General features: G+C 63.0%; 59 protein-coding genes and 2 tRNA genes (2 of these 61 only partly in view). 32 read left to right on the top strand and 29 right to left on the bottom strand.

Annotated features, from left to right (window positions below):
• A protein-coding gene (locus tag H2052_RS09140) for a PadR family transcriptional regulator (protein WP_293780521.1) crosses the window boundary here: on the top strand, window positions 1-450 show its 3' portion. It extends 132 nt beyond the left edge of the window; 450 of the gene's 582 nt are visible here — the last part of the coding sequence; its start codon lies off the left edge, out of view; the stop codon is at window positions 448-450.
• Here H2052_RS09140 and H2052_RS09135 read toward each other — a convergent pair.
• Window positions 416-1,756 carry an ATP-binding protein gene (locus H2052_RS09135; RefSeq protein WP_293780518.1) on the bottom strand — a complete coding sequence of 447 codons (1,341 nt, stop codon included), beginning with the start codon at window positions 1,754-1,756 and terminating at the stop codon, window positions 416-418. The genes H2052_RS09140 and H2052_RS09135 overlap by 35 nt on opposite strands.
• Window positions 1,757-1,761: 5 nt before the next feature.
• Window positions 1,762-2,478 (bottom strand): response regulator, encoded by a 717-nt coding sequence (locus tag H2052_RS09130; protein WP_293780515.1) that lies wholly within the window; start codon window positions 2,476-2,478, stop codon window positions 1,762-1,764.
• 173 nt (window positions 2,479-2,651) lie between these two features.
• Here H2052_RS09130 and H2052_RS09125 point away from each other — a divergent pair, with 173 nt between their 5' ends.
• The 3 genes from H2052_RS09125 (at window position 2,652) to H2052_RS09115 (ending at window position 4,385) form a co-directional block, all read left to right on the top strand.
• Window positions 2,652-3,050, top strand: a complete 399-nt coding sequence (locus H2052_RS09125; protein WP_293780513.1) for a hypothetical protein — start codon at window positions 2,652-2,654, stop codon at window positions 3,048-3,050.
• A gap of 89 nt (window positions 3,051-3,139) precedes the next feature.
• Entirely contained in the window at window positions 3,140-3,580 is a 441-nt protein-coding gene (locus H2052_RS09120; protein WP_293780511.1) for an EF-hand domain-containing protein, read from the top strand.
• Between the two features lies 1 nt (window position 3,581).
• Entirely contained in the window at window positions 3,582-4,385 is an 804-nt protein-coding gene (locus H2052_RS09115; protein WP_293780508.1) for a sterol desaturase family protein, read from the top strand.
• A 7-nt stretch (window positions 4,386-4,392) separates the two neighbouring features.
• Here H2052_RS09115 and H2052_RS09110 read toward each other — a convergent pair whose 3' ends face one another.
• From H2052_RS09110 to H2052_RS09100, 3 genes are read right to left on the bottom strand one after another with little or no spacing between them, the layout of a single operon-like run.
• A complete protein-coding gene (locus H2052_RS09110) occupies window positions 4,393-5,961 on the bottom strand; it encodes a cisplatin damage response ATP-dependent DNA ligase (protein WP_293780505.1) in 1,569 nt (522 codons plus the stop codon).
• Window positions 5,961-6,959: a ligase-associated DNA damage response exonuclease gene (locus tag H2052_RS09105; RefSeq protein WP_293780542.1), complete on the bottom strand. Its 999-nt coding sequence runs from the start codon at window positions 6,957-6,959 to the stop codon at window positions 5,961-5,963. The genes H2052_RS09110 and H2052_RS09105 overlap by 1 nt, the downstream gene beginning before the upstream one ends.
• Before the next feature lie 44 nt (window positions 6,960-7,003).
• Window positions 7,004-7,672, bottom strand: coding sequence for an XRE family transcriptional regulator (locus tag H2052_RS09100; RefSeq protein ID WP_293780502.1), 669 nt, complete (start codon window positions 7,670-7,672; stop codon window positions 7,004-7,006).
• A 157-nt stretch (window positions 7,673-7,829) separates the two neighbouring features.
• On the opposite strand from H2052_RS09100, the gene H2052_RS09095 reads away from it, so the two are divergent.
• The 7 genes from H2052_RS09095 to H2052_RS09065 all read left to right on the top strand — a co-directional run bounded on the left by H2052_RS09095 (window position 7,830) and on the right by H2052_RS09065 (window position 16,970).
• Entirely contained in the window at window positions 7,830-9,815 is a 1,986-nt protein-coding gene (locus H2052_RS09095) for a serine hydrolase domain-containing protein (RefSeq protein ID WP_293780499.1), read from the top strand.
• Entirely contained in the window at window positions 9,815-10,825 is a 1,011-nt protein-coding gene (locus H2052_RS09090) for a dipeptide epimerase (protein ID WP_293780496.1), read from the top strand. Before H2052_RS09095 ends, H2052_RS09090 begins: the two co-directional genes overlap by 1 nt.
• A 26-nt stretch (window positions 10,826-10,851) precedes the next feature.
• Window positions 10,852-12,135, top strand: coding sequence for an amidohydrolase family protein (locus tag H2052_RS09085; protein ID WP_293780493.1), 1,284 nt, complete (start codon window positions 10,852-10,854; stop codon window positions 12,133-12,135).
• Window positions 12,136-12,219: 84 nt separating this feature from the next.
• Window positions 12,220-13,368, top strand: coding sequence for a membrane dipeptidase (locus tag H2052_RS09080; protein WP_293780491.1), 1,149 nt, complete (start codon window positions 12,220-12,222; stop codon window positions 13,366-13,368).
• A 114-nt stretch (window positions 13,369-13,482) separates the two neighbouring features.
• Entirely contained in the window at window positions 13,483-14,523 is a 1,041-nt protein-coding gene (locus H2052_RS09075) for a DUF1611 domain-containing protein (protein WP_293780488.1), read from the top strand.
• A 5-nt stretch (window positions 14,524-14,528) separates the two neighbouring features.
• Window positions 14,529-15,644, top strand: a complete 1,116-nt coding sequence (locus H2052_RS09070; protein WP_293780485.1) for a hypothetical protein — start codon at window positions 14,529-14,531, stop codon at window positions 15,642-15,644.
• Window positions 15,645-15,806: 162 nt separating this feature from the next.
• Window positions 15,807-16,970: a dipeptidase gene (locus H2052_RS09065; RefSeq protein ID WP_293780482.1), complete on the top strand. Its 1,164-nt coding sequence runs from the start codon at window positions 15,807-15,809 to the stop codon at window positions 16,968-16,970.
• On the opposite strand, the gene H2052_RS09060 is transcribed toward H2052_RS09065, so the two are convergent.
• The gene (locus tag H2052_RS09060; RefSeq protein WP_293780479.1) at window positions 16,967-17,440 is read right to left on the bottom strand and encodes a VOC family protein; all 474 of its coding nucleotides are present in this window, start codon (window positions 17,438-17,440) and stop codon (window positions 16,967-16,969) included. The two genes, H2052_RS09065 and H2052_RS09060, sit on opposite strands and share 4 nt — an antisense overlap.
• 138 nt (window positions 17,441-17,578) lie before the next feature.
• Here H2052_RS09060 and H2052_RS09055 point away from each other — a divergent pair, with 138 nt between their 5' ends.
• Window positions 17,579-18,193 (top strand): DUF938 domain-containing protein, encoded by a 615-nt coding sequence (locus tag H2052_RS09055; RefSeq protein WP_293780476.1) that lies wholly within the window; start codon window positions 17,579-17,581, stop codon window positions 18,191-18,193.
• A gap of 63 nt (window positions 18,194-18,256) precedes the next feature.
• Here the strand turns inward: H2052_RS09055 and rplI are convergent, their stop codons facing one another.
• The 4 genes from rplI to H2052_RS09035 form a co-directional block, all read right to left on the bottom strand.
• On the bottom strand, window positions 18,257-18,859 hold the full coding sequence (rplI, locus tag H2052_RS09050; RefSeq protein WP_293780539.1) for a 50S ribosomal protein L9: 603 nt from the start codon (window positions 18,857-18,859) through the stop codon (window positions 18,257-18,259).
• Between the two features lie 21 nt (window positions 18,860-18,880).
• Window positions 18,881-19,105: a 30S ribosomal protein S18 gene (gene rpsR / locus H2052_RS09045; RefSeq protein ID WP_121050826.1), complete on the bottom strand. Its 225-nt coding sequence runs from the start codon at window positions 19,103-19,105 to the stop codon at window positions 18,881-18,883.
• 2 nt (window positions 19,106-19,107) lie between these two features.
• Window positions 19,108-19,545, bottom strand: a complete 438-nt coding sequence (gene rpsF / locus H2052_RS09040; protein WP_293780472.1) for a 30S ribosomal protein S6 — start codon at window positions 19,543-19,545, stop codon at window positions 19,108-19,110.
• 154 nt (window positions 19,546-19,699) lie between these two features.
• Entirely contained in the window at window positions 19,700-20,833 is a 1,134-nt protein-coding gene (locus H2052_RS09035; protein ID WP_293780469.1) for a tetratricopeptide repeat protein, read from the bottom strand.
• 275 nt (window positions 20,834-21,108) lie between these two features.
• On the opposite strand from H2052_RS09035, the gene fabD reads away from it, so the two are divergent.
• The 5 genes from fabD (at window position 21,109) to mltG (ending at window position 25,443) form a co-directional block, all read left to right on the top strand.
• Window positions 21,109-22,047 (top strand): ACP S-malonyltransferase, encoded by a 939-nt coding sequence (fabD, locus tag H2052_RS09030; RefSeq protein WP_293780466.1) that lies wholly within the window; start codon window positions 21,109-21,111, stop codon window positions 22,045-22,047.
• An 11-nt stretch (window positions 22,048-22,058) separates the two neighbouring features.
• Complete coding sequence (gene fabG, locus H2052_RS09025) at window positions 22,059-22,796, top strand: 3-oxoacyl-[acyl-carrier-protein] reductase (protein WP_293780464.1); 738 nt, start codon at window positions 22,059-22,061, stop codon at window positions 22,794-22,796.
• Between the two features lie 83 nt (window positions 22,797-22,879).
• On the top strand, window positions 22,880-23,119 hold the full coding sequence (locus tag H2052_RS09020) for an acyl carrier protein (protein ID WP_121050812.1): 240 nt from the start codon (window positions 22,880-22,882) through the stop codon (window positions 23,117-23,119).
• A 100-nt stretch (window positions 23,120-23,219) separates the two neighbouring features.
• A complete protein-coding gene (gene fabF, locus H2052_RS09015; RefSeq protein WP_293780459.1) occupies window positions 23,220-24,479 on the top strand; it encodes a beta-ketoacyl-ACP synthase II in 1,260 nt (419 codons plus the stop codon).
• Window positions 24,480-24,483: 4 nt separating this feature from the next.
• Window positions 24,484-25,443 (top strand): endolytic transglycosylase MltG, encoded by a 960-nt coding sequence (mltG, locus tag H2052_RS09010; RefSeq protein ID WP_293780456.1) that lies wholly within the window; start codon window positions 24,484-24,486, stop codon window positions 25,441-25,443.
• 87 nt (window positions 25,444-25,530) lie between these two features.
• On the opposite strand, the gene H2052_RS09005 is transcribed toward mltG, so the two are convergent.
• From H2052_RS09005 to H2052_RS08995, 3 genes are all read right to left on the bottom strand, one after another.
• Complete coding sequence (locus tag H2052_RS09005) at window positions 25,531-26,415, bottom strand: NlpC/P60 family protein (RefSeq protein ID WP_293780453.1); 885 nt, start codon at window positions 26,413-26,415, stop codon at window positions 25,531-25,533.
• The gene (locus tag H2052_RS09000) at window positions 26,372-26,761 is read right to left on the bottom strand and encodes a MarR family transcriptional regulator (RefSeq protein ID WP_293780450.1); all 390 of its coding nucleotides are present in this window, start codon (window positions 26,759-26,761) and stop codon (window positions 26,372-26,374) included. The genes H2052_RS09005 and H2052_RS09000 overlap by 44 nt, the downstream gene beginning before the upstream one ends.
• A gap of 90 nt (window positions 26,762-26,851) precedes the next feature.
• Entirely contained in the window at window positions 26,852-28,249 is a 1,398-nt protein-coding gene (locus H2052_RS08995) for a leucyl aminopeptidase family protein (protein WP_293780447.1), read from the bottom strand.
• Window positions 28,250-28,353: 104 nt separating this feature from the next.
• Between H2052_RS08995 and H2052_RS08990 the strand changes: the two genes are divergently transcribed.
• Both H2052_RS08990 and H2052_RS08985 read left to right on the top strand, forming a co-directional pair.
• A complete protein-coding gene (locus tag H2052_RS08990) occupies window positions 28,354-29,118 on the top strand; it encodes a SapC family protein (protein ID WP_293780444.1) in 765 nt (254 codons plus the stop codon).
• 81 nt (window positions 29,119-29,199) lie between these two features.
• Window positions 29,200-29,754: a cytochrome b gene (locus H2052_RS08985; RefSeq protein ID WP_293780441.1), complete on the top strand. Its 555-nt coding sequence runs from the start codon at window positions 29,200-29,202 to the stop codon at window positions 29,752-29,754.
• A gap of 165 nt (window positions 29,755-29,919) precedes the next feature.
• Here the strand turns inward: H2052_RS08985 and H2052_RS08980 are convergent, their stop codons facing one another.
• Window positions 29,920-30,810 carry an N-formylglutamate amidohydrolase gene (locus tag H2052_RS08980; protein WP_293780438.1) on the bottom strand — a complete coding sequence of 297 codons (891 nt, stop codon included), beginning with the start codon at window positions 30,808-30,810 and terminating at the stop codon, window positions 29,920-29,922.
• Between the two features lie 144 nt (window positions 30,811-30,954).
• On the opposite strand from H2052_RS08980, the gene cpdR reads away from it, so the two are divergent.
• The 7 genes from cpdR to H2052_RS08945 all read left to right on the top strand — a co-directional run bounded on the left by cpdR (window position 30,955) and on the right by H2052_RS08945 (window position 36,217).
• On the top strand, window positions 30,955-31,344 hold the full coding sequence (gene cpdR / locus H2052_RS08975) for a cell cycle two-component system response regulator CpdR (RefSeq protein ID WP_293780435.1): 390 nt from the start codon (window positions 30,955-30,957) through the stop codon (window positions 31,342-31,344).
• Between the two features lie 45 nt (window positions 31,345-31,389).
• A tRNA-Val gene (locus tag H2052_RS08970) sits at window positions 31,390-31,464 on the top strand.
• Between the two features lie 98 nt (window positions 31,465-31,562).
• Window positions 31,563-32,576, top strand: a complete 1,014-nt coding sequence (locus H2052_RS08965) for a site-specific integrase (protein WP_293780432.1) — start codon at window positions 31,563-31,565, stop codon at window positions 32,574-32,576.
• Between the two features lie 288 nt (window positions 32,577-32,864).
• Window positions 32,865-33,548 carry a hypothetical protein gene (locus tag H2052_RS08960; RefSeq protein ID WP_293780429.1) on the top strand — a complete coding sequence of 228 codons (684 nt, stop codon included), beginning with the start codon at window positions 32,865-32,867 and terminating at the stop codon, window positions 33,546-33,548.
• Between the two features lie 42 nt (window positions 33,549-33,590).
• Window positions 33,591-34,742 carry a hypothetical protein gene (locus H2052_RS08955; protein ID WP_293780426.1) on the top strand — a complete coding sequence of 384 codons (1,152 nt, stop codon included), beginning with the start codon at window positions 33,591-33,593 and terminating at the stop codon, window positions 34,740-34,742.
• A gap of 68 nt (window positions 34,743-34,810) precedes the next feature.
• Window positions 34,811-35,506, top strand: a complete 696-nt coding sequence (locus tag H2052_RS08950; protein WP_293780423.1) for a hypothetical protein — start codon at window positions 34,811-34,813, stop codon at window positions 35,504-35,506.
• 135 nt (window positions 35,507-35,641) lie between these two features.
• Complete coding sequence (locus H2052_RS08945) at window positions 35,642-36,217, top strand: recombinase family protein (RefSeq protein WP_293780420.1); 576 nt, start codon at window positions 35,642-35,644, stop codon at window positions 36,215-36,217.
• Between the two features lie 6 nt (window positions 36,218-36,223).
• On the opposite strand, the gene H2052_RS08940 is transcribed toward H2052_RS08945, so the two are convergent.
• Both H2052_RS08940 and H2052_RS08935 read right to left on the bottom strand, forming a co-directional pair.
• Window positions 36,224-36,550, bottom strand: coding sequence for a hypothetical protein (locus tag H2052_RS08940; RefSeq protein WP_293780417.1), 327 nt, complete (start codon window positions 36,548-36,550; stop codon window positions 36,224-36,226).
• Entirely contained in the window at window positions 36,547-36,966 is a 420-nt protein-coding gene (locus H2052_RS08935) for a hypothetical protein (protein ID WP_293780414.1), read from the bottom strand. Before H2052_RS08935 ends, H2052_RS08940 begins: the two co-directional genes overlap by 4 nt.
• Window positions 36,967-37,048: 82 nt before the next feature.
• Between H2052_RS08935 and H2052_RS08930 the strand changes: the two genes are divergently transcribed.
• A complete protein-coding gene (locus tag H2052_RS08930; protein ID WP_293780411.1) occupies window positions 37,049-37,297 on the top strand; it encodes a helix-turn-helix transcriptional regulator in 249 nt (82 codons plus the stop codon).
• A 456-nt stretch (window positions 37,298-37,753) separates the two neighbouring features.
• Here H2052_RS08930 and H2052_RS08925 read toward each other — a convergent pair whose 3' ends face one another.
• The 7 genes from H2052_RS08925 to H2052_RS08895 all read right to left on the bottom strand — a co-directional run bounded on the left by H2052_RS08925 (window position 37,754) and on the right by H2052_RS08895 (window position 46,245).
• A complete protein-coding gene (locus H2052_RS08925) occupies window positions 37,754-39,514 on the bottom strand; it encodes a hypothetical protein (RefSeq protein WP_293780408.1) in 1,761 nt (586 codons plus the stop codon).
• 497 nt (window positions 39,515-40,011) lie between these two features.
• Window positions 40,012-41,451 (bottom strand): alkaline phosphatase, encoded by a 1,440-nt coding sequence (locus H2052_RS08920; protein WP_293780405.1) that lies wholly within the window; start codon window positions 41,449-41,451, stop codon window positions 40,012-40,014.
• 73 nt (window positions 41,452-41,524) lie between these two features.
• On the bottom strand, window positions 41,525-43,903 hold the full coding sequence (locus tag H2052_RS08915) for a TonB-dependent receptor (RefSeq protein WP_293780402.1): 2,379 nt from the start codon (window positions 43,901-43,903) through the stop codon (window positions 41,525-41,527).
• Between the two features lie 82 nt (window positions 43,904-43,985).
• The gene (locus tag H2052_RS08910; RefSeq protein ID WP_293780400.1) at window positions 43,986-44,351 is read right to left on the bottom strand and encodes a hypothetical protein; all 366 of its coding nucleotides are present in this window, start codon (window positions 44,349-44,351) and stop codon (window positions 43,986-43,988) included.
• Window positions 44,351-44,671, bottom strand: coding sequence for a polyhydroxyalkanoic acid system family protein (locus tag H2052_RS08905; protein WP_293780398.1), 321 nt, complete (start codon window positions 44,669-44,671; stop codon window positions 44,351-44,353). The genes H2052_RS08910 and H2052_RS08905 overlap by 1 nt, the downstream gene beginning before the upstream one ends.
• Window positions 44,672-44,710: 39 nt before the next feature.
• Window positions 44,711-45,337 carry a methyltransferase domain-containing protein gene (locus H2052_RS08900; protein WP_293780396.1) on the bottom strand — a complete coding sequence of 209 codons (627 nt, stop codon included), beginning with the start codon at window positions 45,335-45,337 and terminating at the stop codon, window positions 44,711-44,713.
• Window positions 45,337-46,245 carry a hypothetical protein gene (locus H2052_RS08895; protein WP_293780393.1) on the bottom strand — a complete coding sequence of 303 codons (909 nt, stop codon included), beginning with the start codon at window positions 46,243-46,245 and terminating at the stop codon, window positions 45,337-45,339. Before H2052_RS08895 ends, H2052_RS08900 begins: the two co-directional genes overlap by 1 nt.
• 109 nt (window positions 46,246-46,354) lie before the next feature.
• On the opposite strand from H2052_RS08895, the gene H2052_RS08890 reads away from it, so the two are divergent.
• A complete protein-coding gene (locus H2052_RS08890) occupies window positions 46,355-46,972 on the top strand; it encodes a DUF2238 domain-containing protein (RefSeq protein WP_293780390.1) in 618 nt (205 codons plus the stop codon).
• Window positions 46,969-47,598, top strand: a complete 630-nt coding sequence (locus H2052_RS08885; protein ID WP_293780387.1) for a hypothetical protein — start codon at window positions 46,969-46,971, stop codon at window positions 47,596-47,598. Before H2052_RS08890 ends, H2052_RS08885 begins: the two co-directional genes overlap by 4 nt.
• Before the next feature lie 4 nt (window positions 47,599-47,602).
• On the opposite strand, the gene H2052_RS08880 is transcribed toward H2052_RS08885, so the two are convergent.
• From H2052_RS08880 to H2052_RS08860, 5 genes are all read right to left on the bottom strand, one after another.
• Window positions 47,603-48,307, bottom strand: a complete 705-nt coding sequence (locus H2052_RS08880) for a Crp/Fnr family transcriptional regulator (RefSeq protein ID WP_293780384.1) — start codon at window positions 48,305-48,307, stop codon at window positions 47,603-47,605.
• A gap of 142 nt (window positions 48,308-48,449) precedes the next feature.
• Window positions 48,450-49,322: a peptidylprolyl isomerase gene (locus H2052_RS08875; protein WP_293780381.1), complete on the bottom strand. Its 873-nt coding sequence runs from the start codon at window positions 49,320-49,322 to the stop codon at window positions 48,450-48,452.
• A complete protein-coding gene (locus tag H2052_RS08870) occupies window positions 49,319-50,287 on the bottom strand; it encodes a DUF2891 domain-containing protein (RefSeq protein ID WP_293780378.1) in 969 nt (322 codons plus the stop codon). Before H2052_RS08870 ends, H2052_RS08875 begins: the two co-directional genes overlap by 4 nt.
• A complete protein-coding gene (locus H2052_RS08865; protein WP_293780375.1) occupies window positions 50,284-51,237 on the bottom strand; it encodes a DUF979 domain-containing protein in 954 nt (317 codons plus the stop codon). Before H2052_RS08865 ends, H2052_RS08870 begins: the two co-directional genes overlap by 4 nt.
• Entirely contained in the window at window positions 51,234-51,890 is a 657-nt protein-coding gene (locus H2052_RS08860) for a DUF969 domain-containing protein (RefSeq protein WP_293780373.1), read from the bottom strand. The genes H2052_RS08865 and H2052_RS08860 overlap by 4 nt, the downstream gene beginning before the upstream one ends.
• An 85-nt stretch (window positions 51,891-51,975) precedes the next feature.
• Between H2052_RS08860 and H2052_RS08855 the strand changes: the two genes are divergently transcribed.
• Together H2052_RS08855 and H2052_RS08850 are read left to right on the top strand one after the other, a co-directional pair.
• Complete coding sequence (locus H2052_RS08855; protein WP_293780370.1) at window positions 51,976-53,280, top strand: FAD-dependent oxidoreductase; 1,305 nt, start codon at window positions 51,976-51,978, stop codon at window positions 53,278-53,280.
• Between the two features lie 85 nt (window positions 53,281-53,365).
• Window positions 53,366-53,442 (top strand) — tRNA-Pro (locus H2052_RS08850).
• Between the two features lie 182 nt (window positions 53,443-53,624).
• Here the strand turns inward: H2052_RS08850 and H2052_RS08845 are convergent.
• Complete coding sequence (locus H2052_RS08845) at window positions 53,625-54,233, bottom strand: glutathione S-transferase N-terminal domain-containing protein (protein WP_293780367.1); 609 nt, start codon at window positions 54,231-54,233, stop codon at window positions 53,625-53,627.
• Between the two features lie 63 nt (window positions 54,234-54,296).
• Between H2052_RS08845 and hisN the strand changes: the two genes are divergently transcribed.
• Window positions 54,297-54,962: the 5' portion of a histidinol-phosphatase gene (gene hisN, locus H2052_RS08840; RefSeq protein WP_293780364.1), read on the top strand. Its footprint extends 105 nt past the window's final position; 666 of the gene's 771 nt are visible here — the first part of the coding sequence; it begins with the start codon at window positions 54,297-54,299; the stop codon falls past the right edge of the window.

The following is a 54,962-nucleotide window of genomic DNA, read 5'->3' as shown; positions in this document are numbered from 1 at the left end:
GAGAGCTTCGGCCAGATCTATCCGATCCTGCAGAAGCTGGAGGCCGAGGGGCTGGTGGAATGCGTGGGCGCGGAAGGCCGCGGACGCCGCCAGAGCCGCAAGTACGCGATCACCGAAACCGGTCGGGACGCCTTGAAGGACTGGCTCGCCGCGCCGGTTTCAAGCGCGGGGATCCGCAACGAATATCTGCTGAAGCTGTTCTTCGGCCGCCACGTCGCGCCCGAAGTGAGCATTGCGCACCTTGCGGACTACCGGCGCCAGCTCGCGCACGAGCTGGCCACGTTCGAGGCGTTTCGCGCGGGTTACGACGATGCGATCCGCGCAGGGCGGACGAGCAGGACGCTGATCTATCTGCTCGCGCCGCTCGATTTCGGCATTCGCGGCGCACGTGCGCAGATCGAATGGTGCGACGAGACTATCCGCGCGCTGGAGGCTCTGCGGGAAAGCTGAGACAGGCGAGGAGGCCGCCGCCGTCCTGATTGGCGAAGCGGACGGTGCCGCCGCTCCGCTCGGCGAGCGCGCGTACGATGGCAAGCCCAAGCCCGACGCCGCCCGTCGTGCGGTCGCGCGAGGGGTCGAGCCGTCCGAACGGCTCGCCGAGCCGGGCGAGCGCGGCCGAAGGCACGCCGGGGCCGTTGTCGGAGACACGGATTTCGACCGTTTCACCCTCGCGCGTCGTGCTGAGCGAAACCGCCGTGCCGTGGCGCAGGCCGTTGTCGATGAGATTGGCGAGGATGCGCCGCAGCGCGAGCGGCGACAGGCGCACGGCTGCGCCTTTCGCGCCCGCGTCGAACCAGACGGTCTCCTCCATTTCGCGGCGTACCGCGACGACCGCCTCGATCTCCGCATCGATATCGAGATGCATGGGCTCGGGGCCGTTGCTCGCGTCCTGCCGCGCGAAAAGCAGCGTGTCGTCGAGCATCGCAGACATTTCCTGAAGGTCGGAGGCGGCCTTCCGGCGCTGTTCGGGATCGTCGATGAAGTCGGCGCGCAGCCGCAGCCGCGTGATGTAGGTGCGCATGTCGTGCGCCACGGCGGCGAGGATGCGCGTGCGTTCGCCGACAAGGTCGGCGATGCGCCGCTTCATGTCGTTGTAGGCGCTTGCGAGCTCGCGCATCTCGCGCGCGCCTTCCACGGGCACGTCGGGCGCATCGAGTTCGCTGCCGAAGCGGCGGACCCCGGCGGAGAGGCGAACGAGCGGTTTCGTCGCGCGGCGTACCGCGGCCGTGAGGATCGCGAGCAGCAGCAAGCCGCCAAGCGCGCCCATTAGTGCGCGCCGGCGCAGATAGGTGCGGACGACCGATGAGGGGCGGCTTTCGATGACGAGCGTTTCGCCGCTCTTGAGGCCGACCGTTAATTGCACCGGCGCGAACAGGCGCCCCGCCCATGGCTGCTCCCGAAGTGCGCGGCCGATCAGCGGGCGGCGCGACGTGAGCGTCACCGTGCGGTCCGGCAGCGCTGCCGCGTAACTTGCGCGCAGTTCCGGGAGGCCGCCTTCGAAGCCGGCGGGGATACCGGGCGCGAGCCTCAGCGTGTAAAGCGAGCCGTTGAACACATCGAGCAGCTCCGCACGCCGTGCGGGCGGGGCAGCTTCCAGCGTTTCGGCGAGCACGCGCACATCGGCGGGGCGGGGGAGATTGTAAGGCCGCCGATCATCGCCGCGCGTCGGCAGCGCGGTCACCGTCACCAGCAGCAGCTGGATGATCACGAACCCCGACAGCAGGATGGCGATGATGCGAAGGCCAAGGTTGGACACGGCGCTCAGTCCCGCTCGACGCTTGCCGCAAACAGGTAGCCGCCGCCGCGCACGGTCTTGATGAGCGCTGCGCCGCCATGGTCGCCGAGCTTGCGGCGCAGGCGGCTCAACTGCACGTCGATGGCGCGGTCGAAGGGGCCGGCGCTGCGCCCGCGTGTCCAGTCCAGAAGCTGGTCCCGGTTCAGCACGCGCTGCGGGTGCGTGATGAAGGCGAGCAGCAGGTCGAACTCCCCGCCGGTGAGGTCCACCGCGTCTCCCGCAGGCGATGCCAGCGCGCGGGCGCCCACATCAAGCGTCCAGCCGCCGAACCGGTAGCGCTCCGAAGGCTGCGCGGCGACCGAAACGCGGTTCGTTTCGCGCGTGCGGCGCAAAATGGCGCGGACGCGCGCCACCAGCTCGCGCGGGTTGAACGGCTTGGCGAGATAGTCGTCGGCGCCGATCTCGAGCCCGATGATGCGGTCGACGTCCTCGCCCTTCGCCGTCACCATCAGCACGGCAAGGTCGCCACGCGCGCGCAGGCGGCGGCAGATCGAAAGCCCGTCCTCGCCCGGCAGCATGATGTCGAGTACGGCAAGGTCGACGCGCTGGCGTTCGAGCAGCCGGTCGAGCTCGGCACCCGATCGGCACCCGGAAACCTCGAAGCCTTCGCGCGCGAGGAGCCCGGTCACGAGTGCGCGGATTTCGTTGTCGTCCTCGACGACGGCGATGAAGCTGCTGCCCATGCGCCCGTTTGTGCCGCAGCCGCGCGGCGAGGGGAACGGGGCACGGCGCTGCCGTTACATTTTGTTACCGTCCGTTACCTTGCCGAAGCATGCCGCTTACGCGAGCCCTCTACACCGAGCGAAGACGGACAAGAGCCGTCGGCATCGAACGAAGAACCGGAGCAAGACCCATGATGAAGCACCTCTTTGTTTTCGCGGCGATCGGCACGACCGCGCTCACCGCCGCCGCGCTTCCCGCCGAGGCACGCGACCGTACCCGCGTCGTCAACGTGCAGGGCGCGAACGGAAGCCTCGTCAAGCAGCGCAGCGTCTCGCGCGAACCGGGCAGCCGCGCGGTCACGCGGTCAGTGCAGGGCAGCGAAGGTCGCGGCTATGTGTCCTCGCGCGGCAGGTCGGTCGAGGACGGCACCTACACGGGCGGCCGCACGACGACCACCAACAGCGGCACCACCTTCGGCCGTAGCACCACCGCGACCGCCAACGGCGACGGCAGCGCCGACTATTCAACGACGCGCACCCACCGCGACGGCTCAACCACAACGAAGAGCGGGACCGTGACCCGCAACGACTGAGGACCCTGACCCGTATCCTCCCTCCGACTGGCCGCGCCCCACCACAACCCCAGCCGGGGCGCGGCCGCCCTTTCTCCAGGATGATTTCAATGACCCGCAGAATTTTGATCGCCCTCGCCGCTGCGACGCTCATAGCGCCCCCCGCCGCTGCGCAGCGCTGGGGCGGTGGTGACGGCGCTGCCGCCTTCGACAAGGCTGATGCCAATGGCGACGGCGTCGTCACCCGCAGCGAGTTCCTGAAGAACCGCAGCGCGCGCTTCGATACGCTCGATCGCAACGACGACGGTGTCGTCAGCGAATCCGATTTCGGGCGAATATTGAAGTTCCGGCCGGAAGCCGGCGAACGGCTCGAACGCCTGATCGCGGAGGCCGACGCGAACCGCGACGGCAAGGTGACGCGCGCAGAGATGGACGCCGCGCCGACGCCGGTGTTCGACCTCGCCGACACCAACAGCGACGACAAGGTCGATACGGCGGAGCGCGAAACCTTCCGAAATAAAGCCGAGATGATGAAGGCCGGGAGGCAGTGACGTGGACTTGCTCCAGCGCTCGCCGCTCTGGCTGGGGTTCGTCGCCGCGCTCGTCCTCGCCGAGGCGCTCTGGCGCCTGCGGAGCGGACGCGGCTACGACCCCCGCACGGCACTGACGACGCTGGGCGTCGTCGTCGGCAACATTCCCTTTGGACTGCTGAACGGCCTTGCGCTCGCTGGCGTGTTCAGCCTCGCATGGGACCATGCCTTCGTGCGCTGGGCGCTTGCCGACTGGCGGACCTGGTCCGCTGGTTTCCTGGCCGTGGAATTCGCTTACTACTGGTTCCACCGAGCCAGCCACCGCATCCGCTGGATGTGGGCGACGCATTCGGTGCACCATTCGGCGGAGCAGATGACCTTGCTCTCCTCGCTCCGGCTCGGGTGGACAAATCTCTTCTCGGCGGGCTGGATCGTTTACGTTCCGCTGGTGCTGGCGGGGTTTGATCCGCTGCTCGTCTTCACGCTGCTCGCGTTCAACCTGCGCTACCAGTTCTTCCTGCACACCGAGGCGGTCGGGCGGCTCGGGCCCATCGAGTGGGTGTTCAACACGCCCGCGCATCATCGGCTGCACCACGCCTCGAACCCGGCCTATATCGATCGCAACTACGGGGGCGTACTCATCGTGTTCGACCGGCTGTTCGGCACGCTTGCGAAAGAGGTGGAAGGCGAACCGATCCGCTACGGCCTCGCCCACCGCCCGGCGACCGCGAACCCGCTCACCCTCGCCTTCCGCGAGTGGCGGCTGATGCTCGGGGATATGTGGCGGGCGCGGAGCCTGCGTCCCGCAATCCTGCCGCCGGTCTAAACGCGGTTCAGCTCACCATGCGGCGCAGCGTTTCGATTTGGTCGGCCTCGGCGGCGGGCTTGTCGGTGCGAATGCGGCTGATGCGCGGAAAACGCATTGCAAGGCCGGACTTGTGACGTTTCGAGGCGTGGACCGAATCGAAGGCAACCTCCAGCACCAGCGTCTTTTCCACCTCACGCACGGGGCCGAAGCGCGCGACCGTGTGGTTGCGCACGAAGCGGTCGAGCATCATCAGCTCCTCGTCGGTAAAACCCGAATAGGCCTTTCCCACCGGCAGCAGCTCGCCGTTCTCGGTCCAGCAGCCGAACGTGTAGTCCGAATAATAGCTCGATCGTTTGCCGTGCCCGCGCTGCGCGTACATCATCACGCAGTCCGCCACGAGCGGGTCGCGCTTCCACTTGTACCAGAGCCCGACACGCCGACCGGGGACATAGGGGCCGTCGCGCCGCTTCAGCATCAGGCCCTCGATCGCCGCATCGCGCGCGCCGAGGCGCAAATCTTCAAGCGCGGCGAAATCGGACACGTCGACGAGCGGCGACAGGTCGAAGCGGTCGCGGTCCAGCCGTGACATGAAGGTTTCGAGCCGGATGCGCCGCTCCGTCCACGGCTGCGGGCGAAGGTCTTCCGGGCCATCGAACAGGATATCGTAGAGCCGCACGAAAGCCGGAAAGTCGCGCAGCATCGCCGGGGACACGGTCTTGCGGCCAAGCCGCTGCTGCAGCGCATTGAAGCTCGCGGCCTCGCCGCCCTGAAAATCGCCGCGCACGAGCAGTTCGCCGTCGAGCACGCCCGGCGTGCGGTAGCTCTCCGCCACATCGGGAAAGCTCCGCGTGATGTCGTCGCCCGCCCGGCTGTAAAGCCGGGTCTCGCCGCCGACGTGCACGAGCTGCACGCGGATGCCGTCCCACTTCCATTCGGCAGCGAAGTCCGAAAGGTCGATATCGCGGTCCTCGAGCGGGTGCGCGAGCATGAACGGGCGGAACACCGGCGCATCCTCCGGCGCGGGGCGGGGCCCATCGCCTTCAGCCCAGGCGAAGAGCGCGGCGTAGGGCGGCGAGACGCCGTGCCAGACTTCCTCGACATCGTCGGGATCAAGCGCGAAGGCTCCCGCAAACGCCGTCTTGGCGAGGCGCGCTGAAACGCCGACGCGCATCCCGCCGGTCGCGAGCTTGAGGAGCGCGAAACGGGCGTTTGCGTCGAGGCGGTCGAGCAGCCGCGTCATCACCGCGGGCGCCTGCGCGCGGGTCATCAGCTGCAGTTCATTCACCACCTCGGAAAGTCTTGGCGGTGCGGCAGGTGTCTCCCCGCCTGGCCAGATCAGTGCCACGGTTTCCGCAAGGTCCCCGACATAGTCATAGCTCAGCCCGAACAGAACCGGGTCGACGCGCTCGGCAACGAGCGCGCGGATGATGCTCGGCTGCACGGCAGGGAGCGAAAGCTCCCCGGTGAGTGCGGCGAGCGCCCAGCCGCGGTCGGGGTCGGGCGCCGTCTTGAGATAGGCGCCGATGAGATCGAGCTTTGCATTGCGCGAGCGCGTGTAGATGAGGCTGTCGAGCAGCTGCGAGAACGCCTGCATCAGTCGTCTTCATCCTCGCGGCCCACGAGCGCGAGTTCGCGCGCGGTGATTTGCCGCTCGCGGCACCAGTGGACGAGCGCATCCTCCCGCCCGTGCGTCACCCACACTTCTCCGGGGGCGATCTCACTGATCGTGCCGGTCAGTTCGTCCCAGTCGGCATGATCGGAAATCACGAGCGGCATCTCGACGCCGCGTTGCCGTGCCCGCTGGCGCACGCGCATCCAGCCGCTCGCCATCGCCGTTACCGGATCGGGGAGCCGCCGCGACCAGCGATCGTTCAGCGCGGAGGGCGGTGCGAGCACGATCTCGCCCGCAAGTTCGGCTGGCTTCAGACCGGCGACGGGACGAAGCTCACCGAGCTCGACGCCGAGTTCACGGTAGAGGTCGCACAGGCGCTGCAGTGCGCCGTGAATGAACAGCGGGCCACCATGTCCGCTCCCGCGCAGTTCGGCGATCACGCGCTGCGCCTTGCCGAGCGCATAGGCGCCGATCAGGATGGCACGGTCAGGCTGCGCCTGCCGCGCAGCGAGCAGCCTGTCGATCTCGCCCCTGATCGGCGGGTGCCGGAACACCGGCAGCGCGAACGTCGCTTCGGTGACGAAGACGTCGCACGCCACGGGCTCGAAAGGCGCGCATGTCGGATCGGGGCGGCGCTTGTAGTCGCCGGATACGACAACACGTTCGCCGCCGCGCTCCAGCACCGCCTGCGCGGATCCGAGCACGTGCCCGGCCGGCACAAGACGAAGGTCGACATCGCCGATGCGGAGGGTCTCGCCGTAGCCGAGCGACTGCCCGGTTTGCGGCCCATAACGGCATTCCATGATGGCAAGCGTTTCGCGCGTGGCGAGCACGGTGCGGTGTCCGCCGCGGGCATGGTCCGAATGGCCGTGCGTGATGATGGCGCGGTCGACCGGGACGGCGGGGTCGATCCAGGCGTCGGCCGAAGGCAGGTAAATGCCCGTCGGATGGGCTTCGATCCAGGAAAAGCGCGGCGCCATGCCTGCAATATAGGTGAACACGCGGGAAAGTTCCCGCGGCGCGGTCAAACCTCGTGAATGCCGCCCGGTTCCTCGCCGTGCAGGCTCATCAGCGAATCCATCAGGTCGCCCTCGGCCGCCGAACAGACGCCGATGGTGAGCGCCTCCTCGCAGCCTTCGCCGACGACATAGGCGTGACCCATGCTCGAATCGAGGTAGATCGATTCGCCGGCCTCGATCACGATCGGGTCGTAATATTCCGTGTGAACGACCATGCGGCCTTCGATGACGTAAACGAACTCCTCGCCGGGGTGCCGCACCAGCTCGCCGAACTCCTTTACGGATTTGGCGCGGATGCGCGTCACCAGCGGGATCATCCGTTTCCGCCTGAGCTCGGTGCACAGGTAGAAGTAGTCGTAGTTGTTCGTTTTCACGCGGATCGCGCGGTCCTGGCTGCCGATGCTGCGCCGCCCGGTGACGGCTGCGGCTTCCTGCGGATCTTCCTCGGCAAACAGCTCCGACATGCGGATGTTGAGGCGCTGGCTGAGCTGCAGCAGCTTGTCATAGGTGAGCGTCAGGCGGTCGTGCTCGACCTTGGAGAGCGTGGAGACGGGGATGCCGCTCCGTTCGCTCATCTCCTTCAGCGTCCAGTCGTTGCGGGTGCGAAGGCTGCGTAATAGCGTGCCCAGCGTAGGTTTGTCCGATTTCACGCCTGCACCCCGATGATCCGCCATGGTTCCTCTTGTATCATCCTGTTTGACAATTCTCTAAATAGGATCATTATTGTCTGCATGGGACAAAACAACGTATTCTCGCGCACGGTATCCCGTCCGCGTTGAACACGCAATCCAACATGCCGCCTTGCGGCGAGATGAGTTTTGGAGGGGGAATATGCGAGGTTCACTGAAATCTCTGTTTGCGGGGGCGATCGCCCTGATGGCGTTGCCCGCGCTGGCGCAGCCCGCGCCTGCGCCGGTACCTGTCAATCCCGTGGCGGTGACGGCTGCATCGCCCGCCGTGCCGATCCCGGTGCCGAGCGCGCCCGCGCTCACCAAGGCTGATGTCGATGCGTGGCTCGATGGATACATGCCCTATGCGCTCGCGCGCGGCGCGGTGGCAGGTGCCGTCGTCGTCGTCGTGAAGGACGGCCAGGTGCTGACGCAACGCGGCTACGGCTATTCGGATGTCGAGAAGCGTACCCCGGTCGATCCGGAAAAGACGCTGTTCCGTCCGGGCTCGGTATCGAAGCTGTTCACCTGGACGGCGGTGATGCAGCTTGTTCAGGAGGGCAAGCTCGACCTCGACACCGATGTGAACACCTACCTCGATTTCAAGATTCCGCCGCGCGACGGCAAGCCCATCACGCTGCGCAACATCATGACGCACACCGCTGGCTTCGAGGAGCAGATTCGCGGTCTCATCTCCAAAGGCAAGCCGGAAGCGCCGCTCGGCGACCTTCTGAAACGCTGGACGCCCGAACGCATCTTCGCGCCTGGCACGACGCCTGCCTATTCGAACTACGCGACCGCTCTTGCCGGCTACATCGTGGAGCGCGCCTCCGGCATGTCGTTCGACGATTATATCGACCAGCGCATCTTCGCGCCGCTCGGCATGAACCATTCGAGCTTCCGCCAGCCGCTGCCCGAGAGGCTGCAGCCGTTGGTGTCGAAGGGCTATGCGACGGCATCAGGCGAACCGAAGCCTTATGAGGTCATCGGCCTCGCGCCCGCAGGCAGCCTCGCCTCGACCGGCGCGGACATGGGCAAGTTCATGATCGCGCATCTCGCGAACGGCGGGCCGCTGCTGTCGCCCGAAACCGCGAAGATGATGCACACGACGACGCTCACCATCCTGCCGCCTCTGAACCGCATGGCGCTCGGCTTCTACGAACAGCGGATCAACGGGCAGACGGCGATCGGCCACGGCGGCGATACGCAGTGGTTCCATTCCGATCTGATGCTGTTCCCGAAGGAGAACGTGGGCATCTACATTTCGATGAACAGCTCGGGCAAGGAGGGGGTCACGGGCCCCATCCGCAGCACGCTGTTCGAAGGGTTCGCCGATCGGTATTTCCCGATGGAGCGCACGATCAAGGCCGGCGTCGATGAAAAGACCGCGGCCGAGCACGCCAAGATGCTGGCGGGCACGTACATCAGCTCGCGGCGTCCGGAATCGAGCTTCATGAAGGCGCTCGACCTTGCGGGCGGCATGAAGATCGGTGTCGACGACAAGGGCAACCTCATCCTCCCGTTCAAGAACACGGGCGGTGAGGATTCGAAGTGGGTCGAAACCGCGCCCTTCGTCTGGGAAGAGGTCGGTGGCCATGGCCGCCTTGCCGCGAAACTCAAGGACGGCAAGGTCGACTGGGTCAGCATCGATGCCATCTCGGCGATCATGATGCTTCAGCGCCCGGTGTGGTACGCCTCGCCCGGCTGGCTGTCGCCCGGCGTGATCGCGGGTCTCGCGATCCTCGGCCTCACGGCACTGTCATGGCCGATCGGCGCCATCGCCCGTCGTCGCTACGGCGCGAAGCTGGCCCTTGCCGGCAAGGAGCTCAAGGCGTTCCGCCTCGTCCGCGGCTTCGCGGCGGTGGTGACGCTGGTGCTCATCGGCTGGGTCGCGACGCTCGCCGCGATGATGTCGGACTTCCACCTGCTCGGCGGTGCTATGGACTGGGCTATCTACCTGCTCCAGATCGTCGGCACGATCGCCTTCATCGGCATGGTTGCCGTCGCGGCATGGAACCTGCTTCTCGTCTGGACGGGTCGTCGCGGCTGGTTCTCTAAGCTGTGGAGCATCCTCGTGCTTCTCGCCGCGGTCGTGATCCTGTGGGCCGCGTTCGCCTTCCATCTCATCAGCTTTGGAGTTCAATTCTAATGTCGGTTGCCGGAAAGCTCTCTCTTGAAGTTGCTGTCGAGTCCCTGCCCCTGGCGAAGCCGTTCAGGATTTCGGGGCACGTCTTCACCCACTCCGATCTGGTCGTCGTCACGCTTTCCGACGGCGTCCATTCGGGGCGGGGAGAGGCTTCCGGCGTCTATTATCTGGGTGATAATGTGCCTGAGATGCTTCAGGCCATCGAAGCTGTACGTCCGGAGATCGAGCGCGGCATCGACCGCGCCGGTCTCCAGACGCTGATGCCCGCAGGCGGCGCGCGCAACGCGCTCGACTGCGCGTTCTGGGAACTCGAAGCCAAGCAGACCGGGCGCAGCGTGTGGGACATTGCGGGGTTCGAAACCTCGCGTCCGCTGCTCACCACCATGACGCTGGGCGCGGATTCGCCCGAAGTGATGGCGGAGGGCGCCACGGTCGGATACGCGCAGGCACGTGCCCTGAAACTGAAGCTCACCGGCGATCTTGAAGACGATATCGCCCGCGTTCGCGCCGTGCGTGCGGCGCGGCCCGATTGCTGGATCGGCGTCGATGCCAACCAGGGCTACGGCATTGCCGATCTTCCGGCGCTCGTCGAGGTGCTCGTCGAGGCTGATGTGAAGCTGCTCGAACAGCCGCTTCGTCGCGGTGCCGAAGCCGACCTCGACGGCTTCTCGTGTCCCATCCCGATTGCTGCGGATGAGAGCGTGCTGACGCTCGCCGACGTTCCCGGCCTCGTCGGGCGCTTCAATGTCGTCAACATCAAGCTCGACAAGTGCGGCGGGCTTACCGAAGGGCTGGCGATGGCGCGCAAGGCCCGCGAACTCGGGCTCGGCGTCATGGTCGGCAACATGGTGAGCACCAGCCTCGCGATGGCGCCCGCCTACGTCGTCGGCCAGCTTTGCGATGTCGTCGATCTCGACGGACCGATCTTCCTTGCGAAGGATCGCGAACCCAGCATCGTTTACGAGGATGGATATGTGCGCTGTCCCGACAACGTCTGGGGCCGGGACGCCTGAACGAAGCCTATTTGAGGGGGAAGATCATGAAGTCTGTTCTTTGCGGGCTGCTGCTTGCAGCCGCGACGGCGCCGGCACTGGCCGCGGCCGATAGCCCTGCCACCTATATTCAGGCTGGCCGCCTGCTTGCAGACCCGGGCACCGGCCGGGTCGAGACGGCGAAAACCATCGTCGTCAAGGACGGCCGCATCGCCGAAATTCGCGACGGCTATGTGGGCGAGGGCAAGGTCGTCGATCTGCGCGACGCCTTCGTGATGCCGGGCTTCATCGACAGCCACGTCCACATCACGGGCGAATCCAATCCGAACGAGCGTAGCGAGGCGCTCAGCAAATCGGCGACGGATTCGGCGTTCGACGGTGTCGTCTTCGCCGGACGCACGCTGCGCGCCGGGTTCACGACCGTGATCGATCTCGGCGGCGAGCCGCAGGCCATCTACGGCCTCCGCAACGCCATCGCGGCGGGCAAGGTCGAAGGGCCGCGCATCATCGCGGCGGGCGGCGTGGCGGCACACGGCGGCCACGGCGACATTCACGGCTACCGCCAGGAAATCCTCGATCTCTACCGCTCGCCGACCTTGTGCTCGGGCGCGGACGACTGTGCGCGCGCGGTGCGCCAGGCGATTCAGAGCGGCGCCGATGTCATCAAGACGGCGTCCACGGGCGGCGTGATGTCGAACACTGCCGCCGGTCTCGGCCAGCAGATGAGCGACGCGGAACTCACTTCGCTCGTGGAAACCGCGCACCGGCTCGGCCGCAAGGTGGCGGCGCACGCGCACGGCACGGACGGGGTCAATGCCGCGCTTCGCGCTGGTGTCGATTCGATCGAGCACGGCACCTACCTTGACGCTGAATCCATCAAGCTCTTCAAGGCGAAGGGCAGCTATCTCGTGCCGACGCTGCTCGCCGGCGACACGGTGAAGAAGCGCGCCGAGACGGCGGAGTGGATGCCCGCGCCGGTGCGCGCCAAGGCGCGTCAGGTCGGGCCGCTGATGGTCGATGCGCTGCGGCGCGCGCACAAGGCGGGCGTGAAGATCGCGTTCGGCACCGATTCCGGCGTCTCCGCCCACGGCGACAATGCGCAGGAATTCGCGCTGATGGTGGAGGCGGGGATGACCCCGCTGGAAACGATCCGTGCAGCAACGGTGTGGGCTGCAGATCATGCCGGGTTGTCGAACGAAATCGGCACGCTCGCGCCTGGCAAGGCGGCGGATATCGTCGCTGTGAAGGGCGATCCGCTCACCAACATCAGGGCGCTGGAAACCACCGCATTCGTGATGAAGGGCGGCGCTGTCGCCAAGCCCGTCCAGTGACGGCGGCGTGATCCCTGATTGACAATTTTCCGATCAGGACTACTAATCCTGATCAGGATAATCATCAGGTAGGGGAGAGAAGCGATGGCTACGTTGCCCGGAGTTTCACGGCGTCAGCTGATCGGCGGCGCGGTTGCAGCAGCTACCGTGACGGGTTTTCCGATGATCAATACGGGCATGTTCCGCGCCCACGCCGCGGCAACGAAGGCCTATTCGAAGCGCGCTGTCGATCTCGTCAAGCAATCGCTTGTCATCGATATGCTCGCGCCGCTGAAGATCGATTTCCGGTCTGAATATTACGCAAACCCGCTCAGCGAGAAGGACGCCGCCGATTTCCGCGCGAGCGGCATCACCGGCTTCCACAATGCCGTCGGCGTGGGCGGCCCGGATGCCTATGCCGAAACGCTGGGCTGGTTCGCCGCGTGGCAAGGCTTTGCCGGTCGCAACGCGCACGTGTTCTCGCTCGTCGGCAAGGCCGAGGATCTCGACCGCGCCAAGCGTGAAGGCAAGTGCGCCGTCATCATGGGCGTCCAGAATTCCGAGCACTTCCGCAAGGTGGAAGACGTAAAGGCGTTCTACGAGATCGGCCAGCGCTGCTCGCAGCTCACCTACAACAGCCAGAACCTCCTCGGCTCGGGCAGCACCGAGCGCGTCGATGGCGGCGTCACCGATTTCGGCGCGGCGATCATCGAGGCGATGAACAAGGTCGGGATGCTGGTCGACGTCTCGCACTGCGGCGACCGCACGACGCTCGACGCCATCGCCATTTCGCCCAAACCCATCGCGATTACGCACAGCAACTGCCGCGCGCTCGTCAACCACCCGCGCGTCAAGACCGACGAGGCGATCAAGGCGCTCGGCGCGAAGGGCGGCGTGATGGGCATCACGGGCGTGCGCATGTTCGTCAGCGAAAAGGAGCCGACGACGATCGCGAACGTGGTCGATCACATCGATCATGTCGTGAAGCTGATCGGCGTCGATCACGTCGGCATCGGTTCGGATGCCGATCTCAACGGCTACGACGACATGCCCGCCGATCAGTACAAGATGCTGAAGGCGGGCTACAAGTCGAGCTACGCGTTCCGCGACAAGATCGACACCGACGGCTTCGATCACCCGATGAAGACCTACGACCTCGTCGAGGAACTCATCCGCCGCAAATATTCGAACGAGAACATCACAGCCATCCTGGGGGGGAATTTCAGGCGGCTGTTGGGTGCGACCTGGGCATGAAGTCCGGGCGGTAAAACAGGGGGCAGGATCGAACGATGGTAACTTGTATTCACGGTGCGGCGCACACGGCCGCACTCGATCTTTCATTCTAGCCAAGAGAACAGACTGGTCCCCATGCACATGTCGTCTTTCCCCGGTAATGCCCAGCTTCGGCTTCCGACCCCGTATTTGCTGTTTCTGGGGGACATTGTAGAAAGTGGTTATGCAAAGACGGCGTTCGGTCTTCGCGACTGGGCGGGCGACAAGTGCGTGGGGGAGTACCGGCTTGCGGCGGGGACAGTGACGGCGGGTCTGGCCGAGATGACGCCTGCGGAGGGCTATGCGCGGGGCGCGCGGTCGATGGTGATCGGGGTTGCACCCGGCGGCGGCGGCATTGCGCCGTCGTGGGTGCCTGCGCTCGTGGAAGCGCTCGAAGCCGGCCTTGATCTCGTCAGCGGCATGCACGTCCGGCTCGGGGATGTCCCCGAGCTTGCCGAGGCGGCCGCGAAGCACGGCCGGCGCCTGATCGACGTGCGCGTCCCGCCGGCGGGTCTGCCGGTGGGCACCGGTCGCAAGCGGACGGGCAAGCGCCTGCTGACGGTGGGAACGGACTGCGCGCTCGGCAAGAAATACACGGCGCTGTCACTCGCAAACGCGTTTGCGGAACGCGGCGTGGACGCCGATTTCCGCGCCACCGGGCAGACCGGTATCATGATCGCGGGCGGCGGCATTCCGATGGATGCCGTGGTCTCTGATTTCGAGGCGGGCGCCGCCGAGGTGCTGAGCCCGGACGCAGCGCCTGATCATTGGGACGTGATCGAAGGGCAGGGTTCGCTGTTCCACCCGGCTTATGCTGCGGTGTCGCTCGGCCTTCTGCACGGGAGCCAGCCCGACGTGATCGTCGTGTGCCACCAGCCGGGGCGTGCGGAGATCCTCGGGGCGCCGGGCTATACGATCCCGAGCCTTGAAGAGACGATCGAACTCAACCTGCTGCTGGGCCGCCGCACCAACCCGGCGATCCGCTGCGCGGGCATCGCATTCAACACCAGCGGCATGGACGCCGCGGCGGCCGAAGCTCTTATGGAAGCGGAAAGCAAGCGCCTCGGCCTCCCGGTTGCGGACCCGATCCGCGGCGGTGCCGCTTTCCAGAAACTCGTCGACAACTGCCTGGGATAATATTGATGACAACCACGACAACCACACAGCCGTCGTGGTTCCAGCGTTTCCTGCTACCGGGCCTCATCTTCAAGGGCGTCGTCATCGGCGGCGGCTATGCGACGGGCCGCGAGCTTGCCGAATTCTTTCTCGGCAGCGGTCCCTTCGGCGGGCTGATGGGCATCCTGCTTGCCATGCTCGTCTGGAGCGCGGTGTGCGCGGTGACGTTCCTGTTTTCGTATCGATTTTCGCTCTACAACTACCGCGACTTCTTCAAGGGCTTGCTCGGTCCGGGCTGGGTGGTTTTCGAAATCGCCTATCTGGCATTGCTGGTGCTCATTCTGGCCGTCGTTGCGGCGGCGGCGGGCACGATCGGCGCGGAGGTGTTCGGCCTGCCGCAGATTGTCGGCACGCTCTTCCTCGTCTTCGCGATCGCCGCGACGGCAAGTTTCGGCAATGCGGGCGTGGAGCACGTCTTCAAATACGCCTCGAGCTTCATCTATTTGACCTACGCGGTGTTCCTCATACTCGCGCTGTCGACGTTCGGAGACAGGATCGCGCCGTCTCTGGCGCTCGATGTTCCCACAACAGGCTGGGTCATGGGCGGCCTGACGTACGCCAGCTACAACGTGGTCGGCGCGATTGCCGTGCTTTCGTTCGTGACGAACTTCACACGGCCGCGCGATGCGGTGATCGCGGGGGTCGTCGCCGGTCCGCTCGCGATGATTCCGGCGATCGTCTTCTTCCTCTGCATGGTCGCGTTCTATCCGGAAATCGCGAATGTCGCGTTGCCGTCCGATTTCCTGCTGCGCCGGATGGAAGCGCCATGGCTTCAGATCGTTTTTCAGCTGATGATCTTCTGCGCGCTGCTTGAAACGGGCGTGGGCATCATCACCTCGCTCAACGAGCGCATTGCCGGTGTCGCGGAAACGCGCGGCAAGCGCTTTACGCCGCTTGCCCGTCTTGGGGTTTCGGCGGCGGTTCTGCTCGTCTGCGGCTTCGTCGCCGCACGGGTCGGCCTTATCGATCTCATAGCGTCGGGTTACGGCGCATTCGGTTACATCATGCTCGCGGTGTTCGTCGTGCCGCTGCTCACGCTCGGCGTTGCAAAGATCGTCAGGAGCCGGGCGACGCCAGCGTAAGAAATACCATATCCATCGCGATCGCCAGGAGCGATAACCCGTCGCTGTCCCAGGGCCTCGGGCTTTGAAACTCGGCGAGCGTGCGCCGGTCGATCCGGGACGATGTTTTTCGGATCCGATCGACCGGCAAGCCTTTCGCGATGATGAAAAGGGAGATTTGAAATGAAGCGTGTTCTTGCCTCTATCCTGCTCGCCGCCGCATTTCCGGCCAACGCCGAAACGCTCCACCAGCGCACGCTCACGCTCGATACCCACCTCGATACGCCGATGCACTTCGCGCGCCAGGGCTGGAGCTTCGGCGACAAGCACAGCTACGACACCGATCTTGTTCAGGTCGACATGGGTCGCATGGACGAAGGCGATCTCGATGGCGGCTTTTTCGTCATCTACACCGAACAGGGCCCTGTGACGGCGGAAGGTTTCGCGAAGGCGAAGGCGTTCGCGCTCGGCCGCGCCGATCTCATCCGTGCGACGCTGGCGAAGTTCCCCGATCGCATCGCGCTCATTTCGACCGCCGCCGACGCGAAGCGCATGGATGCCGCCGGCAAGCGCTTCGGCTGGCTCAGCATCGAGAATTCCTATCCCATCGGCGAAGACCTCTCGCTGCTGAAGACCTTCTACGATCTCGGCGTGCGTCTCGCGGGGCCGGTGCACGGCAAGAACAACCAGTTTGCCGATTCTTCGACCGACACGCCGCAGTGGAACGGTCTCAGCCCGCTCGGGCGCCAGTGGGTCGCGGAGATGAACCGGCTCGGCATCGTGATCGACGGCAGCCATTCGTCTGACGCGGCGTTCGACCAGATGCTGGCGCTGTCAAAGACGCCGCTGATCCTGTCGCATTCAGGTTCGAAGACGATCTCCGATCAGCCCCGTAACCTCGACGACGCGCGCATTCGCAAGCTTGCCGAGGCGGGCGGCGTGATCTGCGTCACCACGGTGTTCCTCGCCCCGATGAACTTCACGCCCGAACGCAACGCGCTGTTCGCCCAGCTCGAAAACATCGGCACGATGACGCCGGAGGAACAGAAGAAGCTGACGCGCGAAACGCGCGCGCTCGATGCGGTGATGCCGATCCAGAACACCGATTTCGAAGCCTTCATGAAAAGCCTGCTCCACATCATCAAGGTGGCGGGCGTCGACCATGTCGGCATCGGCGCGGACTGGGATGGCGGCGGCGGCGTCAAGGGCCTCGAGGATATCGGCGGGCTCCCGAAGGTCACCGAGCGCCTCCGCGCCGAGGGCTTCTCGGACGCGGACATCGAGAAGATCTGGAGCGGCAACGTGCTGCGCGTCCTCCGCCTCGCCGAGGAAAACGCCGCGCGCTAGCCTTTGAACACGGCTTCCAGCGTCGCCACGTCCAGCTTCCGCATCTTGAGCAGTGCGTCCATCATGCGGGCGACCTGCTCTGCCGTGCCGTTCTGCTGCATGGTGAGAATGGTGCGGGGCACGACCTGCCATGAAACGCCGAAGCGGTCTTTCAGCCAGCCGCACATACTGGGTTCGCCGCCATCTGCTGTCAGCGCATCCCAGTAGCGGTCCACATCCGCCTGATCGGCGCAGTCGATCGAAAAGGAAACGGCTTCGGAAAACGTGAAGTGCAGCCCGCCGTTCAGGGCCTGAAACGGGCGGCCGCTGAGCGTGAAGCTGATCAGCAGCGGCGTTCCGGCAGGGAAGGGCGCGCCCTCGCCGTAGCGCGAAATCACGTCGATCGATGAATTCGGGAACAGCGACACGTAGAAATTCGCGGCCTCCTCGGCATTGCCGTTGAACCAGAGGCAGGGGGCAATGGATGACATGGCGATCTCTCCCTTCGTCACGCGGCGGCGTTTTGTGTCCGGGCGCCCGAACATAACAATCCACGCGCAGGGTGATCGACCGTATTGAACCCGTGCCGCGCTCCGTTCATCGTATCGCGAAAGATCCGGAGATTCATCGTGTCAGAACCCGTTCGGGCCGCCCGCCGCTTTGCCCCGGCAACCGCGCGCAACCGCGATCCGATTCTGAAGGTGCTGGGGCCGCTGCTGCCCGAATCGGGGCTGATCCTTGAACTGGCGAGCGGCACGGGCGAGCACGTCGTGCATTTCGCGCGGGCGCGGCCGCGTCTCGTCTGGCAGCCGAGCGATCCTTCGCCCGAGGCGCGCGAATCGATCGCGGCGTGGGTCGCGGCCGAGGGTCTGCCCAACGTGCGCGCTCCGCTCGCGCTCGATGCGGCGGCGGCGGATTGGCCGGTGGCAGGCGTCGATGCCGCGGTCTGCATCAACATGCTGCACATCAGTCCGTGGGCGGCGACGGAGGGGCTGATGCGCGGCGTCGGCACGCGCCTCCCTTCGGGCGGCCTTCTTTACATCTACGGGCCGTTCCGCCGCGCCGATGCGCCGACTGCACCCAGCAACGAAGCCTTCGATGCCGACCTCAAATCCCGCGATGCGCGCTGGGGCCTCAGAATGCTGGAGGACGTGCGGACCGAAGCCGGCACGAACGGGCTCGGCTTCGAAGGCTTCGTGGAAATGCCCGCGAACAACCTGTCGCTAATCTTCCGAAAGCACTGATCCCTAAAAAGAAACGGCGCAGGTTGCCCCGCGCCGCTTCCTTTTTTGTCACGAAGCCTGTTGTCAGGCGTTCGCTTCGCCTTCGGCCTCAGCCTCACCCTCAGCGGCGAATTCGCCCGGCTCAAGGTTCGGGTCGCGCTCTTCGGTAAAGCCGCTCACGTCCTTTTCGAACATGTCGGCAAGCACGTCGACGCCCTGCGCCTGCAGATCTGCCTCGTCGCTCGAACGGGCGACGTTCGCCTCGATCTCGATGCTGACTTCCGGGTGCAGCGCCACGCGGACCTTGTGAATGCCGAGGGCCTTGATCGGCGTGTTCAGCACCACCTGGTTCTTGTGGACGGCGATGCCGTTCGCCTCGGTCAGCGCCTCGGCGATGTCGCGCGCGGCGACGGAGCCGTAAAGGTGACCGGCATCCGAAGCCGCGCGGATCAGCACGATCTTCGCGCCGTTGAGCTTTTTCGAGTCCGTCTCGGCGCTCGAACGCTTCTCGGCGTTTTCCTTCTCGATGCGTTCGCGGTTCGCCTCGAACTTCGCCTTGTTGGCATCGTTGGCGCGAAGCGCCTTGCCGCGCGGCAGCAGGAAGTTGCGGGCGTAGCCCGGCTTCACCGAAACAACGTCGCCGATGCCGCCGAGGTTCTCGACGCGTTCAAGCAGGATGATGTCCATAGCCATGGGTCTTATCCTTCCTTAGCGAACGAGGAACGGCAGCAGGCCGAGGTGGCGGGCGCGCTTGATCGCCTTGGCCAGCTCACGCTGCTTCTTGGCCGAAACCGCGGTGATGCGGCTCGGCACGATCTTGCCGCGCTCGGAGACGAAGCCCTGAAGCAGGCGCACGTCCTTGTAATCGATCTTCGGCGCATCGGCCCGGCTGAACGGGCAGGTCTTGCGGCGACGGAAAAACGGGCGTGCCATCGTTATTCTCCTTCACGCTCGCGGCGCGGGCCGCGGTCACGATCGCCACCGCGGTCTCCACGGTCGCCGCGATCCCCACGATCACCGCGCGGTCCGCGCGAGTCGCGGTCGCCGCGATCGCTCTTGCGCATCATCGCCGAAGGCTCTTTTTCAAGCTCGTCGACGCGGATCGTCTGATAGCGAATCACATCTTCGTTGATCGCGATGTTGCGCTCCAGCTCGTGCACCGCCGGGGCCGGGGCCTCGATGTTGAGCAGCACGTAGTGCGCCTTGCGATTCTTCTTGATGCGGTAGGCGAGGCTCTTCAGGCCCCAGTATTCGGTCTTTGCAACCTTGCCCGCGCCGTCCTCGATGATCTTCGTGAACGTTTCGGCAAGGCTATCCACCTGCGCGGTGGACAGATCCTGGCGCGCCAGGAAAACATGCTCGTAAGAGGGCATGGTCCTATCTTCTCCTCAAATACCGATCGCTGACGACGGGCAATCCGCCGCCCCTCCGGCTGGCTACGGGATACAAAAACAAGCGGCGGGAAGCCTGGCTCCCCGCCGCTGGTGACGGCCCTATGGCGCAAAAGCGCCGGAAAGGCAAGCGCAGTTAGGCTGCGTTCGTCGAGGCGTAGAGTGCCCAAAGCGCGGCAACGCCGTTGAAGCCGCTTGCCTCGGGAACGCTCTTGAACGTCGCCGCTGCCGCCGAACGGTTGCCCGCACGCAGCTGGCTGATGCCGCCCAGCACCTTCGCCTGATCCGCCGTGGCGCCACCCGCCTTCGCTGCCGCGCCGTAAAGCGAGGCGGCCTTGGCATAATCGCCCGCGCCGAACGCGACGTGAGCGGCCTGCAACTGGCCAGCGCCGGTCTTCGGCAGCTTGCTGACGCCCGCGGTAGCGGCGGCAGAGCGCTTGGCGGCGGCTTCGAGAAGTCGCGCGTTCATCGCGTCGCTTGCAGGGATTGCGCCCGATTTCATGCCGCTTTCCAGCGTGCGCTTGGCGATCGCGGGCTGGTTCGCGACGATCGCGAGCTTCGCATATTCCTGATAATCTTCGGGTTTCGTGATGTTGCCCGTCTGCTCCATCAGCTCGAAGAGCGCGAGCTTCGCTTCGCGGGGCATTTGCCCGTTCTTCATGTCGATGAGCAGAGCACGCCAGCGCGCCGGCGACGGATCGATCTTGATGAGCCGCTCGGTCGTGGCGAGGTAGCCCTTCTTGTCGTCCATCTTGTACTGGGCGTTGGCGAGGCTCTGCAGCCAGCCTTCGCGCGCGCCGTGCTGCTTGATGAGGTTCTGGTAGACGCCCGCGGCGCCCTTGAAGTTGCCCTGACGGAAATACGACTGGGCAACGATCGTCTGGCCCTGCACGCCGCCGGTCTTCTTGCCGAGCGCGATCGCCTTGTCGAGCTGGCCGGCGCGGTAATAGAGCGGCGCGAGCTGCGAGGCAGGCGCCCCGATGCTTTCCAGTTCCTGCGCGGCAGCGGCCCAGCGGCCGCCCTTGGTGTGCACGAACGCCGCCATTTCGGCGACCTTGCGGCGCTCGATGGCGGTGCTTGCGGCGCTGCGGGCGGCGTTCACGCGCGCGGTGGCAGCGGCATTATTGCCCGCGTTCGCGAGCTTGGAGGCTTCCTGCAGCGGCTTGCCGACGCCCGAGGAAAGCGCCTGCGCCATGGCCGGCGCCGAAAGGCCGGCCGGAACCGCAAGCGCGAGCGCGGCAGCCATCGTCAAGCGAGAAACAAACGTCATTGTAATCCTTCCACTCCCAGTTTCGGGTCCAGCGTACCGAATCTCGGCACATTAACGCCTGAAGAGGCCCTCCGCTCCAAGCCTTTGACCATGCTTTATTACACGGCAATGATGGCCCGCTGCTGAACGGGCCGTTCATCACGGCGAATGAAAACCGCGCGAACCTTAACGATTCGGAGCCGAATCGCAACATTCCTCTGTCGCTTGCGCGTGCGCACGGACATCACTAAGCGCCTGCCGAAGGCATCGTAACCAACGAAGAAGGGGCGGCCCCTATGGCACGCGCATTCATTTTTCCGGGGCAGGGCAGCCAGGCGGTCGGCATGGGGCAGGCGCTCAGCCTTGCGAGTGCGGCCGCGCGCGAGGTGTTTCAGGAGGTCGACGAGGCGCTCGGGCAGAACCTCTCCAAGCTGATGTTCGAAGGCCCGGAGGCCGATCTCACGCTCACCGAGAACGCTCAGCCCGCGATCATGGCGAACGCCATCGCGGCGCTCCGCGTGCTTGAAAAGGAAGGCGGATTGCTGCTCGCCGACAAGGCCGCCTACGTGGCGGGCCACAGCCTCGGTGAATACACGGCGCTGTGCGCGGCCGGCAGCCTGGGCCTTGCCGAGACGGCGCGGCTCCTGAAGCTGCGCGGGCAGGCGATGCAGGCGGCGGTGCCGGTGGGCGAAGGCGCGATGGCCGCGCTGCTCGGCCTTGATTTCGAAGCCGCCGTGAAGGCCGCCGCGGAAGGCGCGCAGGGTGAAATCTGCCAGGCCGCGAACGACAACGCGCCGGGGCAGGTCGTCATTTCGGGCCACAAAGCCGCCGTCGAGCGCGCCATCGAGATCGCCAAGGGGCTCGGCGCGAAGCGCGGCATGTTGCTGCCGGTGTCCGCGCCCTTCCACTGTTCGCTGATGGCGCCCGCCGCCGAAAAGATGGCGGAGGCGCTGGCGGGCGCTAACATCGCCGCGCCGTTCGTGCCCCTGGTTGCGAACGTCACCGCTGCGCCCGTTGCCGATCCGGCGGAAATCCGCCGCCTCCTCGTCGAGCAGGTGACCGGCACCGTGCGCTGGCGCGAAAGCGTGCTTGCGATGACGGGTCTCGGCGTCGACAGCTTCGTCGAATTCGGCGGCAAGGTGCTCGGCCCGATGATCAAGCGCATCACGCCCGATGCGGCAACGCTCAGCCTCGTTTCGATGGACGACATCGAAGCCGCGGCAAAGACACTCTAGGGGAGGCAAACATGTTCGATCTCACCGGCATGAAGGCGCTCGTCACCGGCGCGAGCGGCGGCATCGGCTCGGCGATCGCGAAGGCGCTCGTGGCGCAGGGCGCGACGGTCGCGCTTTCGGGAACGCGCGAGGAAGCCCTGAAGGCCGTGGCGGCCGAAATCGGCGGCACCACGCACATCCTGCCCTGCAACCTTTCGGACAGTGCGGCGGTCGACGCGCTCGTCGGTCAGGCGGTCGAGGCGATGGGTGGCATCGACATCCTCGTCAACAATGCGGGCGTCACGCGCGACAACCTCGCCATGCGCATGAAGGACGAGGAGTGGACGGACGTGATCCGCATCAACCTCGAAGCCGCCTTCCGCCTCTCGCGCGCGGCGCTTAAGCCCATGATGAAAGCGCGTTTCGGGCGCATCATCTCGATCACATCCGTGGTCGGTGCCACCGGAAACCCCGGCCAGATGAACTACGCGGCGTCGAAGGCCGGCCTCGTCGGCATGTCGAAGGCGCTCGCGCAGGAAGTGGCCAGCCGCAACATCACCGTGAACTGCGTCGCGCCCGGCTTCATCGTTTCGGCGATGACCGACGCGCTTCCCGATGCCCAGAAAGAGGCGCTTACCGGCCGAATTCCGGCCGGCCGTCTCGGCGAAGGAAGCGATGTGGCGGGCGCGGTCGTCTATCTCGCCAGCCGTGAAGCGGCCTACGTTACCGGCCAGACGCTTCATGTGAACGGCGGAATGGCGATGATCTGAGCGACACGGGGACTTGCAAGGCCACTGACACACGGCTACTGCCAACTTCAAACATCAGTCTGTTCTTCTAGGGGACCATTTATATGAGCGATGTCGCAGAACGCGTGAAGAAGATCGTCGTCGAGCACCTCGGCGTCGAGCCGGACAAGGTGACCGAGGACGCGAGCTTCATCGACGATCTCGGCGCGGACAGCCTCGACACCGTCGAGCTGGTGATGGCGTTCGAGGAAGAGTTCGGGGTCGAGATTCCTGACGATGCCGCCGAGAAGATCCTCACCGTGAAGGACGCGATCGGCTACATCGAGGAAAACAGCGCCGCCTGACACGGGGACGCTTGCCGAATCAAACGGCACGGAATCACGAGCGGCTCCCCGGAAAAAGCCGGAGGGCCGCTCGCTTGTTATCAGGACACGGGAGAACCGAATGCGCCGCGTCGTCGTCACCGGACTGGGTCTTGTCACACCGCTTGGCGGGGACGTTGAATCCAGCTGGCGCAATATCCTTGCCTCGAAGTCGGGCGCCGCGCGCATCACCCGGTTCGATCCTTCGGATCAGGCGTGCACGATCGCCTGCGAAGTGAAGATGGATGGCCGCGAGGATGGCTGGGACGTCTCGAAGCGCGTCGATCACAAGATCCAGCGCCAGGTCGACCTGTTCATCCAGTTCGGTATCGACGCCGCCGGTCAGGCGATCGAGGACGCGGGCCTTGCCCATCTCACCGACGAGCAGAAGCTGCGCGCGGGCTGCTCGATCGGCTCGGGCATCGGCGGCCTGCCGGGCATCGAATCCGAATCGATCGTGCTCCACGAAAAGGGACCCCGCCGCGTCAGCCCGCACTTCGTGCATGGACGCCTCATCAACCTCGTGTCGGGTCAGGTTTCGATCAAGTACGGCCTGATGGGCCCGAATCACGCCGTCGTCACCGCCTGTTCCACGGGCGCGCACTCGATCGGCGATGCTGCGCGCATGATCGCGCTTGATGACGCCGACATCATGCTCGCGGGCGGCGCTGAAAGCGCGATCTGCCCACTCGGCATCGCTGGTTTCGCGCAGGCGCGTGCTCTCTCGACCGCGTTCAACGATCAGCCCGAACGCGCCAGCCGCCCCTACGACAAGGACCGCGACGGTTTCGTCATGGGCGAGGGCGCTGGCGTCGTCGTGCTTGAGGAGTATGAGCACGCGAAGGCCCGCGGCGCGAAGATCTACGGCGAAGTCGTCGGCTACGGTCTCACCGGAGACGCCTACCACGTCACCGCGCCGCATCCGGAAGGCTTCGGCGGCTTCCGTGCGATGCAGATGGCGCTGAAGAAGGCGGGCATGAACCCCGCCGACATCGACTACATCAACGCCCACGGCACTTCGACGCCGCTCGGCGATGAAATCGAACTCGGCGCCGTCCGCCGCCTGTTCGGCAGCGCCATGGACGCGGTCTCGATGTCGTCGACGAAGAGCGCGATCGGGCATCTGCTTGGCGGCGCCGGCGCGGTCGAGACGATCTTCTGCCTGCTCGCCATCCGCGATCAGATCGCCCCGCCGACGATCAACCTTGAAAACCCCAGCGATGGCTGCGCGGGTGTCGATCTTGTGCCGCTCGTCGCCCGCGAACGGAAGATCAAGGCCGCGCTCAACAACAGCTTCGGCTTCGGCGGCACCAACGCCTCGCTGATCGTCAAGGCGCTCTGACTTTATGAAAAAACTGCTGGTCGCCATCGTCGTCGCGGCGCTGGCGGCTGCTGCCGTGCTCGCGTTCCAATGGACCGCCACGGGCCCGCTCGCGAAGGATGCGGACATCATCGTGCCGCGCGGCGCATCGCTTGCCGCCACTGCCGTCCGCCTCGAAGAGGCCGGCGCGATCCGCTCGTCGGACGCGTTCCGGCTGATGGCGCGTGTGCTCGGCTCCGGCGCGCCGATCAAGGCGGGCGAGTTCCGCATCCCCGCGGGCAGCAGCGCGGCGGCGATCCTGCGCATTCTCCAGCACGGCGAACCGCTGCAGCGACTCATCATCATCCCCGAAGGCCTGCCGTCCATCCTCGTGCATGAAAAGCTGATGGCGGAAGACCTGCTTACCGGGGAGGTCGATGTGCCGGCGGAAGGCTCGGTGCTGCCCGGCGGCTACAGCTTCGAGCGCGGCGAGCCGCGCGGCGCCGTGCTGAAACGGATGCAGGACGCGATGGCGAAAACGCTCGCCGAACTCTGGCCCGCGCGCAAATCCTCGTCGGTCGTAAAGACGCCCGAGGAGGCCGTGAACCTCGCCGCCATCGTCGAGAAGGAAACCGCCAAGGCGGAGGAACGCCGCACGATCGCGGGCGTGTATTCAAACCGGCTGCGCATCGGCATGATGCTGCAGGCCGATCCCACGGTCATTTACCCGATCACGAAGGGCAAACCGCTCGGCCGCCGCATCCGCCAGTCGGAACTGCGCGCCGACAACGGCTACAACACCTATGCGAAGGCGGGCTTGCCCACGGGACCGATCGCCAATCCGGGGCGCGCGTCGATTGAAGCCGTGCTCGACCCGGAAACCACCGATGCGCTCTATTTTGTGGCGGACGGTACCGGTGGACACGTGTTCGCGCGCACGCTCGCCGAGCACAACGCCAACGTCGTGAAGTGGCGCGCGATCCGCCGGGAACGCGGCGAACTATAGGCCCGGTGCGTCCCTCGACTTCGCTCGGGATGGTGGTCTTAGCGCAAAAAGTGTTTCACCCCGAGCGAAGTCGAGGGACGCACAACCTCAGTCCCCCAGCCGTCGAACCGCCGTCACGGGCTGGTCGTACTGCGGCAGCAGGCGGCCGATCACGTCGTCGAGCGGCTCGATCACCGTCGACATGAAGAAGGCGTTGGCGTGTAGCAGCCGCGTCTCGTCGAACATGAAACCGACATGACCGGGGAAGAACACGAGGTCGCCGCGTCGATAGCGCCGGTCCTCGACCTCGTGCCCGAGCGCGGCCTGCATGTCGCTGTCCCGGGGGCAGGCGATGCCGCAAGCGCCGAACGCGACCTGCACGAGCCCCGAACAGTCGATCCCGCCGCGCGTGCGGCCGCCCCACTTGTAAGGTGTGCCGAGGAAAAGTTCGGCGACCGCGACCGGATCGGCAGCATATTCGTCGATCGCGGCGATGTGGCGCCTGTGAACATAGCCCCCGGCGGCCGACACGAACTTCTCGTCATGCGCTGCGGCGCTGGTCTGTGCGCCCATCGGCAGCGCGCCGATCACCGTGGCCTTGATGTCGGGCTTCGCGAAGACGAGAGCGGTCGGCGCGGCGATCCGGTGCGTTTGCACCTCCGCGCCTTCGGAAAGCAGCGCGGCGTCGACATAGCCGACATAATGGTCGTGAGCGCTGTATCCCCAAGCGACACCGCCCGACACATCGAGCACGTCGAAGGCTTCACCTGAAAGAAGTTCGCTCACGGCCACGGCATCCGCTTTCGGCGTCTTGCGGATAGGCGCCTGCTGTGCCGCCAGCCGATGGCGAATCGGCGCGGCAAAGCGCGGCGCCTCGACAAGCCCCTCAAGGGCTACATCGGCAAGGTCATCGCGCCACGCGTTTGTGCGTGGGTCCGGACGTTCGGCGCTAGATGTAGGCGCGATCCTCGCGTGCGTTGCTGCGTTCGGCATGGCCCTGTGTCGCCTCGATCATTCCTGCGAAGGTTTCGAGGAATTCGTGGCCCTGCGCGGTCCGCTCGACGAAGATGTTGCGCAGGTCACTCTCGTCCTTCTGGCGGCGGATATAGCCGAAGGCGCCGAGCGTGTTGAGTGCCCGCGTGATGACCGGCTTCGAAACCCTCAGTTTGGCGGCAAGGCCGCGCACCGTGTGCGGTCCCTGCGTCAGGTAGACGACAAGCAGCAGCGCCATCTGCCGGTTGGTAAGATCCGGACGGTTCGATTGCACATAGGCAATCACCGTCTGCATCCAGGGGGAGAGCAGCGCATCGATCCGGTCGTCTAGGCCTGAGAGGGACATGGTTTTTTCACCCGTTATCTCGTTTCGGGTCACCATATTTTAACGGGCGTTAATGATGTGTTGATATTTTAGGTTAACCCGTTGAAGCGTTCATTCGGTGCGATGGGTGCCGTAACGTCTCTCGATATACGCCCAAAATGCCCTGAGACCTAGCGCTTCACCGCCTTTTGGGCGCCCCGGCTTCGCCGCAGGCATCCATGCGAACGTGTCAAGATGCGCCCACGGCGTTTTCGGATCGACAAATTTTTCGAGATAGAGCGCTGCCGTGATCGCGCCCGCGAAACCGCCCGAAGGGCTGTTGTTGATGTCCGCCACATCGGACTTCAGCATCTCCGCATAGGGTTTCCAAAGCGGCATCCGCCACAGCGGGTCGCTGCTCGTGTCCGCACCTTCGAGCAGCCCTTCGGCAAGGGCTTCGTTGTTGGCAAACAGTGCGGGGAGATCGGGGCCGAGCGCCACGCGCGCTGCGCCGGTCAAAGTCGCGAAGTCGAGGATCATCTCGGGGCTGTCCTCGTCCGCGAGCGCGAGCGCATCGCAGAGCACGAGCCGCCCTTCGGCATCGGTGTTGCCGATCTCCACGGTGGCGCCCTTGCGCGTCTTGATGATGTCGCCGGGGCGGAATGCGCCGCCGTCGATGGCGTTCTCGACCGCCGGGATCAGCAGGCGCAGCCGCACGCGCAGCTTCGCACCCATCACGAGCCCCGCGAGCGCAAGCGCGTGCGCCGCGCCGCCCATGTCCTTCTTCATCAGCAGCATGTTGCCCGCGGTCTTGATGTCGAGCCCGCCCGAATCGAAGCACACGCCCTTGCCGATGATCGTCAGTTTCGGGTCGCCCTTGCGGCCCCAGCCCATGTCGATCAGCCGGGGCTCGCGGCCGGCGGCGGCGGCGCGGCCCACGGCGTGGATCGTCGGGAAGTTCGCTGCGAGCAGATCGTCGCCGACCGTGACCTTCACCTCGGCGCCGTGGTGGCGCGCGACATCGCGCACGGCGGCCTCCAGCGCTTCGGGCCCCATGTCCTCGGCGGGCGTGTTCACGAGATCGCGCACCAGCACCTGCCCGTCCGCAAGTCTTCCGAGCGCGGCGATATCGACCGATTTGGGGACGAGCAGCGTGCGCGGTTCGATCGGCTTGGGTTCTGAAAGGTAGCGCGTGAACGTGTAATGCGCGAGCATCCAGCCGAGCGCCGCCGCGCCCGGTTCGCGCCCGGCAATTCGGTATCGTCCCGGCGGCAGCGCCTTCACGGCACCGGCGAGATCCCACGGGCCGAGCGTAGCGGGGGCGCCGAAAGCGGCGCTCCAGCTTTCCGCCTCGCTCCCAGGAAGGATCACCCGCGCGCCCGCCGCGCCCTTGAACTGCGCGGCGTCCACGGCGGCGCGCGCCCGCGCCGGCAGCGCGTCCCGCCACGCTTCGAAGCCGGCGGGATCGACAAGCGCGATCTCGCGGGCGTCCTGCCCCGTGTCATGTTCGATCAGGCTCGTAGATTCCATCGTGTTCGCGCTTTTCCGTTCCCGCTCTTCGCTTGCCGCGAAGCGGCAGACCGCCTAAACGATCCGCCAAATTTCAACTCCGCACCTGCGCCTGAAGGAACACAATGGCCACCAATCCGCAAGCCGCCCAGTTGCCGCCGCTGTACAACGCGCTCGCGCCGCTTTCCTCGTCGGTGCATCAGACGCTCGGGCTGAAATCCCGGACGGGAGCGCCCTTCGCGCGCGCCCTGCACGCGATTCCGATCACGGTCGACGAGTTCCACCTCGTGCAGCGCCACTACCCGATCGTCTTCGCGGCGGGCCAGACGCCCGTGCCGCTCGCGCTCACCTCGCTCAGCGAGGGCCAGAACCTGTTCGTTGACGAAGCGGGCAACTGGCGCGCCGGCACCTACGTGCCTGCCTATGTGCGCCGCTATCCGTTTCTCCTCGCGCGGATCAATCCGCAGTCCGAGGAGCTGACGCTCTGCTTCGACGAGACGTCCGAAGATCTCGGCGCCGACGAAGGCGAGCCGCTGTTCAAGGAAGGCGAGGCGACCGATGTCGTGAAGAACGTCCTCGAGTTCTGCGAGCAGTTCGAAAACTCGATGCGCAAGACGCAGGCATTCGTGCAGGAGCTCGAAAAGGGCGAGTTCCTGATGGACGGCGAGGTTTCCATCCAGATGGACGGCATGGCGCAGCCCGCGATCTACCGCGGCTTCAAGATGATCTCGCAGGACAAGATCCGTGATCTGCGCGGCGATCAGGCGCGCAAGCTCATCCAGAACGGCATGTTGCCGCTGATGTATGCGCACCTCTTCTCGCTGTCCTACGTCACCGACCTCTTCTCGCAGGGCGCGGCGAAGGCCGCGGCGGAAAAGACGGAGGCCTGAGCGCCCGCCCGCGCTGTCTTGCACCGCAGGGGATTCGCCTTAGAGTTCCGGTACGTGCAGGGCAATCGCGGGAGGGGTCTCATGGCGACGGTTCACAGCAGCTATTCACGAACGGCGATCACGCTTCACTGGCTGATCGCCGTTCTCGTTTTCGGCAATATCGTCGGCGCGGTCTACGCCGAAGGGCTCCCGGACGCAGAGCGCGGTGCCATCATGGGCATCCACAAGTCGGTCGGCATCACGGTCCTCGCGCTCACGCTGTGGCGGCTCGTGCTGCGGCTGAAGGCGGGCTTCCTCGTGCTGCCCGCGCACATGAAAGCGTGGGAGATCGCGCTCGCCCGCTTCACGCACATCGGTTTCTATGTGCTGCTTCTCATCCTGCCGCTGAGCGGCTGGGCGTTTGCCGCGAGCCCCGAATGGCCGCTCGTGTGGTTCGATCTCGTGCCGCTTCCCGATTCGCCGCTGGGGAAGGCCGGCCGCGGTGTCTTCCATGCGCTGCATGGGCCCGCCGCGTTCCTTGCGCTCGTGCTCGTTGTTCTGCACGTCCTCGGCGCTTTGAAGCACCATTTCATCGATCGAGACGACGTTTTGTCGCGGATGCTCCCTTTTTTGCGAAAAAATCGGACCGACGCTTGAAAACTTAACAATTCCGGCCCATCTAGATTTCAGGCGGCGCTGCGTTCCCCCCCTTTTGCGCGGCACGCCCGCGTAGCATCATCTGACGAGGATGATGCCACGTCCTCCCTGAACCCTGGTCACTTCGACGTTTCGTCGAAGTGACCTTTTTTCTTTCAGGCGGCTTTATTCAGCTGCGATGGCCTGCGGTCTTCCGAACATTTGCGGAAGCCAGCCCAGAAGCTCGGTCACCAGGTTTTTCAGCGTTTCTGCGACGGAATCGAAGCCGGCGTGCCGTTCCAGCGTGTCCGGGTCCATGTAGAGCGTGCGGTCGATCTCGATCTGGATCGCGAATCGGTTCCGTGCGGGCGCGGCGTGGAAGCGCGTCGTATAGCCGCCCGCGTAGGGCGTGTTGCGCGCGACGCGCAGGCCCGCCCGGCGGAAGTGGGCCTCCACGTAGCGGACAATCGATTCGGGCGCGGACGTGCCGCCCGCGTCGCCGATGACGATCTGTGGCCGCTGCCGCGCGGGGAGGGAGAGTGGCGGCATCGAGTGGCCGTCGATGAGCAGCGCATAACCGTGGCAGGCGGCGGCGTCCTCGATCAGCGATGCAAGCCGCTGATGATAGGGCGCGTGCACCGCGGCGATTCGCTGCAGCGCCGACGCGCTGCTGATCCGCTCGCGGTAGATATGAAGCCCCGGCCCGGTGAGGCGCGGCAGCACGCCGAGCCCGGAGCGGACGCGCTCGGTGGCTTTCACCGGCCCCGCCGCCGCCGGATCGCTCAGCATCGAAAGGTCGATCTCCTGCGGATCGCGGTTCAGATCGACATAGGCCCGCGCCCAGCGTGCGGTAATCAGTGGCGCCCCCGATTCGGCGGCGGGTGCCAGCAGCTCGTCGACATAGGCATCCTCGGCGCGGCGCAGCCCGTTCATGTCGAGCGCGGCTGCGGAGAGAAACCCGGGCGGCAGCGCGCGGCCGCTGTGCGGCGATGCGAGCACCAGCGGTGCGGGCGTGCCGCGCGGACCCGAAACGAAGTGTCCGGGCATCAGCGCGGAGACAGAGGGTTCGGCGCTCAAGTGCGATGGTCTGCAGGGTGCGGCATGGGCGTCAGCCTAACCCTGGCGAAGCGAAAGCAAAAGAGGGGCGCCACGGGTTTCGGGCTGGCAAGCCCACGACAGGAAATGTTAAGTCCTCAGCCGTAAGAAGCGGCGGATAAGACCATGACGACACAACCTGAAGGCCGCATCACGGGCCGCATCCTGCTCGCGGAAGATGACGACTCCATGCGTCTTTTCCTGGAACGCGCGATTTCCCGTGCGGGCTACGAGGTCGTCGCCGTGGATCGCGGCACGGCGGCGCTGCCGCATATCGCGACCGGCAGCTTCGGGCTGCTGCTCACCGACATTGTCATGCCGGAAATGGACGGCATCGAGCTTGCCCAGCGCGCCGCGCAGCTCGCACCCACGATGCGCGTCATGTTCATCACTGGCTTCGCCGCCGTGGCGCTCAGCCGCGGCTCGGGCGCGCCGAGCGACGCGAAGGTGCTCTCCAAGCCCTTCCACCTGCGCGATCTCGTCGCCGAAATCGACCGCATCTTCGAAGGCGAATAAGCGGCTTGCGCCGCGCCCGGCGCTCGCCTAGAAGGCACGCCGCGTGGGCGCGTAGCTCAGTGGTAGAGCACTGTGTTGACATCGCAGGGGTCGCAAGTTCAATCCTTGCCGCGCCCACCATCAACTCCTTGTAATTAAAACAAAAATTCTCCGGCTTTTGCTGGATTATTCTTCCTTTTTCGCTCGCTGACACACTCTTGACACAGCGAGGTTTGGAAGTGGCGACGATTACGAGAAGGGGACAGGGTTGGTCCGTACAGGTCCGCCGCAAAGGTTACCCATCCCTCTACAAGACCTTCTCATCAAAAGCGGATGCCCAAGCATGGGGAAGGGCTCAGGAAAATAGGATTGATCAGCATGAACCTGCCGCTGATCCGAAGCTTCTAAAGAACGTCACCCTTGGGGATGTGATTCGCCGATACCTTGAAGAGGTGACCCCCCGTAAGCGTAGCGAAGAGAGTGAACGGAACAGGTTGGAGAAGCTGCTACGGGATGCTCTCTGCGACCTGCCGCTTGGGGAACTGACCAAGCAGGCTCTTGCTGTATACAGAGACAAGAGGCTTCGAACGGTGAAGCCCGGAACGATCAGGCGGGAAATTTCCCTCATCCATCACGCCTTGGACATAGCCAGAATAGAGTGGGGATATGCCCTGCCTCAGAACCCTGTGAAGGATTTGGCTCTTCCCCGTTTGAACAATGCAAGGACGAGAAGGCTTGAGAAGCATGAGGTGCCACGGCTTCATGCTGCCCTTCAGCAAACGAGAAACAAGCTCGTAGGGCCTGTGGTCCAATTTGCTTTGGAAACTGCCCTTCGTCGCTCTGAAATCCTCAATCTCCGTTGGGAGCATGTGCATATGGAAAGCCGTATTGCCCATATCCCTTGGTCAAAGACGGGCTACGGTCGGACCATTCCCTTGAACGATGGCGCTTTGAATGTGCTCTCAGAGCGTGCCCAAGAGGGAAAGGAAGGGTTGGTTTTCCCAATCACGGTCAACGCATTCCAGATGGCATGGGAACGGACCAGAGACAGGGCAGGTCTATCTGACTTTCGGTTCCACGACCTACGCCACGAAGCGATTTCCCGCTTCTGTGAGCTTGGGCTGAGTATCCCAGAGATTGCCGTAATCAGCGGTCATCGCGACCCGCGGATGCTCTTTCGTTATGCCCACCTACGTCCACAAGACATTGCTGCGAAGTTAGCTATGCTGTCGGTTGGGAGTCCTGCTCGATGACGGTCGCCCAACACCCCAACCGACATTTTCTATCGGCATAGGCAGGCTTCTCTCGGCACTTCGTAGAAGCCCCCCATGCCCCATTCTCAGCCAATCTTTGTGTTGCAGGCAGCAGCGTAACGCATTTCCCGGCGTCATAAAGCCCTCATGACCGGCGCTCGGACCATATCTTTACCGTCAAAATTGCCATGACATGACATCAAAAATGAATTTCGTTACCATCTTGCAACGAGTAAGCTTGCCTTAATACGCCTAGCGCTAGTTCGTAAGAAGCCGACAGGGGGACCAATGCTTTGCCGCCTTTTTGCCGCGATCGGCAACAGCGCACGCCTTTATAAAATTTGGCATACGCGCGAAGTGCTAATTTTTATGGCAGATCAAGCCACTAAGAATCGGCTTTTCTCGTTGAGAGGTGCTGAGAAGCCCAGCGCAAATTTGCCGTTTTCTGAGCTTTGTGAGCAATGGCAGCATAACAACACACTTCTTTTAGAAGGAGAAGGTCGCGTCGAGACGAGCGACTTAGGCCCCACGTCGGCAGGGGAGAAAATTCTTATGGTGCAGAATTTTGCGGCACCTTCGGGGAAAAGTTACATTCCTTGGGTCGATCAGGAGATTGTTTACCCCCGGCGATCCGCAAGATTTCTGTCAGATTGCACGAAACTCGAAATGCAAGATGGGGAAACTTGCAGCCATAAACAAGAGATTCAATTCAATAATTTACTTGATAATTTTCGATACGTATTCGCACTTTCACGTAGTGATGATGTCAAAAAGATTAAATATCTAGTCAAAATATCCATGAGACACGTTGCAACTATACAAACTAGATGGATACTTTTTATTCCCATCAAAAAGACAATTCTCATGGACAATGAAACTGGCATAGATTTTAGCTCTCCGGTTTATACAAAAGATGGAAGCTTTCACCCATACTCCGAAATACATGACGGAATAAGATCGATTACAAATTAATATTGAATAGCAATTTAAATATTGCATTAGGGACATATAGAGATGTCATCGATTAACATCCGAAGAACTAACAATAATTTTGTAACAGAATTTCATATTGGTAAATACAAGCTTCATCTAGAAGATAAATTCTCATTTATTAACCCAGATAGCGCTGAACTTCCGGTAGCTACGGCTATCCTTTTGGCAATGTTTGAAAGGATAGACATAGAAGTATATGACGACATTTTTGTCGAAGATGGCTTTTTATCGAGTTTAACGGCTGTACAGAATTTATTGAACCAATGGAGTCCAAATCTTAATCGAGTAAATGTTAAATCAAAAACAATGCATAAACAAAAAGACATGTCGATTGTAGGTATGAGCTTTTCAGGCGGTGTGGACTCTCTTTATACGTTTTTAAAACACAAAAATTCGGTCAGTCATCTAATCTTTTTAAAAGAATTTGAACCTGTTAGTTCCAAAGAAGAAAGTGAAAACGCTGAAATCCACTTGCAAAGATTTGCTAGTAATTTTGATAAAAAATTGATTTCTATTGATTATAGCGCTAGGCAATTTTCATCAGATACCAAAATATCTTGGAGATTTTTGCATGGTCCAGTCCTAGCTGGCTTGGCACTTTCTTCATATTGTTCTAGATTTTTAATATCATCGAGCTTTAATTATAGAATGTTGAAGCCATGGGGAAGTCACCCGCTTCTAGACCCCCTTTGGTCGACGGATAGCACCAAAATCGAACATATTGGCCTTGAAGCAACGCGTGTTCAGAAGACTGCGGCAATTGCGAGCGATCCAGAAATATATAGATATCTCCAAGTCTGCTGGTCATCTAACGCAAAAAATTGTGGTAAATGTGCGAAATGTGTGCGGACCGGTATTACGCTCCATCTGTTGGGGGTAGAGGAAGGCCCAGTTCCTTTGAAGGGTATAGAGCAAAAGGTTGAAAATTGGATACTTGAAGAAGATGGCGCGGCAGAACATGCCTTTCATCTTATGCATTTGGCGCGTGAGGTTGGTAATCGGAAACTGGAAAATCTCTTTTCGCGCAAGATATCATCGTTTGTAAGAAAACGTGCCCTTCAAGACGCGGGTCGTGAACTGATTGGCAGGCACTTGGCAAGGCTTTTGCGGCCCAAGCGGGATTGGCAGTCTGCGAATGTCCTTCTTCCAGACCCAAGTAAATTCCGCGATTAGCCCATGCGGGCAGGGAAAATTAATCTCGACAGAGATATGATCTCTTAGCGCCGAAGGGAGGCCGTCGTATGATCAAAAGGCTGTGGAAAGCTCTTTCTAAAAAGCCAGTCGTTTACCGTTTCTGGTCGACGCGTCAGCTTTGGGTTTTTCGGGCTGACAACCGGGACCGAGATAATCTCAAGTGGACTGAGCCATTTGAGGTGAATTCTATCGATGCTCTTGAGCGATTTGAACCTATCGAGCGATGGCACGACCGGGACACCTTCCTTGCTGATGCGAAATCCCGCATTGCGCGAGGCGGCGTAGCAGTTACGTTGGTAAGAGATGGAAAGCTCGTTTCCTGGAGCTTCGGCATTCCGACAACCGAGAGCTATATGCCGTATGTGGACCAAAAGATCATCTTTCCAACGAACGCTGCAAGTATATATTCGGGCTACGTTGCGCCATCTGAGCGTGGGAAAGGCATCCATAGGCAACAGCAGAATCGCCGTGTCGCTGCGTTGCTCGATAAGTGCGAGGCTATTTTCAGCTTTGCAGAAGGCGCCAACAAAGCCGCCATCAAAGCCGCAATGGGCAGCGCAATGCACCATGTAGCGACTTTGGAGACGCGGTGGAGGTTCTATAAACCACACAAACGCGTCATCGTTATTGATCCAGCGCTTGATATGCGATTTGAAGCACCGCTTTACACTTCTGATGGTGCGCAGTTGCAGGCGAAGCTCGATGCTCGTGCATCTCAAGGTGCTCTCTTGGAGCCGCAATAATCAATGCGATAACCCAGCCGGATCGATAACCTCCGTTTTCGTTACAAGCCCATAAGGTGTATCGAAAAATAGATTGACTCATTTTCGTTACATACTCATATTTCGATCTACATTTTAGATACAAGGATTCGAAGTATGACACGCACCTTCGCTTATTGCCGGGTTTCAACCATTGATCAGACAACCTCCAATCAGGTGCGTGAAATTGAAGTTGCCGGTTTTGCCGTGGATTCCAAGCGTATCGTTGAGGAAACCATATCCGGCTCTGTTGCAGCTATGGAGCGAAAGGGCTTTGCAAAGCTCGTAGATCGCCTTGAAGCGGGTGACGTGCTGATCGTGACCAAGCTTGATCGCTTAGGCCGGAATGCCATGGACGTTAGGGCAACAGTCGAAAAGCTCGCTGATGAAGGAGTCCGGGTCCATTGCCTTGCCCTTGGAGGTGTAGATTTAACCAGTGCGGCAGGAAAGATGACAATGGCAGTCATAAGCGCTGTTGCCGAGTTTGAGCGTGACCTTTTAATCGAACGGACCCAATCAGGTCTTGCACGTGCAAAGGCATCGGGGAAAGCTCTGGGAAGGCCATCAGCGCTAAATTCTGATCAACAGGCAGTCATACGCCAGAAGCGTGCTCAGGGGGCTTCCTTGGGCATTCTGGCAAAGGAATATGGGGTGTCTCGGGCTGCTATTCAGAGGGTGGAGAAAAAGTGCTAAAAGAAACTACAAGCATTTTTCAATCGCGCCACGCAACCTGTCGTCATATATTTTTCTAGACTTAGATTTTATTTCCCGGTTCACTCCATTATCTAAAATCTTGATTATTCCAGCGCCATAAATCTCGACTGTTTTTTCTCCGTGCACAACGGTCGGATAACCCCAATCACTGATTCCCTTTGAGAGGCAATATTCTAAGGAAAGCATTGATTTTTCAGATGAAAAGTCTTGCTGTGTTTTCATCATTTCCCACAATTCATCCATGCTGACCGCAAATGATGGGACGGAGAAAAAAGCCGTAACGAGTATGGCGACGATAGAGCGCTTATTCATTGATTCTGCTCGCTCTTATTGCGTTTCCATTCGGAAATGTCGCATGAATCTTTTGGAGAAATAGCGCAAAATGCCGCAGAAATTGAGTAGAATGATGCAGACGGAATATGGTCAGGTAGTTTGCATCCATTTGATTTCATAATATCGAAAACCATTCGAGATTGACTGATAATATTGCTATTTTCTGTTTCTCTCATGGTGGCCCGGATGGCGCTATTATCATGTCTATTTCTAGCATCGTTCAAAGCTAGCTTTTTGCTAGCATCCTCATAGTCGTTTCTCAGCTTTGCACATGCCTCTGGCTCTGCCTTAGCCTTGGGCTGCGCTTGAACAGTGCCACTCAAAGCTGATCCTACGAGGGCAAGACTGGCTGCAAACGAAACGGATGCAATGCTATTAAGCTTAAAAGACGACATGATTTTCCCCCTCAGTTGCTGGACATCTCACTACATCTACACGCTTTTGGTGTAAATACTCGGATCACTGACATGGCCTGTTATGCAGGCAAGGGTCTCTCAACACGGCAAAGGTTTTCATGACGCTCGATACCGGGCGCTGATCGAGAAGCTGATCGAGGCAAGGAAGATTCAGGCTTTGAGCCAGGATTCCCTAGCTTCCCTGCTTAATCGTCATCAGCAGTTCGTTTCCCGGTATGAGATTGGGGAACGCAGGTTGGATATCGTCGAGTTTGTGGACGTTGCCCAAGCCCTTGGGCTGGATGCATCGGACCTGATTAAAGGCCTTTGACGCTCAGTTCCGGCCGTATTTCCCCACTTTTGAGAACGTTTCTGTGTGAAAATTAAAACTCATCATTCATTTTCAGTATTATAAAGATAAATTGCAATTCGAATGAACAGCAAATCTCATGAATCCAAGTTAATTCTAAATCGAAAATCTGAAATATCAATAAATTCAGTAAGTTACTTAAACTTACCTTAAGAAAATAATTCTTTTTATAAATGCGAAAGTGTGAATTATTTTAATTTAAGTTCACAAACATTTACCTAATGGTACGGGCAGTATTCAATTATTTCTAGGACTTCGCCTCTGAAAATTAGAACGGACTTTTAACATATGCCTCTATAATGTCTTTTAAAGCCCACACAGAAGGAGGGTGATAATTGGGCACCATGGTAGCCGAGCATGATCAAAACGTGCTCTACGGGCTTTAAAACAGATTCTAGGGCATATTGATTAATAGCGTTACTCTTTTTTCTTGAATATCTTATTCAAAATTACGATTTTATCTTCAGAAATGCACTTTTTCACATTCTTTCTCTTCAGAAGTTCAGAAAATGCGCTTGCACTAACACCAATTTCTTCCCTGATCGCCTTTTTGGTTATCGACGTTATGCCCTCTGAGAACCGTTTCCGAAGCCCATCGATCAGTTTGGCGGCATTACCTGTGAGGAGCTTGGTTACAGGCTCCCACGTGTTGACGGTGCAACCCGGGAACGTTTCTTCCAACATGCCCTTATTTACCGTGCCCTTGCCAATGATGTAGGCGACAGCGTCACCGCATTTGCCGTCCTCATCTACGTTCCGGACATTGCTACGACAAATGGCCTGTAACAGATGGTCTTGATGTTCCGACCGCTTCAGGTGACCGATATCGTTCTTGTCAATGGGGGCACATGCTTTCGTGCCCGAAGCAGCCCTATAGATCGCCCTGTAGTCACTTTCACGGTAATGCATAAGGCCGATGACCATAACATGTTTGATGTCACGGAATTCATTCGTGGCCTTGTGTAAGCCCCAATGCCGGAAATGCAGGCGATCAGGGTTCGCCACCAACTTTCTAAGCTCGTTTTCAAGGCTATAGCCTTTCAGCTTCTCGTCATCCTTGTGATGAATGATAAGCCACTCCTCACGGTCACGATTGATCACCTCTGCAACGTGTTTGAGGATTTCCTCCCTATGATGGGAATGCAACAGTTCCGTTTTTCCCGATGCCCGATTCCAATGATGGATCGTCAAAGGGGAATAGTCATGGTTATGGGAAAGGAGCCTGACCAGATTCCGCTTATGTTTTTCCCAAATGCTGTAGGTGGCTTTTAAACGCCCTGAGCCGTCGAGGATCACAGCGGGAGCAAAATCATCCGGAATGCGACGGATAAGGCCAATAATGGATTTGCCACCACCAAAGTCCTTGCTGATTTCGAGCCTTTGCCCCTGAAGAGAGGTGAGATCGCTCACTAAGTCCCGATGCTTGTCCGTGATTCCTATGATTTCCTTAAGTTGGTCGGGGGAGGGGAAATCCTTAAAGCTGGGGAATTCAACAAGTTCACCGGTAGGCCTAGCCATTACCGTGGTCTGAACCGCCTCCAATGCCTTGATGAACGTCTCCCAACGATGCCGCAAAGGCGCATACAGTTTGACCATCTCATCCATAGGAATTGATCTGGGAGTGGCAGGCAACAGCGATTCATCCCAAATCCGGAGTGAGCGAGGTTTACCTAAAAAGTAAAATTCTTCGCATTTCTCGAAGCTTTCCCGGATGTATCTGCGGAACTTTTCTTGCGTGGTCAAAAGAATGCGGGCTAATTCTTTGTTATCCGCGCCCCTACCATAAGAGCTCAAAACGCTATCGGAGCACCAAACGGCGAAGTCGTCGTAATCTAATCCGGCAATAGCTATAAATGATTTAATCTCTTCAATGGTATTGAAGAAGATTACGATAGAACACTCCGCAGTACATTTAATAAAATCTAACTCCTTTAAAAACTCATAAATTAAAGTTGTTTTTCCTGAACCGGGATCAATTGAGGAAAGATAGAATTTCCTTTCACAATATTTTTCAAAAAGCTTTAAAAGTATATTATTTAAATCATTCAAAGCCAAATCTTTTGACTTGGATGTATAAAGTTTCTTTATAGACGGGTCCAATTTAGGTTTAATAATAATCTCTTCAATAAGACTTTTTCTTAATTTAAGCATAAATTTAAAACCTAAGAATATAATCATAAGTAAGTTCATATTTCTCTATATATAACTATATGGAAAGTTATGAACTTGGTTTCGATTGGAACATTACTGACGCCGGGATGCGTAAAGTGAACCGCTCTTGGGCGTTTAATTAGGGATTGACTTGACGACGTCAATGCCATGCAAATTGATATTGTTTATTTAGTTTATTTGATATGAAGATAGATAATATTATCAGGCTATATCAATCACTTGCGGAATGGGCCGCAGGCGAAAAAAATTTAAAAAAATTGGGAAGAGTAAGGAAGGGAGGGTTAGGCAAAGCTGTTCATCAGGCGGTCAATATTGACACAATCCTGACACACCGGACCCTTGATTATGGCAGGGAATGCCGGTAACTTTCAAAAAGAGCGTTAGAGGAAGTTGTTAAATTACAAGAAGTTGTGAAAGTGAGTCGACTGTCTTAGTCTTCTGAGAACGTGTTGACATCGCAGGGGTCGCAAGTTCAATCCTTGCCGCGCCCACCATCTTCCCCGCTATTTTCCCTGCGTCTTCATCAGAAATGCGCCCATCTCAGGCTGCGTGAGATAGCGGCCGTAGCCGAATTTGCGGCCCTCCTTGTCCGTATACTCGTCGATCTGGTCGGCTTCGGCTTTCAGCAGCTCCGCGCCCTTGCCGCGCGCGAAGAAGGGGACGAGTTGGTTGGAGTGCGAGTTCCACGCCCATGAATAGCCGGGCAGCTTGCCCGCGCCGTTGTTGGTCACACGCTGGAACGGCTCGTCGAGTTTCGGGCCATAGAGCAGGTGGTCGTGATCGGCGGTGACGATGAGCAGCGTGTCGTCCCAGCTTGCCGCGCTTTCCGGGCTGTCGACCCACGCGACCACGGCGCGCACGGCGTCGTCGAACGCCATGTATTCCTCGATCATGCGCGGAAAATCATTGGCGTGCATCGCCCAGTCGACCGCGCCGCCCTCGATCATCATGAAGAAGCCGTCGGGGTCGGTGCCGACGTGCTTCAGCGCCGCGATCGCCATCTCGTCGAGCTTCACCATGCCGGGCGTCAGCGGCACCGCGCCCGGGTCCGCCGTGCCGCGCGCGACGTTCGCCGGATAGCTGCGCTGCGCCTGCAGCGTCGGGTTCACCGCGGCGATCATCGCCAGCGGCTTCGCCGAGGTCGCCTTGCCGTCGGCAAGATCGCGGATGTCGCCCGCCGTCTCGACCAGGTTCCAGCGCGAGGTCGGGGCCTTCAACTCCGCCCACAGCTCGGGCGGTATGAACTTGAAGCGGATTTCGGCGTGCTCGTCGGTGATCGGCTTGCCGTCCTGGTCATAGTCCGGGTTGCCGCCGCCGCCGATCACGTCGAGCGATCCGGCGAACATTTCGCGCGCGAGGCCGTGATAATCGTCGCGGTCGGGATTGTGTGCGCCGCCGCCGGCTGCGGGCGTCGCGTGGTTGAACGGCACGCTCGACAGGCTGCCCGTCATCTTGCCCGCCGCCTTCGCCGCTTCAGCGACGGACCGCACGGGCTTTTCGGCGCCGTCCACATCGATCGCGCCGTCGAAGGTGCGCACGCCCGTCATCATCGCGGACATGGTGTTGGCGCTGTCGGGTGCGATGCGGCGGTGCCACTGGTATCCGGCGAACAGCGCCGGATAGGTGCTGCCTTTTTCCGCCATGCCCTTCACGGGGCGCGTGTCCCACGCCTTCGCGGGGTCGTAGACGGCATCAGGATCCTGCGCGTAGGGATCGCCGCCTTCGGGCACCTTGCGCTGCATACGAAGGCCGTAAGTTACCATCGAGGCGCGCACCCAAGGCCCCGTGTCCATCGTGAGCGGCCGCCCGGTCCAGAAGCGCGTTGCGGCGAGCGTGTTATGCCCGGCGCCGTCGGCGATCATCACGATCACGTTTTTCGGCATGTCCGCGGCGATTGCGGGTGTGGCGGTGGCAAGCAGCAAAGCGGTGACGAACGCGCGCATGGTATCCCCTCAAGATGTCGCGGGCACCATTGTCCCGCATATGTGACAGCGGGAAGTCAAGGCGCGCGATTTGTCAGAACTGGCGGCGCGCGCGAAGCATCCACACACGCGGCGTGTTCAGCCACGAGACGTTGCCGAGTGAGGCATCGACCGTCGTCTCATTCAGGCAATTCTCGCACTCAACGCTCACCCGCCAGAAATTGTCGTCGGTCCGCAGCGCGATCCCCGCATTCACCAGAAGCTGCGATTTGGACCGCGATCCGGTGAGGAAATCGCCGCCGTAGGGGTTGGCGGGATAGATGGTACCGCTGACGCCGGTCTCGCTGCCGGTATAGAGTGAGGCGTTAGCCGCTCCCGTTTCCATCGCTGAACGATAGGTCACGTCCACCGAAGGCGTGACGATCGAGCCCGAGACCGGCGGCAGCCAGATGTCCCACGCTGCGCCCGCGGAGAATGTCCATTTGGGCGCGCGGACCGGGTCAGCGATGTCTCCGGCGGCCGTGACGATGCCGCTGCCGCACGAGAGCGCATTGTCCGGCCCCGATGCGCCGGCGATCAATCCTGCCGCAAGTTCCGCACCGCAAGCTGCCTGCTGGGCACGAACCGCGCTGCCCGCTTTGTATTTCGCGTCCTGCCAGCCGGCAGCGGCGCGAACCGTGACATTGGTGAGCGGCACAGCCGCGATTTCCAGCTCGATGCCTTTGTTGCGGAAGCCTGCGGTGCCGACATAATCGAAACCGCCATCCACGATCTGCGCGTCGCTGCCGTCCGCGTAAAAGCCGGTGAGATCAATCGCGAGGCGGCGCTCGAACCACGCGGATTTCAGGCCTGCCTCATAGCTCCAGATCGATTCCGCCGCATAGGGACGGATCGTGGCGGTGGTCGCGCCGTGCTCGCTCCATCCCGCCGAACGGTATCCGCGTGTCGCGGATACGAAGAGCATGGCATTCTCGTTCGCCTTGAAGCTGGCGGCGAAGCGCGGTGACCAGAAGCTGTCGCTGATCTTCGCGGGCACGCCTGCGGTGACGAGTGCGTCCTCCAAACAGCCGCCCGGAAGCACGGCGCAGCCCGCGCGATTGTCGGTCAGGCCAAAGCGCAGATCCTCGTCGCTGTAGCGCAGCCCGCCGGTCAGCGTCAGCGCATCGGTGACGTTCACGTCCACCTGCGCGTAGGCGGATTTCGATTTCGTCTCGGTCGCCACGCGTCGGTCGGCGAGAAGGCTCGCGATACTGTCGGTCGATGTGAAGATGTCGGCAAGGTCGCTCTGGCCGTCCTCCTCGGCATAGGAAACGCCCGCAACGTAATTCACGAAGCCGCCCGCGAGCGTACCGCTCAGGCGCAGTTCCTGCGAGAATTGCTTGAAATGCGTGTCGCCGAGGATCGTGTAGCCGCCGTAAACATCGCCGCGCGCGGCGGGCACGGGGTCCGCGATCGTCGGCGCGTCACGCCCGTCGCGAAGGTCGATGCCGTGCTGCCGCTTGGTATCGACATAGCCGGTGATCGCCTCGAAGGTGGCGGCTTCGCTCGGCATCCATGCGATGCGCGAGGTCGCGAGATAGGTCTTGGCCGAATTGCCCAGGCCGAAGCTCGCCTTGCGCCCGCTCACGCCGATCGGTCCGAAATGGTTCGGGCCGACCGTCTCGGCATAGCCCGTCGAAGCAAAGCGGCCCTTGCAGTCGGCGGGGGCGGCGGGGTCGCATTCGAAATCGGGCGCGTAGAGCGCCGTGCTCTCCATGCGCGCGATCGATCCCGTCCACGTCAGCGTGTCGGAGAGTTTTGCGTGCGCGGCGGCGCGCAGGCCCCAGCCGTCGTCCTCGTTCAGCCGGTCGCCCGTGGTGGAGTTCCGCACATAGCCGTTCGATTTGCGCCAGTATCCCGAAAGGCCGAGCGAGAAGCGCTCGCCGATCGGCACGTCGAGCCCTGCGCGGAACTGGTAGGTGCCGAAACGCCCGTAGGCGCCGTCGACATAGCCGCTCGTCCGGTCGCCCGACGTGCGGTTCAGGATGTGGAGCACGCCGCCGCTCGTGTCGCGGCCGTAAAGTGGCCCCTGCGGCCCGCGCAGCAGTTCGATGCGGTCGATATCGAAGAAGCCGTAATTCGTGGCCGCGCCGCGTCCGACGTATACGCCGTCGATCACCGTGGCGACGCCGTCCCGTCCGCGGATCACATAATCATTGTCGCTGCCGAAACCGGGCACATGCGCCGCGATCGTGTTCGGAATGCCGCGCAGGGCATCGAGCGGCTCGTCGATGCCGCGTGCCTCGATCTCGCCCGAAAGCAGTGCCGAGACGGCTAGCGGAACCGTTTCGATCGGCTGGGGGCGAAGCTGCGCGCCGACGACGATGTCGGGAAGCACAGGCTTTGCCGCCTCCTCGGCTGCCATTGCAGGCGCCGCCGCGACAGCGATTGCGGCAACGGCGCAGCTTCGATGCAACAGCGAACGTCCTGACATACGCGACCTTTCCCGGAAACAAGACCCCGCCTCTTGCCTTCCCGCGCCGCGCTTCGCAAGCGGTGTGCGATGAGGGTCGGCGCTAGTCGATGATATCGACCGCGCGTAGAACCGTCTTTGCAGAGCCGATGAGGTCGATGCCCTTGGTGCAGCCGGTGAAGCCGCCCGGCCCCACGGCAGAGCAGCTCATGATACCGCCAGCATCAACCGCGCGCCCGTGCAGCTTTTCGCGCTCGGCCGCGACATTCGCGGCGCGTGCGGCGCGGCTGCCGGGGTCGGCCTCGCGAAACGGCACGCGATAGACGCTGTCGCGCCGTGCACACACGATGATCTCGCCGCGTGCCGCCGCTTCGCGGCACGGGCGTTCGGCGCGCGTGGCCTCGCGGTAGACTGCCATCGCGTCCGGCGTTTCGGCGGCGGCGGCAAGAAGGAGCAGGGCGGCCAGCATCAGGCGTCGGTCCGGCCGTCGGTGAGCAGTTCGGTCGTGCGCTTGCGGAAAACGCCGGCGATCTTCTCGCCGAACATGCCGAGCAGGCCGGGGAGCGCGAGCTCAATGCTGACCCGGTCTTCGGCCACGTCGAGGTTCGCGGTCGTCACCTGTCCCAGCGCCGTCACCTCGATCACCAGCCGGTCGCCCTGCCATGTCTTGCCGATGCGCGAGGCGAACGGCATCGCCCGGTCGAGATCGCCGAGCCCCTTGTCCATGCGGCGGCGGGCCTCGTCGCGGCCGAGGCGGTGCGGAATGTCGAAGCAGACAGGCTGTGCCATGCGTCAAGTCTAGCGCACTGTCTTGATCGCGCAAGACAGTCAGGCGTGGCGCCGGATCCGGTACACGGTTGCGGGCGGCAGGTTGCGCCACACGCGGCCCGCCGGCTCGGCAACGAGGCCGAGCGCGGCGAGGCTGCCACGCCCGAGCGGTGCGCGCGGGCCGTAGGTGAACTGATAGAGCGCACCATCCTCCATAAGCCGGGCGAAGATCGCCTCCAGGATACGCCGCCTGAGCGTGGGGGGGAAATTGAGAAGCGGCAGGCCGCTGACGGCGTCGGCATAGCGCCGGTCGGCAAGCGGGCCGCCCTCGCCCAGCACGTCCTCCGCGCGGCCCTCCACGATCTCGACTTCCGGAAACCGCGCCCGCAGCAGCGCCGCGAAGACAGGATCGGCCTCCACCGCGGTCAGCGCCTCGGCCGGCACCCCGCGTGCGATGAGCGCCGCGGTGAACACGCCGGTCCCCGCGCCGACCTCCAGCACCGCGCCGCGCGCCGGGTCGATGCCCGAAACGATGCGCCGCGCGAGCGCGGGCCCGCTCGGCGCCACCGCGCCCACCATCCGGGCGTTGCGCAGGCGTCCAAGGAAGCGCAGCGCGTCTTCCGATTCGCTCTGTATCCGGCGCCGGGACTGGCGGATGCGCTCGGCGACCGAAGGCTCGGAATCCATCAGAACCCGCCGCCCACTTCGATCAGCTCGATGAGTTCGCCCGCCGCTCCGCGCGTGCAGGCGGTGCGGCGCCCGGCATAGAGCGGCCCGTCCAGCGCCTCCGGCGGCGCGATCAGCGGCGCGCGGATCGCGTCGAGCGAACGCACTGCGAAGCTCACCATGGCGTTTCCGGGCGGCAGGTAGCCGAGCAGCTGCTTGCGCTCCGTCGTTCCGGGCGGGAACTGGTCGATCTCGCACACCGGCATGCGTCCCACGCTGATCACCGTCGCCTCGCTCTCCGTCTCGGGCGGAAGCCCGAAGGCGGTGTTGATGATGGGATAGGGTAGCCGGAATGTGCCGCCTTCCGAAAACCCCAATGCGTCGACATGGAAGCGCACGGCGGCGGCACGATCGGCGGCAGCGAGCATGGCGACCATGATGCGGTCGACATCGGCGACCGCGCGCGGGAATTCGAGGTCGCGCAGCGTGTCGGTCACGGCGTTGAAGAACAGCACTTCGCCCGCGCGTCCGGTCGCTTCGATGGGCGTCCAGCCGTTGCCGTCCGGTGCGCGCTCGGGCGGGGTCAGGGTGCGGATGCTACTGCCGCGCAGCCGGTCGTGGAGCGAGGGGACGTCGCGCACGGTAAGCTCATAGCCGACCCAGCCGTATGTCCGCATCGGCAGGTACGCGAGCACGGCGGGCTGCTCGACGAGCCGGATGAACGCGGTGTCGCCGCCGCCGGGCGGGGCGAGCAGCGCCGTGCGTGCGCCGAGCGTCTTGATGGCGCCCCAGCCGTTCGCCAGCTCGATCGGCACCTTGCCCGTTTCGATACATTGATAGCCGAGAAGGATCGTCCAGTCGGCAAGCGAACCCTGGAAATCGGGCACGGAGAGCGTGCCGCACTTGATGCGGCCGTGCGTATCGAACATGTCACCCCGACGTTTGCCGACCTGCTGCCGACTTTTTTCTGCTTTTGACCCCTGCACGTTCCCGTGCAAGCTTTGTTTTTACAATCATCTGGCTTGATTCGCGCGCGGCATGAACGCTTGCCCCCAATATGGATTTTTTCGCGATTCGGTCCGCGCGCCGCTGGTCGCCGGTTTCGCCGTGTTGTGGGGCTGGCTTGCCGTTGCGCCGAGTTATCGGGAGGACTGGCTGCTTGAAAACCTGCTGGTCTTCGCGGGTCTGCCGATCTTCGTGTGGCTCGACCGCCGCGTCGGCTTCTCGCGCCTCTCGACGCTGGCGGTGTTCCTGTTCCTCGCCGCGCATGTCTACGGCGCGCACTACACCTATTCCGAAGCGCCTTTCGGCTTCTGGCTGAAAGAGCTCGGCGGCACGGTCCGCAATCCCTACGACCGGCTCGTACACCTTCTCTTCGGTCTGCTGCTTGCTCTGCCCATGCGGGAAACCGTGGCGCACTTTGGTGCGGCGGGCCGGGTATGGACCCATCTGTCGGCCTGGATGTGGATCGCGGCGCTCTCCACGATCTACGAACTGCTCGAATGGGCGGCGATGCTTGTCGTGGCGCCCGATCTCGGTCTTGCGTTCATGGGCACGCAGGGCGATGTCTTCGATGCGCACAAGGACAGCGCGCTCGCTGTGGCGGGGGCAGCGCTCGCGCTCGCCGCGCACTTTCTTTTCGGGAGACGAACATGAAAAGCCTCGCAGCCCTGCTGCTCCTGGCCGCCTCACCCGCGTTTGCGGGGGTCGAGGGCGTCTACCGTCTCGAAGGCGTTCGCGAGGCCGCTTCGGGCCTCGAACTCACCGCCGATGGTCGCTTCCGCTACGGCCTTACCTACGGTGCGCTCGACGAGGTGGGGGAGGGCCGCTGGGTGCGCGACGGCAACCGCATCCTGCTCACCACCGAGCCCGAATGGAAGTCGCCCGTCTTCGAGCCGGTCTCGGCGACGCGCAGTGCAGAGTTTCCGCTCCGCGTGCAGGTGACGGGGCCGGACGGTTCGCCGATGAGCTGGCCCGTGGACGTGATCCTGACGCTCGCGGAAGGCCAGGAGGTTCAGGGCTATACGCAGTCCTACGGCTACATGCCGAGCCTCGGGGAAGGGATTCGCGTTACGTCGCTCCGGCTCGGGCTCGGCGTTTTCGATTTCCTGTCGGCGCCGTTCCCGGTCGATCTCGCTGGGGCGAACGATCTCACCTTCCGCCTCGTTCCGAACAGCCTCGGCCAGCCCCCGTTCAAGGACCAGCCGCTCGTCGTCGAAGGCGATGATCTGGTGATGCTGCGCGGCAACGGGCGCCTCACCTACCGCAAGCAGTCCGAATAGGCGCCTATTCGCTGTCCATGATGGTCTTGAGCGCGGCCGGTTTCAGGATGCGGAGGCCGCGGCGGCCTTCGGTGGCGATCACACCCGCGTCCTTCAGCTTGCCGAGTTCGCGGCTCACCGTCTCGATGGTAAGGCCGAGCACGTCCGCCATTTCGGTGCGGGTCAGCGGAAGCTGGATCAACTGGCCGACGCCGAGGTCGGCGCCGCAGCCCGTTTGCGCCATGCGCCGGTCGATATCGATGAGCAGCCCCGCGAGCCGCGCGCTCGCGCTCTTGCGGCCCAGGAACAGCAGCCAGCGGCGGCTGCGTTCAAGCTCGCTCAGCGTGCGTTCGAGCAGCTGACGTTCAAGCTGCATGTTCTCCGCCATCATGCGCTCGAACGGCGCGCGCGCGAAGATGCACACCTCGGCTTCGGTCAGCGCGGTGATGTCGTGGTCCACCGTGTCGGCGTAGGGTCGCCCGATGAAGTCGGCAGGGTAAAGCAGCCCGACGGTCTGCGCGTCGCCCGAAGGGGTGAGCGAGCTGAGCTTCAGCACACCGCCCAGCACGTTCGCGCACAGGATGTTGTCATCGCCCTCGAACTGCAGCGACTCGCCCGCGGCAAGCTTGCGCCTGCGCCCCAGGCGCGACATTTCCGTCAGCGCGGCGTCATCGAGCGTGCCGCACAGCGACCGGTCGCGAACAACGCAATCTTCGCAAACTTTGGTCAACCACCGCTCCATGTGCCGGACTTGATTCCGGTCAATGTCCGCTTCTGCTCACGTCTTTAGCATTATTTTGAATTATACTGCCATACTTGCGGCTCACCTGCGACCGATTGACCGAACGGACAAGCTATTTGCGGCCAGGCGTTCAGGGCCGGACACGCGCGCGCTGCGGTACGCGCACATTGCAGAGGTCGATGAATCCCGGCTCGTGCACGAACCAGCCGTCGCGCGTGCGGTGCGCGCGGGTGTCCACATAGCGCGCGAACGAAGCGCTGTCGGTGCGCATGATCTCGATGTCGAGGCGCTCGCCTGCGGGCACGTCGCTGCCCAATCGGATGCGCGTGATGGGTACGCGCTCGGCCGCCGTTTCGTAAAAGCCGAGCGCTCCGCTGCCGCGCTTCAGGCTGGAAAGCGCCTCGACGCCCGAAATCGCGCGGCCGACGATCGTGACGTTGCGGTCGAGGTGACGCGGCGCGTGGCCGATCACGACATAAAGCTCGCTGCCGTTGCCGCTATCCGCAGCCTCCGCGCGCCCGACGCCGAGCGCGGCGTAGCAGTGCGTCGCCCAGACCGCGCCGTCCTTGCGCGTCGCCGCGAAGCCGTTCACGAATCCGGGCTCGCCGAAGCCGTCCGGGCCGGGAATCGCCGTGAAGGCTGTGCCCGCCGCCGGGATGCCGAATTCGGGGGCAAGCGTCGCGGGGATGCCCTGCTTGCGCTGCTTAGCGGGGTCTTCCGCGTCCGGGTCGCCCCACTGAACCACGTAATTGTCCTGCGCGCGGTTGATGCTGAGCCCGTCGAAGAAACCCTCGCGCACCAGCGTCCGGATATTGCGGACGGTGTTCGGCGCCAGCTCTGGCGCCAGCTCGAACACCACCGTGCTCCCGCCCACGTCCATGTAGAGCGTGTTCTCCGGGACAAGTTGCCGCCATTCCTCCTGCCGAGAGGCGTCGATCACCCCCTGCGACGAGAGCGGCGCAAAGCCTGCGAGCAGGCAGGCGAGAGGGATAAAAGCCTTCATGTCCGTCCTTCCGGATGCAGGGCGAGCAGCGCGAAACTGCACAGCCAGTGGGAGCCCATGTAGTCCTCCTCAATGTGCGGCAGGCTCGCGGCGAGGTGCCGCGCCGCCGCGTCGGCATCGCCGAGTTCGCGCCAGCCCCACGCGCGTGTGAAGTTGAAGCCGTCGAGGTGGACGAGCTTTCCGTCGCTGCGGTCGAGCACGGCGGCGGGGCGAAGCAGCGTCGCCGGTTCGCCCATGCCAAGGCGCGGCAGGAAAGCCGCGAGCCAGCGTTCAAACGCGTCGCCGGGGAGCGCGCGTTTCATGCACATCGCTTCGACCATCGTCGAAGAGAGGAATTCGTCGCCGCCCGGCTCCCACGCCGGGCAATCGCGATCCGTCCCGAAATAGGTTCCCGCCCGCTCACGGATCAGTGCCGCCATCGCCGCGTCGTGCGTGTCCGCCCACTCCAGCGCAAGAATGAAGGCAAATGCCGTGTTCGCGTGCGTGCCGCTGCGGATCGGGTAGAGCTGCTTCGGGAAATAGCTCTTGAAACGCGACGCGAACACCTCGGCGAGCGGCGCCAGCGCCGCGCCCCAGCGCTTGTCCGCATGGCGCGCGGCCTCGCCGTGCAGTGCGAACAGCCATGCCCAGCCGTACGGCCGTTCGAAGCCCGCCGACGAGGGCCGCTCCAGATACGCGATCTCACCCGCGACGTTCGCCGCTGCCAGCGCCGCGTCCGCCCGCGCGGCGATCTCCCGGCTCTCGGGCAGATCGGGAAAAAGTCGCCGGATCGTCAGCAGCAGCCACCAGCTATGCACGCAGCTATGCCAGTCGTAGCTGCCGTAGAAGATCGGATGCAGCGCGCGCGGCCCCAGCGCGTCGGCGGGGCCGTCGAGCACATGGTCCATCTTGTTCGGATATTCCTGCCCCACGTGGCCAAGCGCGATGCGCGCGAAGCGGGCGGCGAGAGGAGGGTCAAGACTCATCGGAACGCGAAGATATAGATGATGACGAGGTTCACGGCGAGCAGCGGCAGCGCCGTCGCGATCTGTGCGCGGATCACGCCGTTCCTATTCTTGAGTTCCAGAAGCGCGGCGGGCACGATGTTGAAGTTCGCCGCCATCGGCGTCATCAGCGTGCCGCAGAAGCCCGCGAGCATCCCAACCGCGCCGATCACCGCGGGGTTGCCGCCCATGCCGTGGATCAGCACCGGCACGCCGATCGCCGCCGCCATGACGGGGAAGGCGGCAAAGGCGTTTCCCATGATCATCGTGAAGCCGGCCATGCCGAACGCATACACCGCGACCGCTGCAAACCGGCTGCCATCTGGGATCAGCGCGCCCGCGATCTCGCCCACCACCTCGCCGACGCCCGCCAGCGCGAACACCGCGCCGAGCGCCGCAAGCATCTGCGGCAGTACCGCCGCCCAGCCCACCGAATCGATCAGGCGCCGCCCTTCCTCAAGCGGCGCGCGCAGCGGCGGCTTCAGCCAGAGCATGGAGACGGCAAGCGCGAGCACGACCCCGATGCCGAGCGACAGCAGCGTCACCTGCTTCGGGTCAAAGAGCGGTTCGCCGCCCACGCTGATCGCCTTGAACGCCGCGGTGCCGACGAGCGCCGCAACCGGAATGACGAGCGCTGGAAGGAACAGCCGGTTGCCGAGCTTTGCCGAAAGCGCCGTCCGTTCTTCCGGACTCGTCGACTTCGCCGAACCGCTGCCGAGCGCGCCTGCGCCCGCGAGCGCGACGAGGCCGAGCACCAGCACGCCGTTGCCGAGATCGCCGAGTTGATCGCCTGCGAGGAAGCTGAGCGACAGCAGGCCCCAGAATGCAGCATTCCCCAGCCGCTTGGCATTGCTGCGGTCGCGCAGGCTGCCGAGCGCGAAGGCTGCGAATATAAGTCCGGCGAACGTGTAGAGCGCGGGAAGCCCGATCATCGTGCGCCCAGCCGCCGGTCGAGCAGGATCAGCCGCGCCCCGTGGATGAGGAGCGCCGCGATCGCGGTCGGGATCGCCCAGACCGAGAGTTCGAGCGGCGCGAGGATGATACCGTAGGTTTCGAACGTGCCCTTGATGAGCAGGATCGAAGCGATCGCGATGAAGATGTCCTCGCCGAAAAACAGCCCGACGTTGTCGGTCGCCGCCGCCATCGCCTTCACCTCCTCGCGAGTCTCCGCATCGCCCCCGCCCTGCACTTCCGCCGCCGCCTCCGCCATCGGCGCGACGAGCGGCCGCACGGTCTGCGCGTGTCCGGCGATCGAGGTCAGCCCGAGCGCGGCGGCGATCTGGCGGACGATCAGATAGATGATCAGCAGGCGGCCCACGGTCGCGCCCTTCAGGCCCGCGATCAGCGTCCGCGCGCGCTGCTGCAATCCGTAGCGCTCAAGCAGCCCGATCACCGGCAGCACGATCCACACCACGCTTACATAGCGATTGTCGTTGAACGCCTTGCCGAACGCGGAAACCACCGCGACCGGGTCGAGACCGGCGGCGATGCCCGTCGCGAGCGCCGCGATCGCGACGACGAGCAGGGGATTGAGCCGGGCCATGAAGCCGAGCACGATGATGGCGATTCCAGACAGCACGAGCACGACACGAGACCCCCCACTCAAAGCGTCTTTACATCGCGCCTCGCGAGTCTAGCATCGGAAAAAACGACCTGTGGGGAAGAGTTTAATGACGCTTCATCTCGCGATCGTCGGTTCGGGTCCGGCAGGTTACTATACAGCGGAAGCCGCCCAGAAGCTCAACAGCGGCGATGTGCGTATCGACATCATCGACCGGCTGCCCACGCCCTTCGGACTGATCCGCGCGGGCGTCGCGCCCGATCACCAGTCGATCAAGGCGGTGTCGCGTCGCTACGAGAAGACGGCGCTGTCGGACAATGTCCGCTTCGTCGGCAACGTGCCGGTGGGCGACGGCGGCATCTCCGTCGCCGAACTCCTCGGGCTCTACGACGCCGTGGTGCTGGCGACCGGTGCGCCGACCGATCGCCCGCTCGGCATCCCGGGCGAGGATCTGCCGGGCGTGCTCGGCTCCGCCGCGTTCGTCGGCTGGTACAACGGGCACCCCGATTTCGTCGATCTGGCGCCGCCGCTCGAAAGCGAGACGGTCGTCGTCATCGGCAACGGCAATGTCGCGATCGACTGCGCCCGCATCCTTGCGAAGCTGCCGGAGGAATTCGAAGGCGCCGACATCGTCCAGCACGCCGTCGATGCGCTCGGCACATCGCAGGTGGAGCGGATCCGCATCATCGGCCGCCGCGGCCCGCATCAGGTGAGCTTCACGCCCAAGGAGGTCGGTGAGATGGGCGAGCTTGCTCGCGCCTCTCCGGTCGTCGATCCGGCGGTGTTCCCGCCCGTCGAGGAAGACGAAGCGCTCGAGCCGGGTCTCCGCAAAGTAGTCACCACCCTGCGCGCCTTCGCCGCCACCGCCCCCGACCCGAACAAGCCCGTCCGCGTCTACTTCGACTACTTCCTCCGCCCGGTCGAGGCGCTGGGCGAGGGCAGGGTGGAAGCGCTCCGCCTCGAACGCACCCGCCTCGTCGAAGGCCGCGCCGAAGGCACCGGAGAGATGATCGACATCCCCTGCGGCATGGTGGTCAGCTGCATCGGCTACCGCACGCTTCCGATCTCGGGCGTGCCCTACGACGAGCGCGGCGGCCGCTTCGTGAACGACGAAGGCCGCATATCGCCCGGCCTTTACTGCGTCGGCTGGGCGCGGCGCGGCCCCACCGGCACGATCGGCACGAACCGGCCCGACGGCTACGCCATCGCCGACCTGATCGCGGCGGAGGTAACGGCCTCGGACAAGATGGGCCGCGCTGGTCTCGATGCGCTCGCGGCCGAAAAGGGCATCGACATCGTCACATTCCGGGATTGGCAGAAGATCGACGCCGCCGAGGTGGCGCGGGCGCGCGGCGGCGCCCCGCGCGAGAAATTCGTGGCAGTCGACGAGATGATATCGGCGGCACGAAGCTGAGGCTTGCGGGGTGCAAACCTCGCCGCTATAAGCCGCCGTCCGCTGTCCCGAGGGCTTCCGCCCACAGCGGTCATCGCTTGCGCGTCGGGGAGTAGCTCAGCCTGGTAGAGCACTGTCTTCGGGAGGCAGGGGCCGGAGGTTCGAATCCTCTCTCCCCGACCACGCGCAGTATGGTTTCCGAAAATAACGGATTGCAGCCAGACGAAAAAGGGCGACCCCCGGAAGGGGCCGCCCCGATTTTCGTTCGCTTGCCGAGGGTCAGCGACGGCGGCGTAGCGCTCCGATGCCGGCGAGGCCGAGTCCGAGCAGGCCAAGCATTCCCGGCACCGAAACGATATGCACCATCAAGCCGCTGGAAACTGCGTTTCCACCATCGAAGAGCGCGAGGCCCAGTCATCGTGGAGCTTCGTGAGCTCGGGCCGCGTGCGCTTCCAATCGAGTACGGGATGGCGGAAGTCGATATATTCGAGTGCGATCACGGAGAGCATCTCGGCGTAGCGGCGATAGGCGGGCGCGGCGTCTAGCATCGCAGGGAGCGCGTCGAGCGCGCGCTCGATCTTGCCGCGCCAGCGGCCCTGCCAGAAGATGGAGCGCTCGCCCGGCTGGCGCTGCGTTTCCATGCGCCACGCAACGGCGGCGTCGAGGATCGCATCGATATGCGCGGCGAGCGTCATTGCTGCCCAACGCTTCGGGTCGCCGGGGGCGGGATAGAGGTCGCCCGCGTCTCTCAGGCTCGCGAGGTAGGCGAGGATGACGCGGCTGTCGTGCACCGACGTACCGTCGTCGGTGATGAGCGCGGGGATCTTGGAAACAGGGTTCACGGAGACGAGATCGTCGGGGTCGTCGAGCGGATTGACCGGCACCTCGTCGACCGCATCCTCAAGGTCGAGTTCGCGGACGAACACGCGCACCTTGCGCGCATAGGGCGAGGTGTAGGACATATAGAGCTTCATGCATGATTCCCTGAACAATTTCGCGCACGCTAGCCGCGCGGTGCCGGCAAGGAAAGTCGAACCATGAGCCGCGCCGACGACCTCGCGTTCGCGCGCCGGCTTGCCGATGCGGCGGGCGAAGCGATCCGCCCGTGGTTCCGCGCCCGCGTCGAGGTCGAGACGAAGGGCGACGCCTCGCCCGTCACGGTGGCGGACCGCGCGGCGGAAACCGCGATGCGCGCGCTCATCGAAGCCGAGCGCCCCGGCGACGGCATTGTCGGTGAGGAGTTCGGTGCTTCGAATCCCGGCGCGTCGCGTGTCTGGGTACTCGATCCCATCGACGGTACGCGCAGCTTCATCGCCGGGCGCCCGATCTTCGGTACGCTTGTCGCGCTTCTCGAAGAGGGCCGCCCTGTGCTCGGCATCATCGATCAGCCGATCGGGCGAGATCGCTGGATGGGCGCGGAGGGCGAGGCGACCACGCTGAACGGCACGCCCGTCACCACGCGTCGCTGTCCCGCGCTGTCGATGGCGCTCATCGCCTCCACCGGTCCGCAGTATTTCCACGCGGCTGAGCGTGCGCGCTTCGAGGCGCTCGCTGCGGCAGCCGGACAACTCGTCTACGGTGGGGATTGCTACAACTACGGCCTTGTCGCGGCGGGCCACATCGACGTCGTCGTCGAGGCGAACCTCAAGCTCCACGATTTCGCCGCGCTCGCCCCCATCGTGATCGGTGCGGGTGGCTCGATG

It is taken from the genome of Sphingosinicella sp. (genome assembly GCF_013911755.1).
GTDB lineage: Bacteria > Pseudomonadota > Alphaproteobacteria > Sphingomonadales > Sphingomonadaceae > Sphingosinicella.
The sequence above is the reverse complement of the archived record's forward strand: the minus strand, read 5'-3'. Positions and strand labels throughout refer to the sequence as shown.

Bases quoted from the DNA above. Each gene is read 5' to 3' on its own strand.
- H2052_RS08985 (WP_293780441.1), top strand. From the start codon at position 29,200: ATGGCGACGGTTCACAGCAGCTATTCACGAACGGCGATCACGCTTCAC.
- fabG (WP_293780464.1), top strand. From the start codon at position 22,059: ATGTTCGATCTCACCGGCATGAAGGCGCTCGTCACCGGCGCGAGCGGC.
- fabD (WP_293780466.1), top strand. From the start codon at position 21,109: ATGGCACGCGCATTCATTTTTCCGGGGCAGGGCAGCCAGGCGGTCGGC.
- H2052_RS09110 (WP_293780505.1), bottom strand. From the start codon at position 5,961: ATGCAGGCGTTCTCGCAGCTGCTCGACAGCCTCATCTACACGCGCTCG.
- H2052_RS09120 (WP_293780511.1), top strand. From the start codon at position 3,140: ATGACCCGCAGAATTTTGATCGCCCTCGCCGCTGCGACGCTCATAGCG.
- H2052_RS09105 (WP_293780542.1), bottom strand. From the start codon at position 6,959: ATGGCGCCGCGCTTTTCCTGGATCGAAGCCCATCCGACGGGCATTTAC.
- H2052_RS08940 (WP_293780417.1), bottom strand. From the start codon at position 36,550: ATGAATAAGCGCTCTATCGTCGCCATACTCGTTACGGCTTTTTTCTCC.
- H2052_RS09035 (WP_293780469.1), bottom strand. From the start codon at position 20,833: ATGACGTTTGTTTCTCGCTTGACGATGGCTGCCGCGCTCGCGCTTGCG.
- H2052_RS08935 (WP_293780414.1), bottom strand. From the start codon at position 36,966: ATGTCGTCTTTTAAGCTTAATAGCATTGCATCCGTTTCGTTTGCAGCC.
- rpsF (WP_293780472.1), bottom strand. From the start codon at position 19,545: ATGCCCTCTTACGAGCATGTTTTCCTGGCGCGCCAGGATCTGTCCACC.
- mltG (WP_293780456.1), top strand. From the start codon at position 24,484: ATGAAAAAACTGCTGGTCGCCATCGTCGTCGCGGCGCTGGCGGCTGCT.
- H2052_RS09080 (WP_293780491.1), top strand. From the start codon at position 12,220: ATGGCTACGTTGCCCGGAGTTTCACGGCGTCAGCTGATCGGCGGCGCG.
- H2052_RS08950 (WP_293780423.1), top strand. From the start codon at position 34,811: ATGATCAAAAGGCTGTGGAAAGCTCTTTCTAAAAAGCCAGTCGTTTAC.
- H2052_RS09000 (WP_293780450.1), bottom strand. From the start codon at position 26,761: ATGTCCCTCTCAGGCCTAGACGACCGGATCGATGCGCTGCTCTCCCCC.
- H2052_RS08945 (WP_293780420.1), top strand. From the start codon at position 35,642: ATGACACGCACCTTCGCTTATTGCCGGGTTTCAACCATTGATCAGACA.
- H2052_RS08905 (WP_293780398.1), bottom strand. From the start codon at position 44,671: ATGGCACAGCCTGTCTGCTTCGACATTCCGCACCGCCTCGGCCGCGAC.
- H2052_RS09095 (WP_293780499.1), top strand. From the start codon at position 7,830: ATGCGAGGTTCACTGAAATCTCTGTTTGCGGGGGCGATCGCCCTGATG.
- H2052_RS09005 (WP_293780453.1), bottom strand. From the start codon at position 26,415: ATGCCGAACGCAGCAACGCACGCGAGGATCGCGCCTACATCTAGCGCC.
- H2052_RS08915 (WP_293780402.1), bottom strand. From the start codon at position 43,903: ATGTCAGGACGTTCGCTGTTGCATCGAAGCTGCGCCGTTGCCGCAATC.
- H2052_RS08885 (WP_293780387.1), top strand. From the start codon at position 46,969: ATGAAAAGCCTCGCAGCCCTGCTGCTCCTGGCCGCCTCACCCGCGTTT.
- H2052_RS08865 (WP_293780375.1), bottom strand. From the start codon at position 51,237: ATGATCGGGCTTCCCGCGCTCTACACGTTCGCCGGACTTATATTCGCA.
- H2052_RS08845 (WP_293780367.1), bottom strand. From the start codon at position 54,233: ATGAAGCTCTATATGTCCTACACCTCGCCCTATGCGCGCAAGGTGCGC.
- H2052_RS09065 (WP_293780482.1), top strand. From the start codon at position 15,807: ATGAAGCGTGTTCTTGCCTCTATCCTGCTCGCCGCCGCATTTCCGGCC.
- H2052_RS09070 (WP_293780485.1), top strand. From the start codon at position 14,529: ATGACAACCACGACAACCACACAGCCGTCGTGGTTCCAGCGTTTCCTG.
- H2052_RS09125 (WP_293780513.1), top strand. From the start codon at position 2,652: ATGAAGCACCTCTTTGTTTTCGCGGCGATCGGCACGACCGCGCTCACC.
- H2052_RS08990 (WP_293780444.1), top strand. From the start codon at position 28,354: ATGGCCACCAATCCGCAAGCCGCCCAGTTGCCGCCGCTGTACAACGCG.
- H2052_RS08890 (WP_293780390.1), top strand. From the start codon at position 46,355: ATGAACGCTTGCCCCCAATATGGATTTTTTCGCGATTCGGTCCGCGCG.
- H2052_RS08900 (WP_293780396.1), bottom strand. From the start codon at position 45,337: ATGGATTCCGAGCCTTCGGTCGCCGAGCGCATCCGCCAGTCCCGGCGC.
- H2052_RS09060 (WP_293780479.1), bottom strand. From the start codon at position 17,440: ATGTCATCCATTGCCCCCTGCCTCTGGTTCAACGGCAATGCCGAGGAG.
- cpdR (WP_293780435.1), top strand. From the start codon at position 30,955: ATGACGACACAACCTGAAGGCCGCATCACGGGCCGCATCCTGCTCGCG.
- H2052_RS08870 (WP_293780378.1), bottom strand. From the start codon at position 50,287: ATGAGTCTTGACCCTCCTCTCGCCGCCCGCTTCGCGCGCATCGCGCTT.
- fabF (WP_293780459.1), top strand. From the start codon at position 23,220: ATGCGCCGCGTCGTCGTCACCGGACTGGGTCTTGTCACACCGCTTGGC.
- H2052_RS09100 (WP_293780502.1), bottom strand. From the start codon at position 7,672: ATGGCGGATCATCGGGGTGCAGGCGTGAAATCGGACAAACCTACGCTG.
- H2052_RS08910 (WP_293780400.1), bottom strand. From the start codon at position 44,351: ATGCTGGCCGCCCTGCTCCTTCTTGCCGCCGCCGCCGAAACGCCGGAC.
- H2052_RS08855 (WP_293780370.1), top strand. From the start codon at position 51,976: ATGACGCTTCATCTCGCGATCGTCGGTTCGGGTCCGGCAGGTTACTAT.
- H2052_RS08925 (WP_293780408.1), bottom strand. From the start codon at position 39,514: ATGATTATATTCTTAGGTTTTAAATTTATGCTTAAATTAAGAAAAAGT.
- H2052_RS08875 (WP_293780381.1), bottom strand. From the start codon at position 49,322: ATGAAGGCTTTTATCCCTCTCGCCTGCCTGCTCGCAGGCTTTGCGCCG.
- H2052_RS08955 (WP_293780426.1), top strand. From the start codon at position 33,591: ATGTCATCGATTAACATCCGAAGAACTAACAATAATTTTGTAACAGAA.
- H2052_RS09090 (WP_293780496.1), top strand. From the start codon at position 9,815: ATGTCGGTTGCCGGAAAGCTCTCTCTTGAAGTTGCTGTCGAGTCCCTG.
- H2052_RS08960 (WP_293780429.1), top strand. From the start codon at position 32,865: ATGCTTTGCCGCCTTTTTGCCGCGATCGGCAACAGCGCACGCCTTTAT.
- H2052_RS08995 (WP_293780447.1), bottom strand. From the start codon at position 28,249: ATGGAATCTACGAGCCTGATCGAACATGACACGGGGCAGGACGCCCGC.
- H2052_RS09085 (WP_293780493.1), top strand. From the start codon at position 10,852: ATGAAGTCTGTTCTTTGCGGGCTGCTGCTTGCAGCCGCGACGGCGCCG.
- H2052_RS09075 (WP_293780488.1), top strand. From the start codon at position 13,483: ATGCACATGTCGTCTTTCCCCGGTAATGCCCAGCTTCGGCTTCCGACC.
- H2052_RS08920 (WP_293780405.1), bottom strand. From the start codon at position 41,451: ATGCGCGCGTTCGTCACCGCTTTGCTGCTTGCCACCGCCACACCCGCA.
- rplI (WP_293780539.1), bottom strand. From the start codon at position 18,859: ATGGACATCATCCTGCTTGAACGCGTCGAGAACCTCGGCGGCATCGGC.
- H2052_RS08930 (WP_293780411.1), top strand. From the start codon at position 37,049: ATGCAGGCAAGGGTCTCTCAACACGGCAAAGGTTTTCATGACGCTCGA.
- H2052_RS09020 (WP_121050812.1), top strand. From the start codon at position 22,880: ATGAGCGATGTCGCAGAACGCGTGAAGAAGATCGTCGTCGAGCACCTC.
- H2052_RS09130 (WP_293780515.1), bottom strand. From the start codon at position 2,478: ATGGGCAGCAGCTTCATCGCCGTCGTCGAGGACGACAACGAAATCCGC.
- H2052_RS08895 (WP_293780393.1), bottom strand. From the start codon at position 46,245: ATGTTCGATACGCACGGCCGCATCAAGTGCGGCACGCTCTCCGTGCCC.
- rpsR (WP_121050826.1), bottom strand. From the start codon at position 19,105: ATGGCACGCCCGTTTTTCCGTCGCCGCAAGACCTGCCCGTTCAGCCGG.